Annotated in this window: 63 protein-coding genes and 1 tRNA gene (2 of these 64 cut by a window edge); 43 read left to right on the plus strand and 21 right to left on the minus strand. The window is 67.7% G+C overall.

From position 1 onward, the window contains the following. The 3 genes from ABC319_RS17030 to ABC319_RS17040 form a co-directional block, all read left to right on the plus strand. Positions 1 to 415, plus strand: the 3' portion of a protein-coding gene (locus ABC319_RS17030) for a hypothetical protein (RefSeq protein ID WP_413071368.1). Its footprint begins 74 nt before the window's first position; the window shows 415 of its 489 coding nt (coding positions 75–489); the start codon falls outside the window, past its left edge; it ends in the stop codon at positions 413 to 415. A gap of 102 nt (positions 416 to 517) precedes the next feature. Next, positions 518 to 1,051 (plus strand): translation initiation factor IF-3, encoded by a 534-nt coding sequence (gene infC / locus ABC319_RS17035; protein ID WP_413071369.1) that lies wholly within the window; start codon positions 518 to 520, stop codon positions 1,049 to 1,051. 217 nt (positions 1,052 to 1,268) lie between these two features. Next, positions 1,269 to 4,199 (plus strand): TonB-dependent receptor, encoded by a 2,931-nt coding sequence (locus ABC319_RS17040; RefSeq protein WP_413071370.1) that lies wholly within the window; start codon positions 1,269 to 1,271, stop codon positions 4,197 to 4,199. Positions 4,200 to 4,257: 58 nt separating this feature from the next. Here ABC319_RS17040 and ABC319_RS17045 read toward each other — a convergent pair whose 3' ends face one another. Continuing rightward, entirely contained in the window at positions 4,258 to 6,984 is a 2,727-nt protein-coding gene (locus ABC319_RS17045) for a [protein-PII] uridylyltransferase (RefSeq protein ID WP_459565471.1), read from the minus strand. A 136-nt stretch (positions 6,985 to 7,120) separates the two neighbouring features. Here ABC319_RS17045 and ABC319_RS17050 point away from each other — a divergent pair, with 136 nt between their 5' ends. Next, positions 7,121 to 7,456: a DMT family protein gene (locus ABC319_RS17050; RefSeq protein WP_413071737.1), complete on the plus strand. Its 336-nt coding sequence runs from the start codon at positions 7,121 to 7,123 to the stop codon at positions 7,454 to 7,456. Between the two features lie 10 nt (positions 7,457 to 7,466). Here the strand turns inward: ABC319_RS17050 and mutS are convergent, their stop codons facing one another. The 3 genes from mutS to ABC319_RS17065 are packed head-to-tail and all read right to left on the minus strand — an operon-like array spanning position 7,467 to position 10,528. Continuing rightward, positions 7,467 to 10,043 (minus strand): DNA mismatch repair protein MutS, encoded by a 2,577-nt coding sequence (mutS, locus tag ABC319_RS17055; protein ID WP_413071738.1) that lies wholly within the window; start codon positions 10,041 to 10,043, stop codon positions 7,467 to 7,469. Between the two features lie 31 nt (positions 10,044 to 10,074). Further along, the gene (locus tag ABC319_RS17060; RefSeq protein ID WP_413071372.1) at positions 10,075 to 10,347 is read right to left on the minus strand and encodes a type II toxin-antitoxin system RelE/ParE family toxin; all 273 of its coding nucleotides are present in this window, start codon (positions 10,345 to 10,347) and stop codon (positions 10,075 to 10,077) included. Then, positions 10,340 to 10,528 (minus strand): hypothetical protein, encoded by a 189-nt coding sequence (locus ABC319_RS17065; RefSeq protein WP_413071373.1) that lies wholly within the window; start codon positions 10,526 to 10,528, stop codon positions 10,340 to 10,342. The genes ABC319_RS17060 and ABC319_RS17065 overlap by 8 nt, the downstream gene beginning before the upstream one ends. A 98-nt stretch (positions 10,529 to 10,626) precedes the next feature. On the opposite strand from ABC319_RS17065, the gene ABC319_RS17070 reads away from it, so the two are divergent. Both ABC319_RS17070 and ABC319_RS17075 read left to right on the plus strand, forming a co-directional pair. Beyond that, on the plus strand, positions 10,627 to 12,885 hold the full coding sequence (locus tag ABC319_RS17070) for an NADP-dependent malic enzyme (protein ID WP_413071374.1): 2,259 nt from the start codon (positions 10,627 to 10,629) through the stop codon (positions 12,883 to 12,885). Between the two features lie 214 nt (positions 12,886 to 13,099). Continuing rightward, on the plus strand, positions 13,100 to 13,750 hold the full coding sequence (locus ABC319_RS17075) for a peptidylprolyl isomerase (protein WP_413071375.1): 651 nt from the start codon (positions 13,100 to 13,102) through the stop codon (positions 13,748 to 13,750). A 25-nt stretch (positions 13,751 to 13,775) separates the two neighbouring features. On the opposite strand, the gene ABC319_RS17080 is transcribed toward ABC319_RS17075, so the two are convergent. Continuing rightward, positions 13,776 to 14,195, minus strand: coding sequence for a hypothetical protein (locus tag ABC319_RS17080; RefSeq protein WP_413071376.1), 420 nt, complete (start codon positions 14,193 to 14,195; stop codon positions 13,776 to 13,778). 578 nt (positions 14,196 to 14,773) lie between these two features. Continuing rightward, positions 14,774 to 15,562 (minus strand): SDR family oxidoreductase, encoded by a 789-nt coding sequence (locus tag ABC319_RS17085; protein WP_413071377.1) that lies wholly within the window; start codon positions 15,560 to 15,562, stop codon positions 14,774 to 14,776. Positions 15,563 to 15,700: 138 nt separating this feature from the next. Here ABC319_RS17085 and ABC319_RS17090 point away from each other — a divergent pair, with 138 nt between their 5' ends. Together ABC319_RS17090 and ABC319_RS17095 are read left to right on the plus strand one after the other, a co-directional pair. After that, positions 15,701 to 17,584: a M1 family metallopeptidase gene (locus tag ABC319_RS17090; RefSeq protein WP_413071378.1), complete on the plus strand. Its 1,884-nt coding sequence runs from the start codon at positions 15,701 to 15,703 to the stop codon at positions 17,582 to 17,584. A 130-nt stretch (positions 17,585 to 17,714) separates the two neighbouring features. Next, complete coding sequence (locus tag ABC319_RS17095; RefSeq protein ID WP_413071379.1) at positions 17,715 to 18,227, plus strand: CHAP domain-containing protein; 513 nt, start codon at positions 17,715 to 17,717, stop codon at positions 18,225 to 18,227. Between the two features lie 3 nt (positions 18,228 to 18,230). Here the strand turns inward: ABC319_RS17095 and msrB are convergent, their stop codons facing one another. From msrB to ABC319_RS17110, 3 genes are read right to left on the minus strand one after another with little or no spacing between them, the layout of a single operon-like run. Beyond that, entirely contained in the window at positions 18,231 to 18,722 is a 492-nt protein-coding gene (gene msrB, locus ABC319_RS17100) for a peptide-methionine (R)-S-oxide reductase MsrB (protein ID WP_413071380.1), read from the minus strand. Between the two features lie 32 nt (positions 18,723 to 18,754). Next, on the minus strand, positions 18,755 to 19,975 hold the full coding sequence (locus ABC319_RS17105) for an ABC transporter permease (RefSeq protein ID WP_413071381.1): 1,221 nt from the start codon (positions 19,973 to 19,975) through the stop codon (positions 18,755 to 18,757). Further along, positions 19,972 to 20,886, minus strand: coding sequence for an ABC transporter ATP-binding protein (locus ABC319_RS17110; RefSeq protein ID WP_413071739.1), 915 nt, complete (start codon positions 20,884 to 20,886; stop codon positions 19,972 to 19,974). Before ABC319_RS17110 ends, ABC319_RS17105 begins: the two co-directional genes overlap by 4 nt. 72 nt (positions 20,887 to 20,958) lie before the next feature. Here ABC319_RS17110 and queG point away from each other — a divergent pair, with 72 nt between their 5' ends. Then, entirely contained in the window at positions 20,959 to 22,014 is a 1,056-nt protein-coding gene (gene queG, locus ABC319_RS17115) for a tRNA epoxyqueuosine(34) reductase QueG (RefSeq protein ID WP_413071382.1), read from the plus strand. On the opposite strand, the gene ABC319_RS17120 is transcribed toward queG, so the two are convergent. Then, positions 21,989 to 22,363 (minus strand): hypothetical protein, encoded by a 375-nt coding sequence (locus ABC319_RS17120; protein ID WP_413071383.1) that lies wholly within the window; start codon positions 22,361 to 22,363, stop codon positions 21,989 to 21,991. The genes queG and ABC319_RS17120 overlap by 26 nt on opposite strands. Next, positions 22,360 to 23,073 carry an EI24 domain-containing protein gene (locus tag ABC319_RS17125; protein WP_413071384.1) on the minus strand — a complete coding sequence of 238 codons (714 nt, stop codon included), beginning with the start codon at positions 23,071 to 23,073 and terminating at the stop codon, positions 22,360 to 22,362. Before ABC319_RS17125 ends, ABC319_RS17120 begins: the two co-directional genes overlap by 4 nt. Before the next feature lie 59 nt (positions 23,074 to 23,132). Here ABC319_RS17125 and ABC319_RS17130 point away from each other — a divergent pair, with 59 nt between their 5' ends. Beyond that, positions 23,133 to 24,125 (plus strand): adenosine kinase, encoded by a 993-nt coding sequence (locus ABC319_RS17130; protein WP_413071385.1) that lies wholly within the window; start codon positions 23,133 to 23,135, stop codon positions 24,123 to 24,125. Positions 24,126 to 24,364: 239 nt separating this feature from the next. Here the strand turns inward: ABC319_RS17130 and ABC319_RS17135 are convergent, their stop codons facing one another. The 7 genes from ABC319_RS17135 to hisB all read right to left on the minus strand — a co-directional run bounded on the left by ABC319_RS17135 (position 24,365) and on the right by hisB (position 29,629). Continuing rightward, on the minus strand, positions 24,365 to 25,915 hold the full coding sequence (locus ABC319_RS17135) for an amino acid permease (protein ID WP_413071386.1): 1,551 nt from the start codon (positions 25,913 to 25,915) through the stop codon (positions 24,365 to 24,367). Between the two features lie 108 nt (positions 25,916 to 26,023). After that, complete coding sequence (locus ABC319_RS17140; RefSeq protein ID WP_413071387.1) at positions 26,024 to 26,410, minus strand: histidine triad nucleotide-binding protein; 387 nt, start codon at positions 26,408 to 26,410, stop codon at positions 26,024 to 26,026. Between the two features lie 176 nt (positions 26,411 to 26,586). Then, positions 26,587 to 26,898 carry a phosphoribosyl-ATP diphosphatase gene (locus ABC319_RS17145; RefSeq protein WP_413071388.1) on the minus strand — a complete coding sequence of 104 codons (312 nt, stop codon included), beginning with the start codon at positions 26,896 to 26,898 and terminating at the stop codon, positions 26,587 to 26,589. A gap of 11 nt (positions 26,899 to 26,909) precedes the next feature. After that, complete coding sequence (gene hisF, locus ABC319_RS17150; protein ID WP_413071389.1) at positions 26,910 to 27,671, minus strand: imidazole glycerol phosphate synthase subunit HisF; 762 nt, start codon at positions 27,669 to 27,671, stop codon at positions 26,910 to 26,912. Next, a complete protein-coding gene (gene hisA, locus ABC319_RS17155; RefSeq protein WP_413071390.1) occupies positions 27,668 to 28,438 on the minus strand; it encodes a 1-(5-phosphoribosyl)-5-[(5-phosphoribosylamino)methylideneamino]imidazole-4-carboxamide isomerase in 771 nt (256 codons plus the stop codon). The genes hisF and hisA overlap by 4 nt, the downstream gene beginning before the upstream one ends. Further along, a complete protein-coding gene (gene hisH, locus ABC319_RS17160) occupies positions 28,426 to 29,031 on the minus strand; it encodes an imidazole glycerol phosphate synthase subunit HisH (RefSeq protein ID WP_413071391.1) in 606 nt (201 codons plus the stop codon). The genes hisA and hisH overlap by 13 nt, the downstream gene beginning before the upstream one ends. A gap of 10 nt (positions 29,032 to 29,041) precedes the next feature. Further along, on the minus strand, positions 29,042 to 29,629 hold the full coding sequence (gene hisB / locus ABC319_RS17165) for an imidazoleglycerol-phosphate dehydratase HisB (protein WP_413071392.1): 588 nt from the start codon (positions 29,627 to 29,629) through the stop codon (positions 29,042 to 29,044). A gap of 96 nt (positions 29,630 to 29,725) precedes the next feature. Between hisB and ABC319_RS17170 the strand changes: the two genes are divergently transcribed. The 6 genes from ABC319_RS17170 (at position 29,726) to gmk (ending at position 33,613) form a co-directional block, all read left to right on the plus strand. Beyond that, positions 29,726 to 30,211, plus strand: a complete 486-nt coding sequence (locus tag ABC319_RS17170) for an SspB family protein (protein WP_413071393.1) — start codon at positions 29,726 to 29,728, stop codon at positions 30,209 to 30,211. A 375-nt stretch (positions 30,212 to 30,586) separates the two neighbouring features. Next, positions 30,587 to 31,003 (plus strand): GNAT family N-acetyltransferase, encoded by a 417-nt coding sequence (locus ABC319_RS17175; protein ID WP_413071394.1) that lies wholly within the window; start codon positions 30,587 to 30,589, stop codon positions 31,001 to 31,003. A 24-nt stretch (positions 31,004 to 31,027) separates the two neighbouring features. Continuing rightward, positions 31,028 to 32,416 carry a class II fumarate hydratase gene (gene fumC, locus ABC319_RS17180; protein WP_413071395.1) on the plus strand — a complete coding sequence of 463 codons (1,389 nt, stop codon included), beginning with the start codon at positions 31,028 to 31,030 and terminating at the stop codon, positions 32,414 to 32,416. A 52-nt stretch (positions 32,417 to 32,468) separates the two neighbouring features. Continuing rightward, positions 32,469 to 32,678 carry a hypothetical protein gene (locus tag ABC319_RS17185; protein ID WP_413071396.1) on the plus strand — a complete coding sequence of 70 codons (210 nt, stop codon included), beginning with the start codon at positions 32,469 to 32,471 and terminating at the stop codon, positions 32,676 to 32,678. Next, a complete protein-coding gene (locus ABC319_RS17190; RefSeq protein WP_413071397.1) occupies positions 32,675 to 32,884 on the plus strand; it encodes a hypothetical protein in 210 nt (69 codons plus the stop codon). The genes ABC319_RS17185 and ABC319_RS17190 overlap by 4 nt, the downstream gene beginning before the upstream one ends. A 78-nt stretch (positions 32,885 to 32,962) precedes the next feature. Continuing rightward, positions 32,963 to 33,613: a guanylate kinase gene (gene gmk, locus ABC319_RS17195; protein ID WP_413071398.1), complete on the plus strand. Its 651-nt coding sequence runs from the start codon at positions 32,963 to 32,965 to the stop codon at positions 33,611 to 33,613. A gap of 12 nt (positions 33,614 to 33,625) precedes the next feature. Here the strand turns inward: gmk and ABC319_RS17200 are convergent, their stop codons facing one another. Next, positions 33,626 to 34,081, minus strand: coding sequence for a universal stress protein (locus tag ABC319_RS17200; protein WP_413071399.1), 456 nt, complete (start codon positions 34,079 to 34,081; stop codon positions 33,626 to 33,628). Positions 34,082 to 34,224: 143 nt separating this feature from the next. Between ABC319_RS17200 and ABC319_RS17205 the strand changes: the two genes are divergently transcribed. The 6 genes from ABC319_RS17205 (at position 34,225) to ABC319_RS17230 (ending at position 40,798) form a co-directional block, all read left to right on the plus strand. After that, positions 34,225 to 35,616: a pyruvate dehydrogenase complex dihydrolipoamide acetyltransferase gene (locus tag ABC319_RS17205; protein WP_413071740.1), complete on the plus strand. Its 1,392-nt coding sequence runs from the start codon at positions 34,225 to 34,227 to the stop codon at positions 35,614 to 35,616. An 11-nt stretch (positions 35,617 to 35,627) separates the two neighbouring features. Beyond that, positions 35,628 to 36,035 carry an acyl-CoA thioesterase gene (locus tag ABC319_RS17210; protein WP_413071400.1) on the plus strand — a complete coding sequence of 136 codons (408 nt, stop codon included), beginning with the start codon at positions 35,628 to 35,630 and terminating at the stop codon, positions 36,033 to 36,035. 11 nt (positions 36,036 to 36,046) lie between these two features. After that, positions 36,047 to 37,459 (plus strand): dihydrolipoyl dehydrogenase, encoded by a 1,413-nt coding sequence (gene lpdA, locus ABC319_RS17215; protein WP_413071401.1) that lies wholly within the window; start codon positions 36,047 to 36,049, stop codon positions 37,457 to 37,459. Positions 37,460 to 37,495: 36 nt separating this feature from the next. Beyond that, entirely contained in the window at positions 37,496 to 38,800 is a 1,305-nt protein-coding gene (locus ABC319_RS17220; protein WP_413071402.1) for a Xaa-Pro dipeptidase, read from the plus strand. Between the two features lie 92 nt (positions 38,801 to 38,892). Continuing rightward, entirely contained in the window at positions 38,893 to 39,984 is a 1,092-nt protein-coding gene (locus ABC319_RS17225; protein ID WP_413071741.1) for a catalase family protein, read from the plus strand. Between the two features lie 31 nt (positions 39,985 to 40,015). Next, complete coding sequence (locus ABC319_RS17230; RefSeq protein ID WP_413071403.1) at positions 40,016 to 40,798, plus strand: metallophosphoesterase family protein; 783 nt, start codon at positions 40,016 to 40,018, stop codon at positions 40,796 to 40,798. 4 nt (positions 40,799 to 40,802) lie between these two features. On the opposite strand, the gene ABC319_RS17235 is transcribed toward ABC319_RS17230, so the two are convergent. Together ABC319_RS17235 and ABC319_RS17240 are read right to left on the minus strand one after the other, a co-directional pair. Continuing rightward, positions 40,803 to 41,201, minus strand: coding sequence for an MAPEG family protein (locus ABC319_RS17235; RefSeq protein WP_413071404.1), 399 nt, complete (start codon positions 41,199 to 41,201; stop codon positions 40,803 to 40,805). Positions 41,202 to 41,285: 84 nt separating this feature from the next. Continuing rightward, positions 41,286 to 41,362, minus strand: a tRNA-Trp gene (locus ABC319_RS17240). Positions 41,363 to 41,627: 265 nt separating this feature from the next. On the opposite strand from ABC319_RS17240, the gene rpsL reads away from it, so the two are divergent. The 21 genes from rpsL to rplF all read left to right on the plus strand — a co-directional run. Then, entirely contained in the window at positions 41,628 to 41,999 is a 372-nt protein-coding gene (gene rpsL / locus ABC319_RS17245; RefSeq protein WP_029936467.1) for a 30S ribosomal protein S12, read from the plus strand. Positions 42,000 to 42,050: 51 nt separating this feature from the next. Continuing rightward, entirely contained in the window at positions 42,051 to 42,521 is a 471-nt protein-coding gene (gene rpsG, locus ABC319_RS17250) for a 30S ribosomal protein S7 (RefSeq protein WP_413071405.1), read from the plus strand. 97 nt (positions 42,522 to 42,618) lie between these two features. Then, positions 42,619 to 44,715 carry an elongation factor G gene (fusA, locus tag ABC319_RS17255; protein WP_413071406.1) on the plus strand — a complete coding sequence of 699 codons (2,097 nt, stop codon included), beginning with the start codon at positions 42,619 to 42,621 and terminating at the stop codon, positions 44,713 to 44,715. Between the two features lie 232 nt (positions 44,716 to 44,947). Continuing rightward, complete coding sequence (gene tuf, locus ABC319_RS17260; RefSeq protein WP_413071407.1) at positions 44,948 to 46,141, plus strand: elongation factor Tu; 1,194 nt, start codon at positions 44,948 to 44,950, stop codon at positions 46,139 to 46,141. A 243-nt stretch (positions 46,142 to 46,384) separates the two neighbouring features. Then, a complete protein-coding gene (rpsJ, locus tag ABC319_RS17265) occupies positions 46,385 to 46,693 on the plus strand; it encodes a 30S ribosomal protein S10 (RefSeq protein ID WP_007406109.1) in 309 nt (102 codons plus the stop codon). 254 nt (positions 46,694 to 46,947) lie between these two features. Continuing rightward, positions 46,948 to 47,703, plus strand: coding sequence for a 50S ribosomal protein L3 (rplC, locus tag ABC319_RS17270; protein WP_413071408.1), 756 nt, complete (start codon positions 46,948 to 46,950; stop codon positions 47,701 to 47,703). Between the two features lie 3 nt (positions 47,704 to 47,706). Beyond that, positions 47,707 to 48,333 carry a 50S ribosomal protein L4 gene (gene rplD, locus ABC319_RS17275; RefSeq protein WP_413071409.1) on the plus strand — a complete coding sequence of 209 codons (627 nt, stop codon included), beginning with the start codon at positions 47,707 to 47,709 and terminating at the stop codon, positions 48,331 to 48,333. Then, positions 48,326 to 48,646: a 50S ribosomal protein L23 gene (locus ABC319_RS17280; protein ID WP_413071410.1), complete on the plus strand. Its 321-nt coding sequence runs from the start codon at positions 48,326 to 48,328 to the stop codon at positions 48,644 to 48,646. The genes rplD and ABC319_RS17280 overlap by 8 nt, the downstream gene beginning before the upstream one ends. Before the next feature lies 1 nt (position 48,647). Next, complete coding sequence (rplB, locus tag ABC319_RS17285) at positions 48,648 to 49,502, plus strand: 50S ribosomal protein L2 (RefSeq protein ID WP_413071411.1); 855 nt, start codon at positions 48,648 to 48,650, stop codon at positions 49,500 to 49,502. A gap of 2 nt (positions 49,503 to 49,504) precedes the next feature. Next, entirely contained in the window at positions 49,505 to 49,780 is a 276-nt protein-coding gene (gene rpsS, locus ABC319_RS17290; RefSeq protein WP_413071412.1) for a 30S ribosomal protein S19, read from the plus strand. Further along, complete coding sequence (gene rplV, locus ABC319_RS17295; protein WP_305173174.1) at positions 49,780 to 50,157, plus strand: 50S ribosomal protein L22; 378 nt, start codon at positions 49,780 to 49,782, stop codon at positions 50,155 to 50,157. Before rpsS ends, rplV begins: the two co-directional genes overlap by 1 nt. Continuing rightward, positions 50,157 to 50,864, plus strand: a complete 708-nt coding sequence (gene rpsC, locus ABC319_RS17300) for a 30S ribosomal protein S3 (protein WP_413071413.1) — start codon at positions 50,157 to 50,159, stop codon at positions 50,862 to 50,864. Before rplV ends, rpsC begins: the two co-directional genes overlap by 1 nt. Positions 50,865 to 50,876: 12 nt before the next feature. After that, the gene (gene rplP, locus ABC319_RS17305) at positions 50,877 to 51,311 is read left to right on the plus strand and encodes a 50S ribosomal protein L16 (RefSeq protein ID WP_055845527.1); all 435 of its coding nucleotides are present in this window, start codon (positions 50,877 to 50,879) and stop codon (positions 51,309 to 51,311) included. Position 51,312: 1 nt separating this feature from the next. After that, entirely contained in the window at positions 51,313 to 51,513 is a 201-nt protein-coding gene (gene rpmC / locus ABC319_RS17310; RefSeq protein WP_413071414.1) for a 50S ribosomal protein L29, read from the plus strand. Between the two features lie 11 nt (positions 51,514 to 51,524). Then, entirely contained in the window at positions 51,525 to 51,797 is a 273-nt protein-coding gene (gene rpsQ / locus ABC319_RS17315) for a 30S ribosomal protein S17 (RefSeq protein WP_305173170.1), read from the plus strand. A 179-nt stretch (positions 51,798 to 51,976) separates the two neighbouring features. Further along, positions 51,977 to 52,345: a 50S ribosomal protein L14 gene (rplN, locus tag ABC319_RS17320; protein WP_017979484.1), complete on the plus strand. Its 369-nt coding sequence runs from the start codon at positions 51,977 to 51,979 to the stop codon at positions 52,343 to 52,345. Continuing rightward, positions 52,345 to 52,662 carry a 50S ribosomal protein L24 gene (rplX, locus tag ABC319_RS17325; protein WP_413071415.1) on the plus strand — a complete coding sequence of 106 codons (318 nt, stop codon included), beginning with the start codon at positions 52,345 to 52,347 and terminating at the stop codon, positions 52,660 to 52,662. Before rplN ends, rplX begins: the two co-directional genes overlap by 1 nt. Further along, on the plus strand, positions 52,655 to 53,239 hold the full coding sequence (gene rplE, locus ABC319_RS17330; protein ID WP_413071416.1) for a 50S ribosomal protein L5: 585 nt from the start codon (positions 52,655 to 52,657) through the stop codon (positions 53,237 to 53,239). The genes rplX and rplE overlap by 8 nt, the downstream gene beginning before the upstream one ends. A 54-nt stretch (positions 53,240 to 53,293) precedes the next feature. After that, entirely contained in the window at positions 53,294 to 53,599 is a 306-nt protein-coding gene (gene rpsN / locus ABC319_RS17335; RefSeq protein WP_413071417.1) for a 30S ribosomal protein S14, read from the plus strand. Between the two features lie 12 nt (positions 53,600 to 53,611). Next, a complete protein-coding gene (gene rpsH / locus ABC319_RS17340; protein WP_413071418.1) occupies positions 53,612 to 54,007 on the plus strand; it encodes a 30S ribosomal protein S8 in 396 nt (131 codons plus the stop codon). Further along, on the plus strand, positions 54,007 to 54,341 hold the 5' portion of the coding sequence (gene rplF / locus ABC319_RS17345; protein ID WP_413071419.1) for a 50S ribosomal protein L6. 199 nt of this gene lie beyond the right edge of the window; 335 of the gene's 534 nt are visible here — the first part of the coding sequence; the start codon lies at positions 54,007 to 54,009; its stop codon lies beyond the right edge, outside the window. Before rpsH ends, rplF begins: the two co-directional genes overlap by 1 nt.

Consider the following 54,341-nt stretch of genomic DNA (forward strand, 5'->3'; position numbering starts at 1 on the left):
CCCGCGCGGCGATGTCCGCCGTCGGTTCGGCGGCGTCGATGACAGCGGCGAGCGGCAGCATATCATGGCGCGACGCGGGATGACCTATGGCAGGCGCAACAGGGTGACCAATCCCACCGACGAGCCTTCCGGCAATGTCGGCCTGATGTTCATGGCCTATCACCGCGACCTTGCGACCGGGTTCGAGTTTACCCAGCGGAGCTGGGCGAACGAGGGCAATTTCGTCGCGCCCGGCACCGGCCGTGATCCGATCATCGGCCAGCGCGGCACCAATCCCGGACTGCCCGTCGCGATCCCCGGTGCATGGGGAAAACGCGGCGGCGCGACGACGCCGGTGACCTTCGCGGAGTTCGTCCGTCACCGCGGCGGCGAGTATTTCTTCGCTCCGGCGCTGAGCACGCTTTCCACATTGTAGCGCGCGGTGGACGGTTGATCGGCGGCGCGTCTTTCCAACACGCTGCCGATACCCTATATCGGTGGAGATATAACCACAGGAGCAATACCCATACGTCCTCCCATGATGCGCCGGCCGAACCAGGCGCCGCCAATGAATGGTCCCCGTTTCAACGAGTGGATCGTCAGCCCCAAGGTCCGCGTGATCGACCATGAGGGTGAGAACCTTGGCGTGATGTACACGCGCGAGGCGATGGCGCAGGCGCAGGAACTCGGCCTGGATCTGGTCGAGGTGTCGCCCAACGCCGATCCGCCCGTCGCCAAGTTCCTCGACGTCGGCAAGTTCAAGTACGAGGCGCAGAAGAAGGCGAACCTCGCCCGCAAGTCGCAGAAGACGCAGGAGATCAAGGAGATCAAGATGCGTCCGAATATCGACGATCACGACTACGACACCAAGATGAAGAAGGTGCACGAGTTCATCGAGGAGGGCGACAAGGTGAAGGTCACCCTGCGCTTCCGCGGTCGCGAGCTGTCGCACGGCCAGCTCGGCATGGCCGTGCTCCAGCGCGTCGCCCAGGACACGACCGAGATCGCCAAGGTCGAGGCCTATCCCCGGATGGAAGGCCGTCAGATGTTGATGGTGCTCTCTCCCAAGTAAATCCGGGCGGTCGACCGGACCGTTCGACCTTCCTGCAAAGCCGGTGAGCCCGTGGCTCGCCGGCTTTGTTGCGCTGCACGATGTTGCCGGACGGCGACACACCGACGAAAGAACATGGTCGATCTTCAAAAATGGTGGACGCGCGCCTGATTTGGCCGTTAGATGGTGCAAACCAGATATTCGAAACAGGATATCGGCTAAAAGGAGAGATGCCATTATGCGACTGACCGCGTACCTGCTGTCCGCTGCGGCCACCATCGCCCTCACGGCTCCGGCCGCAGCGCAAGAGCCTACCCCCACCACGGGGGCGGAGCGGCAGGTGCCGAGCCAGGGCACCGCTGCCGGCGCCGTTCAGTCCAATTCGCCCAATGCCGGCGAGCCCGCAGTCAGCGAGGAGGCGGCGACCAGCGCCGGTGACATCATCGTCACCGCCACCCGGCGCGCCAGCCCGCTCAGCGACGTTCCGATCGCCGTCAGCGCCGTGACGCAGGAGGCGTTGCAGAATACCGGCGCCAATGACATCCGCTCGCTCAACCAGCTCGCCCCGTCGCTGCTGGTGTCGTCGACGGGGTCGGAGGCGAATGCGTCGGCCCGTATCCGCGGCATCGGCACGGTCGGCGACAATCCCGGCCTGGAAAGCTCGGTCGCGGTCTTCATCGACGGCGTCTACCGCAGCCGCACCGGCGTCGGGCTCAACGAACTGGGCGAGATCGAGCGGGTCGAGGTGCTGCGCGGTCCGCAAGGGACGCTGTTCGGCCGCAACGCGTCGGCCGGCCTCATCAACATCGTCACGCGCAGCCCGGAATTCAAATTCGGCGGCGTCGCGGAGGCGACCTACGGCAATTACGACAATTACCGCTTCGTCGGCGGGCTCACCGGCCCGCTGATCGGCGACACACTCGCCTTCCGCGTCGACGGCGTCTACAACAAACGCGACGGCTTCTACCGCAACGTCACCGCCGCCGGCGGCAGCGAGAGCCGGGTCAACGACCGCGACCGCTACTTCGTCCGCGGCCAGCTGCTCTTCAAGCCTACCGACGCGATCAGCCTGCGCCTGATCGGCGACTATACCCGCCGTGACGAGAGCTGCTGCGGCGCCGTCTACTACAGCCAGCGCGAGACGCAGGTGCCGACCGGCACCGTCGTCACCCCCAATGCCAATGGCAGCACGGTGAACACGACCGGCGCGTTCCAGTTCAATTCCTCGAACCGCATCGTCGACATCCTTCGTCGCCAGGGTGCCGCCTATCCGCTCGCCGGCACGCAGGCCAATCCCTTCAGCCGCGAGGTGGCGATCACCCCGGGGCAGACCTATCGCAATCTCACCAAGGATTACGGTGGCTCGGGCCAGCTCGACTGGGATCTGGGCGGCGCATCGCTCACCTCGATCACCGCGTACCGCGAGTACAAGTCGGGTAATGCCGGCGACGTCGACTACACCAATGTCGACCTCACCCACCGCGCCGGCGACGGCAACGCCTATCGCCAGTTTCACACCTTCACCCAGGAACTGCGGCTGAACGGCTCGCTGTTCGACGGCAAGCTCGACTGGCTGATCGGCGGCTTCTACTCGAAGGAGAAGCTGAAGCTGTCGGACAACATCGTGTTCGGCTCGCAATACGGCCAGTTCGCCGCCTGCCGCCTGGTCGCCACCGCCAACCCGGCGGCGTTCCTCCAGAACCAGAACAACCCGGGTTGCCTCGGTACCACGCCGATCGCGGCGCTGGGCGGGGCGACCGCGCGTCAGGCGCTGGCCTCGAACTTCGGCACGCTCGGCACCACCGTGCTGAACGCGCTCGATCGCCTCTCCGGCACGGTGGTCAACGGCGTCCGCACCGGCGGCGTCAACAACGTCGGCGACTCGGGCTCGATCTACCGGCAGAACAGCGAGAACTACGCGTTCTTCACCCACAACATCATCAACGTCACCGACACGCTGTCTGTCACGCTGGGCCTTCGCTACACGCACGAGCAGAAGGATTTCCGCGCCAGCTTCAACAACAACAACACTGTTTGCCCCCAGCAGCAGGCGGCGCTGTCGCCGTTGATCGCGAACGCTGCCGTGCCCGCCGCGGCACGCCAGTATCTCGCCGGCATCGTCACGCTCAGCTGCACGGGCAACTCGTCCAGCCTGCTGAACGGCCTGAACCTGCGCGACGGGTTCAAGGACGGCGAGTTCACCGGCACCGCCGTGGTGGCGTGGAAGCCCGTCCAGCAGCTGATGACCTATGCCTCCTATGCCAAGGGGTACAAGGCCGGCGGCTACAACCTCGATCGCTCCGACCTGGGCGGGCCCAACGGCGTCTTCTCGCCGCGGACCAACGCCGATGCACCGGGCCTCCGCTTCGACGCGGAGAAGGTCGATGCCTATGAAATCGGCGCCAAGCTCAACATCCGCGGCGCGTTCAGCCTGAACGTCGCGGCGTTCCGGCAGGAATTCACCGATTTCCAGCTGAACACCTTCAACGGCTCGATCTTCGTCGTCCAGAACATCCAGGGCTGCGACACCAACCTGGCCGGTGCCGACCGCGACAACGCGCCGGCCGTTCCCGGCACCGGTGCGTGCACCGGCAATTCCGACCGGGCGGGCGTGATCTCGCAGGGCGTCGAGCTGGAAGCGACGATGAACCCGGCGCGCAACGTCACCTTCACCGCCGGCTATACCTATGCCGACACCCATTTCCGCAACAACCTGGTCGGCAGCTCGTCGGGCGAGGCGCTGGATCCGGCGCTGTTCCTGCTGCCCGGCAGCCAGATGTCGAATGCGCCCAAGAACGTGGTGACCACCTCGTTCGCCTGGACGCCGGATATCGGCACCGGCGGCCTGTCGGCGCTGTTCTACGTCGATAGCCGCCTGACCTCGGACTACAACACCGGTTCCGATCTGGCGCCCGAGAAGAAGCAGGACGGTTATGCCCTGGTCAACGCCCGCATCGGCCTGCGCGGCCGCGACCAGCTGTGGGCGCTGGAATTCTGGGCGCAGAACCTGCTGAACAAGGACTACATCCAGGTCGCCTTCAACACCCCGTTCCAGGGTGCCGGCTCGATCGCCAACACGCAACAGTTCGGCTCGGTCGGCAACGCGCTCTACTCGTCCTTCCTGGCCGAGCCGCGCACCTACGGCGTAACGCTCCGCTCGCGCTTCTGATCGTACGCGAAGGGGCAGGGGCCGGTCCGCCACGCCAGGCGGGCCGGCCCTTTCCGTTTCAGGCCGCCACCGCCTCGCTGGCGCCCGCCGCCGCATCCAGCAGCCGCTTCTCCAGCGCGCGCAGCCGCGGCAGCGCGGTGATGCGGTCGCCGGTCAGGTCCGTCAGGTAGAAGGTGTCGACCGCGCGTTCGCCATAGGTCGCGACATGGGCGGAATGGATCGTCACCTTCGACTGGAACAGCGCATGGGCCAGCTGGTTCAGCAGCGCCGGCCGGTCGCGCGCGTTCACCTCCACCACCGTGAAGCGATTGGACGCGGCATTGTCGATCAGCACGTTGGGCTGGATCGAGAACGCCTCCGCCCGCGTCCGTGCCGCCGGCTTGGCGACCAGCCGGTCGGTCAGCTTGCCGCGATTGGCCAGCGCGTCGCGGATCGACGTCTCCAGCCGCGCCAGCTGGCCGGGATCGTCGAACGGCCGCCCGAACGGGTCCTGCACCAGGAAATTGTCGATCGCCATGCCGTCGCGCGTCGTGTGGATGCGCGCGTCGATGATGTTGCCGCCCGCGACATGGATCGCCCCGGCGATGCGATAGAACAGCCCCGGATGATCGGCGGCATAGATCGTCACCAACGTCGCGCCGCGCTCGGGATAGACCTGCGCACGGATCACCAGCGCCGCGTCGCCCGCCGCATCCATGAGCCGCGCGTTGCTCTCCAGCACGTCCTCGGGCTCGGCGATCCAGTAGGGCGGGGGCAGTCGCCGCACCAGCGCCGCGAACCGCGCCTCGTCCCAGCCCAGCCGCTCCAGCAGGTGGGTCTGCTTGGCGGCGATCCGCTCGTCGCGCCCGCGCTGCTTGTGGCCCAGCCGCAGCACCTCCTCCGCCGCCTCGTACAGGCTGGCGAGCAGCTGCCGCTTCCACCCGTTCCACGTACCCGGGCCGACCGCGCGGATATCGACGACGGTCAGCACCAGGAGCAGGCGCAGCCGTTCCGGGCTGGCGACCGTGGTGGCGAAATCCAGGATCGTCTTGAAATCGGCCAGGTCGCGCTTGAACGCGGTGGCCGACATCAGCAGGTGATACCGGACCAGCCACGCCACCGTCTCGGTCTCCGCGGCACTCAGGCCGAACCGCGGGCACAGCCGCTCCGCCACCGCCGCGCCCAGAATCGAGTGGTCGCCGCCCCGGCCCTTGGCGATGTCGTGCAGCAGCACCGCCACCCTCAGCACGCGGCGCGACACGATCTGGTCGATGATCGCGGTGGCGAGCGGGTGATCCTCCTTCAGCGTGCCCGCCTCGATCCGGGCAACCAGCCCGATCGCCTGGATCGTATGCTCGTCGACGGTGAAGTGGTGGTACATGTCGAACTGCATCTGCGCGACCACGCGGGCGAAGTCGGGCACGAACCGGCCGAACACGCCCGCCTCGTTCATCCAGCGCAGCACCAGTTCGGGATCGCCGGGGCTGGTCAGCACCTCCAGGAAGATCGCGTTGGCGCGCGGATCGCTGCGATACTCGTCGATCAGCTTGGCATCGCGCGCCGCCGCCCGCATCGCCAGCGGATGGATCTCCAGCCCCTCGGCATCGGCGAGCGCGAAGATCTCCAGCAGCCGCACCGGATCCTCGGCGAAGAACCCGTCGTGCGGCAAGGCAAGCCGCCCGCGATCCAGCACGAACCCGTGCAGCCGCTTCGGGCTGCGCCGTAGCGCCGGCAGGCCCAGTCGCCGGCCGCGTCCGGCGAACCGCTCGTCCAGATGCGCCATGAACACGCCGGTCAGCGTGCCGACGGTGCGCGCCTGCAGGAAATAGAATTGCATGAACCGCTCGACCGCGGGCTTGCCGGCGCGGTCGCGAAACCGCATCCGCGCCGCCACCTCGCGCTGCACGTCGAAGGTCAGCCGGTCTTCCGCCCGGCCGGTGATGACGTGCAGGTGGCACCTGACCGCCCACAGGAACTCGTCGGCGCGGTGGAACAGCCGGTATTCGGCGGGAGTGAACAGCCCGACATCGACCAGCTGGCGCGCCCGCTGCACGTCGTACACATATTTACCGATCCAGAAGAGCGCGTGCAGGTCGCGCAACCCGCCCTTGCCCTCCTTCACGTTCGGCTCGACGACATAGCGGGTGTCGCCCATCCTGACGTGCCGGGCGTTCCGCTCCGCCAGCTTGTCCGCCACGAACCGCCTCTCGGTGCCGCGCTGCACCTCCGCCTTGAACCGGCGCGACGCCTCGTCATACACGTCCTGGTCGCCGGTGACGTAGCGTCCCTCGAGCAGCGCGGTGCGCACCGTCACATCGGCCTTCGCCTGCCGGATCATCTCGTCCAGCGACCGGCTGCTATGGCCGACCTTCAGGCCCAGGTCCCACATGCCGTACAGCATCGCCTCGATCACCTGCTCGGCGGCCGGGGTCGCCCGTGCAGCGGTGACGAAGCCGATATCGACGTCCGAATGCGCGGCCATCTCGCCGCGGCCATATCCCCCAACGGCCAGCACCACCATCGGCTGGTCGGCGGGATGCAGCCGCACCGACACCAGCTCGAACAGCACGCGCACCAGCTGGTCGATCAGGTACGCCTGCGCCGCGCCGACCTCCAGCCCCTTGGTCGGATGCTCCGCCAGCCGCCGCGCGATCTCGCTGCGCCCGGCATCCAGCGCCCCGCGCAGTAACGGGATCGCCGCTGCACGCAGGCCGGCGTCGGGCAGCGCCCCGACCGCCTCGGCCAGCGCCCTGCGGTCCACGATCGCCCGTCGATTGGGCAGGGTGTCGAAACGGCTCATCGCCATGCTACATGGCCGCACACCGCCGCAAAGGCCAGCCTCGCCGGTCCGCACGCCCGGTCGTCGGGCACCCGGAAACATGAAGAAAACGTCACGCCCGGGCGGCTATCCCGACCCGTCCCGGTCGGGCATGGTCGCCGCCATGCCGACGATCCTGCTCCTCACCGCCTCGAACATCTTCATGACGACCGCCTGGTACTGGCACCTGAAGGGCGGGGCTAGCAAGCCGCTCTATGTCGTCATCGCGATCAGCTGGGGTATCGCGCTGTTCGAATACTGCCTCGCCGTCCCGGCCAACCGCATCGGTTATGCGTCCGGCTGGAGCGCGGGCCAGCTGAAGGTGACGCAGGAGGTAATCGCGCTCGCCGTCTTCGGCATCTTCATGGTCACGATCCTCGGCGAACCCGTCACCTGGCGCCACGCCGCCGCCTTCGCCTGCCTGATCGGCGCCGCCGCTTTCCTGTTCGTCGGCCGATAGGGCGCCGTCGTCACCCCTCCCGCACCAGCGCCTTCAGCTGGTACAGCCGGTCCAGCGCCTCGCGCGGGGTCAGGGCGTCGACGTCCAGCGCCTCCACCGCCAGCCGCACCGGATCGCCCTGCGGCTCCTCGATCTTCGCGGCGGCGGCGGCGAACAGGGGCAGGTCGTCCAGCCCCGCTGCCAGCCCGCCGGTCTTCGCGCGCCCCGCCTCCAGCTTGGCCAGCACCGATTTCGCACGCGCCACCGTCTGCGGCGCCATCCCGGCCAGCCGCGCCACCGCCAGCCCGTAGCTGCGGTCCGCCGGCCCGTCGGCCAGCTCGTGGAGCAGCACCAGCTCGCCCTTCCACTCGCGCGCGCGGACGTGATGCAGCGACAGTGCGTCGCACCGCTCCGCCAGCCGCGTCAGCTCGTGATAATGCGTCGCGAACAGGCAACGGCAGCGATTTTCCTCGTGGATCGCCTCCACGACCGCCCAGGCGATCGCCAAGCCGTCATAGGTGCTGGTGCCGCGTCCGACCTCGTCCAGGATCACGAAGCTGCGCGGGCCCGCCTGCGCCAGGATTGCCGCCGTCTCCACCATCTCGACCATGAAGGTCGATCGCCCGCGTGCCAGATTGTCCGATGCGCCGACCCGGCTGAACAGCCGGTCGACCAGCCCCAGCGTCGCCGCGGTCGCCGGCACGTAACTGCCCGCCTGCACCAGCACCGCGATCAGCGCGTTCTGCCGCAGGAAGGTCGACTTGCCGCCCATGTTCGGTCCCGTGACCAGCCACAGCCGCGACGATTCCGACAGGCGGCAGTCGTTGGCGACGAACCGCTCGCCCGATTTCGCCACCGCCGCCTCGACCACCGGGTGGCGCCCGCCCTCTACCTCGAAACAGGCATGCTCGACCAATGTCGGCCGCGCCCAGCCACCTTCCGCAGCCCGCTCGGCCAGCCCCGCCGCCACGTCCAGCCGGGCGAGCGCGTCCGCCGTCGCCGCGATCGGCTCGCGGCCGGCCAGCGCCGTCGCGGTCAGTTCCTCCAAGTGCGCCGCCTCCGCCGCCAGCGCGTGTGCGCCCGCCTGCGACACCTTCACCGCCACCTCGTGCAGCGCCGGCGTGTTGAAGCGGACGACGCCGGCCAGCGTCTGGCGGTGGGTGAAGCCGCTGTCGGGCTTCATCAGCGCATCCGCCGCGCGCGCCGGCACCTCGACATGGTAACCCAGCACATTGTTGTGCCGCACCTTCAGCGCCGTGACCCCGGTGGCGCTCCGCATCTCCGCCTCCAGCGCCGCGATCGCCCGCCGTCCGCCTGCCCCTGCGTCGCGCAGATCGTCCAGCGCCACGTCGTACCCCGCCGCGATATAGCCGCCCGCACTGGCCTCGATCGGGGGGGAGGGGACCAGCGCCCGGCGCAGCAGGTCGATCAGCGCACCGTGTCCGCGCAGCTGCGGTGCGATGGTCGCCAGCAGCGCCGGGCCGCCATCCGCGATCCGCTCCCCCAGCGTCCATGCCGCGTCCAGTCCGTCGCGCAGCTGGCCCAGATCGCGCGGACTGCCGCGCCCCGCCGCCAGCCGCCCCAGCGCGCGGCCGATGTCGGGCAGCGCCCGGAGCGCCGCGCGCAGTCGCTCGCGCAGCGCCGCATCGTCGTGCAGCCACGCCACCAGGTCCAGCCGCGCCTCGATCGCCGCCCGGTCCATCAGCGGCGCGCCGATATCCGCCGCCAGCAGCCGCGCACCGGCGCCCGTCACCGTCCGGTCGACCGCGTCGAGCAGCGATCCCTTGCGCTGCCCGGCGGCGGTGCAGGTCAGCTCCAGGCTTTCGCGTGTCGCCGCATCGACCGCCATTGTCGTCGCCGCGCGGTGCACCACCGGTGGTCGCAGGAAGGGCAGGGCGCCCTTGGCGGTGTGGTCCAGATACGCGACCAGCCCGCCCGCCGCGGCCAGTTCCGCGCGCCCGAACTGGCCGAATCCGTCCAGCGTCGCGACCGCGAACTGCCGCTTCAGCCGCGCCTCGCCCGCGCCGCTGTCGAACTCGCCCTTCGGCCGCAGCGTCGTCGCCGCCTCGGCAAAGGCGCTCGCCTCCGACGCGACGACTTCGGCCGCGCCCAGTCGCGCCAGTTCCGCCGCCACCGCGTCCGGCGCCAGTGCGATGACCTGGAACCGGCCGGTCGACACGTCGGCCGCCGCCAGCGCCACGCTCCCTGCCGTCTCGCCGATCGCCACGCACCAGTTGTCCGATCGCGCATCGAGCAGCGCTTCCTCGGTCAGCGTGCCGGCGGTGACGACGCGGACGATCGCGCGGTTGACGAGCGCCTTCGATCCCCGCGCCTTGCGCGCCGCCTCCGGACTCTCGGTCTGCTCGGCGATGGCGACGCGGTGTCCGGCCTTGATCAGCCGCTGGAGATAGGCGGTCGCGGCATGCACCGGCACGCCGCACATCGGCACCTTCTCGCCGTCATGCTCGCCCCGTGCGGTCAGCGCGATGTCCAGCACCCCGCTCGCGATCCGCGCATCCTCGAAGAACAGCTCGAAGAAATCGCCCATGCGATAGAAGAGCAGGCAATCCTGCGCCTCGGCCTTCAGGGCATGATATTGCGCCATCATCGGCGTGGGGGTGGTGGTCATCGGGGCGCGATCATTCGGGGCGGCGTGCGCCGTGTTTGACAGAGAGGATGAAGACGGACTCACCATCGACGCTATAGCGGAGAATGTAAGGCGGTACGGTCACCAGTTCGCGGTCGCCGTCGCTCGTCGGTCGACCGCGGTGCGGAAAGTCGCGCAGGCTCTCGCCCAGCGTGAAAAGGCGCACGAAATAGCGGGTGGCGGCGGTGGGATTGAACTGCTCGAGGTAGGTTATGATGTCGTCGAGATCGTCAAGGGCGTCGTTGCGCCAAACGACTCTAGCCATCCTGTTCCGCTAACCAGTCGGCGAAATCCTTCCGGCCGGGCTTTCCCCAGGTCAGCAACCACCGCCCGACCACGACATGCTCTACCCCTTCGCCGGCTGCGTACATCGATTTCGCGCGCGCGAAGTCGGCGCGTGTCGGCTCGCGACCCGGGCGAGGCGGAAGGCCGAACTCCTGCTTCATGCCGGGGAGTATAATCCATCGCCCGGTGCTTGCCCAGCCGGGTTGAAAGCCCCGCCCGAAACCGCCTAGAGCCGTGACGTCCAGATCCGGGAGCCATCATGTCCGACCCCGTCAACGTCCAGTTCTCCGAGCGCGAGGCGCTGCTGTTCCACTCGGAAGGACGGCCGGGCAAGATCGAGATCGTGGCGTCCAAGCCGATGGCGACGCAGCGCGATCTGGCGCTCGCCTATTCGCCGGGCGTCGCGGTGCCGGTGCAGGCGATCGCCGACGATCCCGCCACCGCCTACGACTATACCACCAAGGGCAACCTGGTCGCCGTCATCTCGAACGGTACCGCGATCCTCGGCATGGGCAATCTCGGCGCGCTGGCGTCGAAGCCGGTGATGGAAGGCAAGGCGGTCCTGTTCAAGCGCTTCGCCGACGTCGATTCGATCGATATCGAGCTGAAGACCGAGGACGTGAACCGCTTCATCGACGCGGTCGAGCTGATGGAGCCCAGCTTCGGCGGCATCAACCTCGAGGATATCAAGGCGCCCGAATGCTTCATCATCGAGCAGACCTTGCGCGAGCGGATGAACATCCCCGTCTTCCATGACGACCAGCACGGCACCGCGATCATCTGCGCCGCCGGCCTCATCAACGCCTGCATGCTCACCGGCCGCGCCATGGCCGATGTGAAGGTCGTGGTGAACGGCGCCGGCGCCGCCGCGATCGCCTGCACCGAGCTGATGAAGGCGATGGGCGTGCGCGCCGACAACGTCATCATGTGCGACCGCACCGGCGTCATCTACCAGGGCCGCGACGACGTGAACCAGTGGCAATCGGCCCATGCCGCCGCCACCGATCGCCGCACCCTGACCGAGGCGCTGCACGGCGCCGACGTGTTCCTGGGCCTGTCCGCCGCCGGCGCGCTGAAGCCCGAGATGGTGAAGGACATGGCGCCCCGCCCGATCATCTTCGCCATGGCCAATCCGGAGCCGGAGATCCGCCCCGAACTGGCCAAGGCCGCGCGTCCCGACGCGATCGTCGCCACCGGCCGCTCGGATTATCCCAACCAGGTCAACAACGTCCTGGGCTTCCCCTTCATCTTCCGCGGCGCGCTCGACGTGCGGGCGACCGGCATCAACGACGAGATGAAGATCGCCGCCGCCCGCGCCATCGCCGAGCTGGCGCGCGAGCGGGTGCCCGAGGAGGTCGCGATCGCCTACGGCACCCGCCACAGCTTCGGTCCCGAGTATATCATCCCCGCGCCGTTCGATCCGCGCCTGATGGAGGTGGTGCCCGCCGCCGTCGCGCGCGCGGCGATGGATTCGGGCGTCGCGACCAAGCCGATTCTCGACATGGAGGCCTATCGCCAGTCGCTGCGCGCCCGCCTCAATCCCACCACCTCGCTCCTGACCCTGGCGTACGAGGGGGCCAAGGCGCATCCCCGCCGCGTCCTGTTCGCCGAGGGCGAGGAGGAGGTCGTGCTGCGCGCCGCCATCGCGTTCAAGGAGGGCGGCTACGGCACCCCGGTGCTGGTCGGCCGCGACGACGTCCACGACCGGCTCCGCGCCCTCGGCGTCACCGCGCCGGAGGAGTATGAGGTCCACAACAGCCGCCACTCGCCGCTGGTCCCGCGCATGGTCGACTTCCTCTACGAGCGCGTCCAGCGCCGCGGCTTCCTGCGCCGCGACGTCGAGCGGATGATCAACCAGGACCGCAACATCTTCGGCGCCGTGCTGCTCCAGCTGGGCGAGGCGGAGGCGATGATCACCGGCATCACCCGCACCTGGGCGCACACCATGCGCGAGGTGAAGCGCGTGATCGATCCCGAGCCCGGCCGCACCCCCTTCGGCATTCACATCCTGGTCGGGCAGAGCCACACCGTCTTCATCGCCGACACCACCGTCAACGAGCGACCGTCTGCCGAGGAGCTGGCCGACATCGCCGTCCAGACCGCACAGGTCGCCCGCCGCATGGGTCACGAGCCGCGCGTCGCCTTCCTCAGCTATTCCACCTTCGGCAATCCCGAGGGCCATTATCTGGAGAATATCCGCGCCGCCGTCGGCGTGCTCGACCGGCGTCAGGTCGGGTTCGAATATGAAGGCGAGATGGCGCCCGACGTCGCGCTCAATCCGAAGCAGCTCGCCAACTACCCCTTCGCGCGCCTGTCGGGCCCGGCCAACGTCCTGATCATGCCGGGGCTCCAGTCCGCCAACATTTCCGCCAAGCTGCTGCGCGAACTGGGCGGCGACAACATGATCGGCCCGGTCCTCGTCGGCCTCGAAAAGCCGGTCCAGATCGCCCCCATGGCCAGCACCGCCAGCGAACTGGTGACGCTCGCCGTGCTGGCGGCAGGGGGGATCGCGCGGTAATCGAGCCACGGTTCACCCCGGAGAAGGCCGGGGGCCGTCGCGGGGACCCGGATAACGGGCAGTATGCTCCCCAAACTGCCATTCGGCTTCGCCGGGGCGACATCCGCGACAAGCTCCGCCGTTGCAGGCCGTCTCCCACCTCACCGTTCTCCCGCGAAGGCGGGAGCCCAGCACCGGTTCCCGCCCTCGCAGGGACACAAGATAGCGCGATGCCGTGAAACTCCTTTTCGTCCTCATCCCGGCCGCCCTCGCCGCCCTCACGCCCGCCGCGGCGCAGGCCCCCGGCGCCCGTCCCGGCATCGTCCGCGTCCGCCTCGACACCGGCCTCGGCCCGATCATGGTCGCGCTCGACACCCGCCGCGCGCCCAGGACCAGCGCCAACTTCCTCGCCTATGTCGACGACGGCCGCTTCGACGGCACCGTCTTCTACCGCGCCGCCCGCAGCAAGGCGGACCCGACCCGCGGCTTCATCCAGGGCGGCATCCGCCAGGACGCGAAGCGCATCCTGCCCAGCTTCCCGCTGGAGCCGACCAGCAGGACCGGCATCCGCCACCTCGACGCCACCATCTCGATGGCCCGCGGCGACAGCCCCGATTCCGCCGGCGGCAATTTCGTCCTCACCGTCGGCCCCACGCCCCAGATGGACGCACGCCCCGGCTATCCCGGCTATGCCGCGTTCGGCCACGTCGTCGGCGGCATGGAGACGGTGAAGCGCATCCTCGCGCTCCCCTCGGGCGGCGGCGTCGACGCGATGAAGGGCCAGATGATCCTCCGCCCCGTCCCCCTCCGCCGCGCCGTCCGCATCGACGGCAAACCCCGGCCGACCAACCACCCCCGCGTGTGGAAACTGTTCGAGCGGCGGTGAAGCAGGAGTTGGTGGTGAGCGGACATCAACGAGGGTCGGTAGTCGAATGCTCTCGTCCTGCCACATACGGCCAGACCTTCCTGCGATCCGACTTAAGATGATGATCTTCGTAGCGCGCATTTGAGCCATCGTTCCACAGATCGTAGACCTTCGGCCCTCCGACCAAAAGCATACGTCGACGTTCGCCCGTGCGATCAAGACGCAAGCTACAACTATCCCTCTCACCAATTTCAAACAGCGTCGCGCGTGGGCCTTTTAGGACACGGGCGGCGCGAACGATGGCGTTTTGCTTTCCTTCAATAAAAGGTTGAACGACCTCACCGTCGATGATGGCCGTAGAATTATCAACAGCGTCTTTCGCCATCTTCCGAAAATGGGATTGACCCCAATCGGTTGGTACAACGATCGAGCATGCAGATGCTTGATCGACCGCAGAAATGGCCATCAAACAGGCTACAGCAGCTCTAAGAGTTGTGCTCAGCATCCGTCTACAAAACACGTCTCGCTAATGTTCGCAACTGGGCGAAAGCGCATGGCCCATCCGCCGAACCGCCATAGCTGGTGCATCATGAAGGGTGATCCACCGCTTCAAGGCTCCCTTCCCTTCAGGGGAGGGCTGGGGTGGGGCCTGTCCACCATCGCCGCCGCTCCGGAGATGCCCTTTCGTCAAGGGAGGAAAGACCAACCTCATATCACCACGCCCAGCAAAGCTTCTGCCACCACCGGGGTCGATGATGTCCTACACCCACCCAAAAAGCGTATGTTCGCCCCATGCGCGATCCGACGCCAAACCCGATCCCGCCACACAGCCATCAGCCTCAACATTCACCGCGCCAATGTTGCGACAGCATCACTGTCGCAACTTCCCCGGCGAACGGGTCAGCTGACGGATCGTACCAAGATCCAGCCACAACCATCGGTAACGAAACGATAAGCCACGCCTGCGCAACCAGCCTCAACATACGCCAAAACCCGCCGCAACCCGCAACTTCCTCAACATTCGCCGCCCTGCGTTACCTCAATCTACGCGTCGATCGACATCCCCACCGTCGCATGCACCAGCCCGCCATCGACCGTGATCGTCTCCCCGATCACATAGTCGCCGGCACGCGAGGCGAGGTAGATCGCTGCTCCCGCCATGTCCTCGGGTCCGCCGATCCGTCTGGCCGGGATGCTCTGCGCCACCGCGTCGCCATGGTCGCGCGCGGCCTTGTTCATGTCGCTGGCGAAGGCGCCCGGCGCGATCGACGTCACGTTGATGCCGTCGCGCACCAGTCGCGCCGCCATCCGCTTGGTCAGGTAGATCAGCGCCGATTTCGACGCGTGATAGCTGTACGTCTCCCACGCATTCAGCCGCTGGCCGTCGATCGAGGTGATGTTGATGACCTTCGCCGGCCGCTCGCGGCTGCCCCCCGCCTTCAGCAGGCCGTGGAGCGACTGCGTCAGGAAGAAGGGCGACTTTACGTTCAGGTCCATCACCTTGTCCCACCCGCTCTCGGGAAACTCCTCGAAGGGCACGCCCCACGCGGCGCCGGCATTGTTGACCAGGATATCCAGCCGCTCCTCCCGCTCGGCCAGCGCCGCCGCCAGCGCGCGGCATCCGTCCACGGTCGAGACGTCGGCGGGCAGGGGGATGCAGTTCGGCCCCAGTTCGGCGGCGGTCTCCTCGCACGCGGGCGCCTTGCGCGACGAGATATAGACCTTCGCCCCCTGCTGCACGAAGCCGCTGGCGATCATCTTGCCGATGCCCCGGCTGCCCCCGGTCACCAGTGCGACACGGCCGTCGAGGCGAAACAGGCTGCTGGTATCCACGGGCACTCTCCTGATGATTTGAACAACGGGTACGGTGGTGGTGGCCGTCGCGCAAGCGGCGTCGGCGCTTTCATGGTCGCGCGGTATGGGCGATCCCGGTCGGGATGGGTAAAGGGGCGGCAACAATCGGAGTATGTCATGCGCGCCTTCCTGCCGCCGTTCCTGTCGCTTGCCCTGATCGCCGCCGCGCCGGCCCCGATGACGGCGCCCGTACTGACCGCGCCCGACGCCCGCGACGTCCACAGCTTCGCCGCGCCGCTCGACGTCCGCGTGACCCATGTCTCGCTCGACCTGACGGCGGACTTCACCGCGAAGCTGCTGCGCGGTACCGCCACCCTGGACGTGCAGGGCAGGGGCAACCGGCTGATCCTGGATGACAACGGGCTCGATATCGCTGCCGTCACCGACGGTCGGGGCCGCACGCTCCGCTACACCGCCGGCACGGTCGTCGACGCCGCCCACGGCGCCCCACTGACCATCGACCTCGATGGCGCGAAGCAGGTGCGCATCGCCTATGCGACCCGGCCCGGGGCAAAGGCGCTGCAATGGCTCGATCCCGCGCAGACCGCCGGCAAGACGCAGCCCTATCTGTTCAGCCAGGGGGAGGCGATCCTCAACCGCAGCTGGATCCCGACGCAGGATTCGCCCGGCATCCGCCAGACATGGGATGCGAAGATCACCGTGCCCCGCCCGTTGACCGCGGTGATGAGCGGCCTGGCGGTCGGCGAGCGGACCTGCACCGCCGCCACCTGCACCTTCGCCTATCGCATGGACAAGCCGGTCGCGCCGTACCTGATCGCGCTGGCGGTCGGCGACCTGAAGTTCCGCGCGACCGGCAAGCGCACCGGCATCTGGACCGAGCCGGCGATGCTCGACAAGGCGGCGTACGAGTTCGGCGAGCTGGAGAAGTTCGTGGCCGCCGCCGAGTCGCTCTATGGTCCCTATCGCTGGGGCCGGTACGACGTCCTCGTCCTGCCGCCCTCCTTTCCATTCGGCGGTATGGAGAACCCGACGCTGACCTTCGCCACGCCGACCGCGATCGCCGGCGACCGCAGCCTCGTCTCGCTGATCGCGCACGAACTGGCGCACAGCTGGTCGGGCAACCTCGTCACCAACGCGACGTGGAACGACTTCTGGTTGAACGAGGGGTTCACCAGCTATTTCGAGAACCGCATCATGGAGCGGCTGTACGGCCAGCGCCGGGCCGCGATGGAGGCGGATCTCGCCTGGACGGACATGCAGGCCGCGGTCGCGGCGGCGGGCGGGCCCGCCTCGCCCGATACGAAGCTGCATCTTGATCTCGCCGCTTCGCGCGACCCCGACGACGGCATGACCCAGATCGCCTATGACAAGGGCGCCACCTTCCTGCGCACGATCGAGAGTGTTGTCGGTCGCGCCCGCTGGGACGCGTACCTGCGCGGCTATTTCGATCGCCACGCCTTCCAGCCGCAGACCAGCGCCGGGTTCCTCAAGGACTTGCGCGCCAATCTGTTGAAAGCGGGTGAGGCGGAGCGGATCGGTGTCGATGTCTGGGTCTACCGCCCCGGCATCCCCGCCAACGCCGTTCATGTCCGCTCCGATGCCTTCCCCGCGATCGACGCCGCGGCGAAGGCCTATGCCGCCGGCGGTCCGGTCGCAGCGGTGCCGGGCGACGTGACGACGCAGGAATATGTCCGCTTCATCACCCAGCTGCCGCGCAGCCTGCCGACCGAGCGGCTGGCGGCGCTGGATCGACGCTTTCGCTGGACAGACACCGGCAACGCCGAGATCCGCTTCGTCTGGCTCGCGCTGACGCTGGCCAACCGCTATCCGCCCGCCACCGCCTCGGCCGAGCAGTTCCTGACCGCGCAGGGTCGCCGCAAATTCGTGGCGCCGCTGTTCGAGCAGTTGTGGGGGCAGGGTGACTGGGGCCGCAATCTGGCCCGGCGAATCTATGCGCGGTCGCGGCCGGGCTATCACGCCGTCACGTCGACCACCGTCGACCGGATCATGGGCTGGAAACCCGGTTCCGGGGCGCAATGAACGGGGCGGGAAGCGGGTCGTCGGCGCGGCAACACGCTTCGTCCGATAAGGTTCCCGCGCCTCTTTCCTAGCGGCGATTATCTCCGTAGCCGACACTCGTACCGTCTGAGAGACCGGGGGGTCTGCAAGAATGTTTCGAGTGTTGGCAGCGCGTTTCGCGCTGGTGTTGTCGTGCGGCCTGACGATGGCGGCTCCTGCCGCCGCCCAGTTCTGGCAGTGCGCGCCCTATGCCCGCCAGATCTCGGGCATCGAGATCCGCGGCAACGCGAACACCTGGTGGAGCCAGGCGGAGGGCCGCTACGATCGCGGCCACGCCCCGCGCGCCGGCGCGGTGCTGGCGTTCGAGGCGACCGGCCGGATGCGCGTCGGCCACGTCGCCATGGTGTCGCAGGTCGTCAACGATCGCGAGGTTCTGCTGACCCATGCCAACTGGTCGCGCCGCGGCGGCGTCGAGACCGACGTGCGCGCGGTCGACGTGTCCGACGCCGGCGACTGGAGCCGCGTCCGGGTATGGTACGGTCCCAACCACGACCTCGGCACGTCGAGCTATCCGACGAAGGGCTTCATCTACGCCGGCCGTCCGCAGGAAGCGCCCGTGCAGTTCGCGCGGACGGCATCTGCCGATCTCGTCAACGGCGGCTGATCGTCAGGCAGTACGGAAAGTCATCGCCACGCCGTTCATGCAATAACGCTTGCCGGTCGGGCGCGGGCCGTCGTCGAACACATGGCCCAGATGGCCGCCACACCGGCTGCAATGCACCTCTACCCGGCTCATCATCAACGATCGGTCGGTGGTCGTGCCGACGGCCTTTGCCAGCGGTGCCCAGAAGCTGGGCCAGCCGGTGCCGCTCTCGAACTTGGTCTTCGAGGAGAACAGGGGCTGGGCGCAACCCTTGCAGGCGAAGGTGCCGGCGCGGTGCTCTTCGTTCAGCGGGCTGCTGAACGGCCGCTCGGTTCCTTCGTGACGCAGGACGTCATAGGCGGCCGGGCCCAGCTTCTTCTTCCACTCGGCGTCGCTCATCGCGACCGGAAAGCGCTCGGCGGCCTCCGCCGATCCCCGACAGCCGAACAGTGCCGCGGCGGTCGCGGACAGGGCGGCGAGACTGAGGAAGCTGCGGCGATCGGCGTTCGTGGTCATGTCGTCGATATGGGGAGCCTTGCGGCGGGCCGCTATCCCCTTCTTCGCCGCCAGAACGGTCGTGCGCTGCCCGATTGCAGCACGCCGCGCCGGAACAGCCGCGCGCCCACCGTGATGAACACCGCCACCCACAGCCCCTGCCATGCCAGCGCCAGCAGATGCGGCCACACCTCCGGCGAGTTGGCCGCGCGCCCCGCCATCGCGAAGGGAGAGGAGAGTGGAAACCACTCCGCCACCGTCGCCACCCAGCTCCCCGGCAACCGCGCCGCGGCGGAGGCGAGGGCGAACATGCCCACTTGCACCAGCGTGATCGGCAGGGACAGCATCTGGATTTCGCGCATGGTCGACGCCTGCGCCCCGACACCCAAGAACACCGACCCCAACAGCAGATAGGCCATCGAGAAATAGGCGGCGAACAGCAGCGCGAAGGTCGGCAAGCCCACCGCCGGGGTGAGGTCGCCGAACGCCGCCGCGGCACCCGCGGGCAGCAATGCGGTCAACTGGCCGAGCACCGTGCCCCAGAATCCGACGAACAGCACCGCGACCCCGAACATCCCGATCAACTTGCCGCCGAACACCGCCTCCAGCGGCACGGCTGCGGCGAGCACCTCGATCACCTTGTTGTTGCGTTCTTCAGCCATAGTGCCGACGACCTGGCCTGCCAGGAACAGCGTCAGGAAGAAGACGCCGAATACCGCCAGAAAGCCCGATTGGTGCTGCCCGCCGATCGACGTCCCCTTGCGCACCGCTTGAATGCGGGTGGCGGTGACGGCGATCGCGCCCGGCTGCTCCGCGGCGACGGTCGCATGTGCCAGCGTCTCCAGATAATTGCCCGTCAGGCGACCCAGCGGCGGCAGCAGAATGGTCGGTCGCCCGAGCTGTCCGTAGAGGACGCCATCGACGTCGTAGGTCCGGTTGGCCATCGCCGCCCGCGCCTGCCGGGCCGGATCGCCCGTTGGGGCAACGATCGAAAGCGTCCCCGGCTGCTCGTCACGCTTGAACAGCCGGCGCAGGCGGGCGTCCTCGTGGATCATCGTTGGCGCCCGGTCCGGCGCGACGATCGCGACGATGCGGGACTTGCCCGCCGCACCGTCGGTAATGCTGGCCGCGCCCAGTCCGCCGATTGCGCCGAACGATCCCATGAACACGGGGGCGAACAGGAACAGGAGGAAGATGGGGGTGAACACCGTCGCCACGAAGTCGCGGCGGGCGATGGTCAGGGTCTGGCGGATGGTGCGACGCAACCGGGTCATGCCGCTGCCTGTTGCCGGCGTTCGGCATCGACGGCATCGACGGCATCGACGGCGCCGACGATGCGGACAAAGGCCTCATGCAGGGTGGGTCGCTCGATCGTCAGGCCGGCAATGCCGTGCCCCGCCTGGATAAGGGGGGTGAGCAGCGGCTCGATACCGCCCGCAGGCAGCGTGAAGCGCCAGCCGGCTCCCTCCGGCATGGCATCGGCGGGTAGCAGCGCCGCGATCGCGGGATCGGCATGGTGAGGCAGGTAGTGGACCTGCGCGGGGAGGGTGGCGCGGGCGTCGTCCACCGTCCCCTCGAACCGGCGCTTGCCGCCGGCGATGATCGCCAGCCGGTCGCACAGCCGCTCGGCATGTGCCATGACGTGGGTGGAGAAGAGGATCGTGGCGCCCCGGTCGCGCTCGGCGACGATCAGCGCCTCCAGCTTCTCCTGATTGACGGGGTCGAGGCCGGAAAAGGGTTCGTCGAGAACGATCAGGTCCGGCTGATGGACGACCGAGCCGAGCAGCTGGACGAGCTGCGCCATTCCCTTCGACAGCTTGCGCACCTTCTCGTCGACGGCGTGAGCCAGCCCCGCCTGTTCGAGCAGGGTCGCGGCACGACGGCGACCCTCGCGCCAGGGCAGACCACGCAGCGCGCCCATGAACGCGATCGCCTCGCGCGCCTTCATCGCGGGGTACAGCCCGCGTTCTTCGGGCAGGTAGCCGACCCGGTCGCTGGCATCGCGCGGCTGGGCGTGCCCAAGGAGGGTTCGCCGACCCTCGTCGGGTTCGATGATGCCCAGCAGCATGCGCAGCGTCGTCGTCTTGCCGGCGCCGTTGGGACCCAGCACGCCGTAGATCGCCCCCGTCGGCACCGCCAGATCGACCCCGTCCACCACGCGGCGCCCCTCGAAACGCTTCACCATGCCCTCGGCGGTCACCGCCCACGCTTCGTTCAACTCATTCCTCCCGCCGCAGGGTCGTGGTAGCGGGCGGATGTGTCGCCCGACAAGCTGGAACACCGTATCAAGCAGAAGGCTGCGGAGCTGGGCTTCGCGGCGTGCGGGATCGCGCGGGCGGATGCCGCGCCGCAGACGGGCGAGCGACTGCGCCGGTGGCTGGCGGATGGCTGTCACGGGGACATGATCTGGATGGAGGAACGGGCGCACCATCGCGAGGCGCCAATGGGGCTGTGGCCCGAGGTGCGCAGCGTGGTGTCGCTGGGGATGAGCTATGCGCCCGCCACCGATCCGCTGGCGTTGGCCGAGGCGGAGGGGATCGGCCGCATCTCGGTCTATGCCCAGGGCGGCGATTATCACGATGTGGTCAAGCGCGCGTTGAAGGCGCTGGGGCGGTGGCTGGTGCAGGAGGCGGCTGGCGACCTGAAGGTGTTCGTCGATACCGCGCCGGTCATGGAGAAGCCGCTGGCGGAGGCGGCGGGAATCGGGTGGCAGGGCAAGCATACCAACCTGGTCAGCCGGGAGCATGGCAGCTGGCTGTTCCTGGGGGCGATCTACACGACGCTGGATCTGGCGCCCGATCGGGGCGGAGTGGACCGGTGCGGACGATGCGACGCGTGCCAGCGGGCGTGTCCGACGGATGCCTTTCCGGCGCCGTACCGGCTGGATGCGCGACGCTGCATCTCGTACCTGACGATCGAGCATCGCGGGGTCATCCCGGCCGAGTTCCGCGAGGGGATCGGCAACCGCATCTATGGCTGCGACGATTGCCTGGCGGTGTGCCCGTGGAACAAGTTCGCGGCGGCCGCGGCGGCGAACCTGGCCTTCGCGCCGCGCGCGGAGCTTGCCGCGCCGGAGCTGGCCGACCTGCTGGCGCTGGACGATGCGGGGTTCCGGCAGGTGTTCGCGGGATCGCCGATCAAGCGGATCGGGCGTGACCGGATGGTGCGCAATGCCTGCATCGCGGCGGGCAACAACGGCGAGGCCGGGCTGCTGCCGTTGCTCAAGACGCTGGCCGACGATCCGGACGAGGGGATCCGCGACGCCGCGTGCTGGGCGGCGTCGCGGATCAGCGACCGCCGTCGCGGCGGGTGAGGGCGGCGACGCAGCTGGCCCGGTCGATCGCGCTGCCATCGGGCTCACGCGCATCGAGATAGGTGACCCGTGGCTCCGCCTGGGTGCGATCGGGGTAGAGATAGGCGTCGAGGACGCAGATGTTGCTGCCGAACTGCAGCTTGCGGGCGGTCCCCTCCCGCACGTCGGCGTCCGGCTGGCCGAAGAGCTGGACGAGGCCCTTCGCGTCCTGGCCGATCACGCGTTCCAGGCCGATGCTGGAATAGGCGACGGGCGGCGGGGCGGTGTTCTGGGGCACGCGGGGGACGGTGGGCGACACGCAGGCGGCGAGGGCGAGCGGCGGCAAAATGGCGTAGCGGGCACGGGTCACGATCGTCTCGCGTGGAAGAGGTGGGTGGCCATCGCCGCGCCGAGTACGGGCGCGAGGAGGTTGACGAAGGGTATGGCCAGCAAGACGGTGCCGCCCAGCCCGAGCAGGAAGCGGCGGCCGCGGGTCGCCCCGCGCCATGCCTTCACCCCGGCGGGATCGAGGTGGCGAACCGCGACCATGTCGCCCAGATCGCGCCCGAGCAGCCAGCCATTGACGAGCAGGAAGGCGATGCCGGTGCCCACCCCGGTGACCAGCAGCGCGACATAGACGGGCACCAGCAGCAGGTTGACGGCGATCACCCGTCCCGCCGCGCGCAACGACTGCGCAGCGGCGCGGTGGAAGGGCAGCGGGCGGGCGGTGCGGAGCGCGCCCGGATAATGACGCCGCTCGACGGCGACGACGATGTCGTCGGCGAACAGGCCCACGGCGGCGACGGCGATGGCGCGAAAGAGCAACCACAGCGAGACGATCGCGATCAGCGTCGCGGCCACCGCCGCCAGCGCGGTGGCGTCCGCCCCCGTCCAGCGTGCCAGCACCGCATCGATCGCCCACCACAGCCCGATGCCCAGCACGCCGAAGAGCGCGAGCGTCACCGCCAGCGATTTGGCCAGCACGGCAAGCACCGCGCGGTCCCCCAGCTGGCCGATCGACAGGAAGAGGTAACGCAGCATCGCCACGGGGATGGCGGGCAGGCGGTGCGCCGTCAACATTGCGTGCGCCCGGCGGCGCCTCTATCGCGGCGGCTTCATTCTTCCCGGAGCCCAGCATCTTGACCAGCCCCGCCTACGACGTCGTCGCCATCGGCAATGCGATCGTCGACATCCTCGCCCAGTCCGACGATGCCTTCCTGGCCGAGCAGGGCATGACCAAGGGGGCCATGCAGCTGGTCTTCTCGCCCGAGGAGGCGGACGCCCTCTATGCCAAGATGGGGCCGGGGCGCGAGGTGTCGGGCGGATCGGCGGCCAACACGCTGGCCGGCATCGCGGCGCTGGGCGGGCGGTGCGCGTTCATCGGCCAGGTCGCCGACGATCAGCTGGGAGAGGTGTTCGCGCACGACATCCGTGCGGCGGGCGTGCGTTTCGACACGACGTCGCGCGCCGGTGCGCCGACGACCGGACGCTGCCTGATCTTCGTGACGCCGGACGGCCAGCGGACGATGAACACGTTCTTGGGCGCATCGCACTTCCTGCCCGAGGGGTCGATCGACCGGGCACTGATCGCCGATGCCGCGTATCTGTATATCGAGGGTTACCTGTGGGACCCGGAAGAGCCGCGCGCGGCGATGCGGGCGGCGATCGACGTGGCGCGGCAGGCGGGGCGGCAGATCGCCTTCACCCTGTCGGCCGAGTTCGTGATCGACCGGTACCGGGCGGATTTCCACGCCCTGATCGATGCCGGGCTGATCGACGTGCTGTTCGCCAACGAGGCCGAGATCATGGCGCTGACGCAAGCGGGCGACGTCGATGCGGCGATCGCGGCGGTGCAGGACAAGGTGCCGACCGTGGTGGTGACGCTGGCCGAGAAAGGCGCGTGCGCCATCCGCGGCGGCGAGCGCACGACGGTACCGGCGGCGCCGGTGGCGGCGGTGATCGACACGACCGGTGCGGGCGACCTGTTCGCGGCCGGCTTCCTGCATGGGCAGGCGCAGGGCCATGACCTGGAGCGGTCGCTGCGGCTGGGCGCGCTGTGTGCCGCCGAGATCATCGGCCATTTCGGGGCACGGCCGCAGGTGGATCTGAAGGCACTGGCAGCTCGGCTGTGACCGGGTTCGACCGCGGAAGGTAAGGCTAAGGTAAGGGCTAAATCGATGTCGATCCGAACCGGAAGGTAAGGCTAAGGTAAGGCCTGCACCGTTGTTCACGCGCGGACGGGAATGTGGTTCGTGGTGAGAAAGAGCCGTTGCGGTCCAGCGGGATACAGGTCAGCCGCCGTGTAGGACAGGCACGAAAAAGGCCGGGGAGCGATCCCCGGCCTTTCCTGTCTGCGTGACGGTGGCGGCGATCAGTGGGTGATGCCGTCGACCGCGTCGTCGACCACCACCTCGACCCGGCCCTGGCCGACATGGCTGGTGCGGTAGCCGTAGAGATAATAGACCACGAGCCCGATCGCGCCCCAGATCACCAGCACGAGCATCGCCGCCGAGGGCAGGTTGAAGAACAGGAAGATGCAGCCGATGATCGTCGCCGGTGCGACGAACCACACGGCGGGCGTGCGGAAGGAGCGTACCCGGTCGGCCGCGGTGCGGCGCAGGATCAGCACCGCGACGGCGACCATCGCGAACGCGTAGAGCGTGCCCGCATTGGCGATGTCCGCCAGTGCGCCGACCGGCAGGAACGCGGCGGCGAACGCGACGGCGGCACCGGTGATCGCGGTGACGACGTGCGGGGTCTTCCACTTGGGATGCACCCTGCTGAGGACGCCGGGCAGGAGGCCGTCGCGGCTCATCACGAAGAAGATGCGGGTCTGGCCGAACAGCAGCACCAGGATCACCGAAGGCAGGGCGACGAAGGCGGCGATGCCCAGCATGTTGCCGATCGTGCCGAAGCCGATCGTGCGCAGGACATGGGCCAGCGCCTCGTTCGAACAGACCAGCGCCTGCGCGTGCTGCGGCAGGGCGCACTGGCGGGCCAGTTCCTCCGAGCCGGCGGGGAAGGGAACGCCACCGGGGCCCATGATCGGCTGGCCGCCGATCGTGCCGATCGCGCCCGCCGCGACCAGGATGTAGAAGACGGTGCAGAACAGCAGCGATCCGATCAGGCCGATCGGCACGTTGCGCTGCGGGTTCTTGGTCTCCTCCGCCGCGGTCGAGACCGCGTCGAAGCCGACATAGGCGAAGAAGATCGTCGCCGCGGCGCCGACCGCGCCGACGCCGGTGCCAAAACCGCCGAAGACGCCGGCGGGCAGGAACGGGTTGAACTCCGATGTATCGATCTTGCCGAAGGTGAGGAAGATGAAGGCGGTGAGCGCCACGACCTTGATCGCGACGAGGACGGCGTTGACCTTCGCGCTTTCGGAGGTGCCGATGATCAGCAGCCAGGTGACGAGGCCCGCGATGACCACTGCCGGCAGGTTGATGAACCCCCCTGCGACGCCGCCCAGCGCCAGCGGCCCGGCCGACAGCCAGACCGGTAGCTGAATGCCGAGGAACTGGTTGAGGATCGTACCGGTGAAATAGCCCGACCAGCCGACCGCGACCGCGGAGGCGGCGACCGCATATTCGAGGACCAGTGCCCAGCCGACCGTCCAGGCGACGAGTTCGCCCATCGTCGCGTAGCTGTAGGTATAGGCGGAGCCCGCGACCGGGATCATCGCCGCGATCTCCGCATAGCAGAGCGCGGCGACGATGCAGATCGCGCCGGCGATGGCGAATGCGAGCATCAGGCCCGGCCCCGCCTTTTGCGCGCCCGCAGCGGTGAGCACGAAGATGCCCGTGCCGATCACCGAACCGATGCCGAACAGGGTCAGCTGGAAAGCCCCCAGCGTGCGGTGGAGCGACTTGCGCTCGGCCGCCGCCAGAATGGCGTCGAGTGGCTTGACGCGCCCGAATATCATCAACCAATTCCCCCCGAGAGGCGCGTCAACGCTGCGCCCTGCCTTGGTAAAGCCGGGATGCTAGCCGCAATTTTGTTGCGTGCAACGCTTTACTGTCACGAAGCTGCGCTATCCGCCGCTGCGCGCGAGCATCGGCCCGAGGGGAGTGCCGCCGAACAGGTGGACGTGGAGGTGGGCGACCTCTTGCCCGCCATGTCCGCCGGTGTTGGCGAGCAGGCGGTAACCGGGTTCGACCAGTCCGTGCCGCCGCGCGACGGTGCCGACCGCGCGGACGAAGCCGGCGATCTCCGCATCGGAGGCGCGTGCGCTGAAATCGTCCCACGAGACATAGGGGCCACGGGGAATGACGAGGATATGCGTCGGCGCCTGCGGCGCGATGTCGTGGAAGGCGATCGCCCACTCGTCCTCGTAGACGCGGGTCGAGGGGATCTCGCCGCGCAGGATGCGGGCGAAGATGTTGGCGTCGTCATAGGGGAGGGTGGCGTCGATCGGCATTGGCGGGGCTCCTGCTGTGTCGGGCGGGTTTGCTTCTAGTGCGTGATGTCCGTTGTTTTCCACATGGTCATCCCGCGCCGGCGGGGATCCAGACGCTGCCGTCTGCAATAGAGCCTCGAACCTTTGCGTATATGGATCCCCGCCTGCGCGGGGATGACGAAGGGGCAAGGCCCCGTTCAGCCCGGCCGTGCCGCCTTCTCGTCGTGGCCCGAGACGCCCTCCCGCCGGACCAGCTCGGCCCGCACGTCGTCGAGCGACAGGCCGGCATCGGCGAGGAGGACGAGCAGGTGGAACAGCAGGTCCGCGGCTTCGGACGCCAGCTTGTCGGGGGTGGTGAGCGCGGCGATGACCGTTTCGGTCGCTTCCTCGCCCAGCTTCTGCGCGATGCGGGGCGTACCCCGGGCGAGCAGGCTGGCGACGTAGCTGGAGCCGGGATCGGCGCCGCGGCGATCGCGGATGGTGGCTTCGAGGCGATCGAGCGCGTCCATGCCGGGGCTCCTCAATGCGTGCGGACGGGAACGCCGGCGGCGGCCAGCGCGCGGTGGGCGTCGGCGACCGATGCCTCGCCGAAATGGAAGATCGAGGCGGCGAGCACCGCGCTGGCATGGCCGTGCGTGATGCCGGCGACCAGATCGTCGAGGCCGCCGACCCCGCCCGAGGCGACCACGGGCACGGTGGTGCGATCGGCGATGGCGCGGACCAGATCGAGGTCGTAGCCGCTGCGCGTCCCGTCCCGGTCCATCGAGGTGACGAGCAATTCGCCCGCGCCGAGATCGGCGAGGTGCAGCGCGTGGGCGACGGCGTCGATCCCGGTCGGGCGGCGGCCGCCATGGGTGAACACCTCCCAGCCATCGCCGCTGCGGCGCGCATCGATGCTGGCGACGCAGCACTGGCTGCCGAACCGGCCGGCGATGTCGGCGACGACCTCCGGCCGGGAGACGGCGGCGGAGTTGACCGCGACCTTGTCGGCCCCGGCCAGCAGCAGCGCGCGGGCGTCGTCGGCGGTACGGACGCCGCCGCCGACGGTCAGCGGCATGAAGCAGACGGTGGCGGTACGGCGGACGACGTCGAGGATGGTGCCGCGATCCTCGTGGCTGGCGGTGATGTCGAGGAAGCAGAGCTCGTCGGCACCCGCGGCGTCATAGGCGCGGGCCTGTTCGACAGGATCGCCGGCGTCGCGCAACTCGATGAAGTTGACGCCCTTGACGACGCGGCCGTTGGCGACGTCGAGGCAGGGGATGACGCGGGCGCGGACCGTCATCGATCCGCCGCCGCGGCCACCGCGAGCGCGGCGGCGAGGTCGAGCCGGCCGTCGTAGAGCGCGCGGCCGGTGATGACGCCCTCCACACCGTCGCGGACGTGCAGGGCGAGGACGTGGATCTCGCCGATCCCCGCGACGCCGCCCGAGGCGATGACCGGGATCGACACCGCGCGGGCGAGGTCGACCGTCGCCTCGACGTTGCAGCCCTTTAAAAGGCCGTCGCGGCCGACATCGGTGAACAGCAGGCTGGCGACGCCGGCATCCTCGAACCGGCGGGCGAGATCGGTGGCGCTGGTGGTCGACACGTCGGCCCAGCCCTTGGTCGCGACCATGCCGTCGCGCGCGTCGACGGCGACGACGATGCCGCCAGGGAATGCCCTGGCCATGTCGCGGACGAACTCCGGCTGTTCCAGCGCGGCGGTGCCGATGACGACGCGGGCGACACCCAGGTCGAACCATGCCTCGACCGCGGCGGGCGTGCGGATGCCGCCCCCCAGCTGGACATGGCCGGGAAAGCGCCGGACGATCGCCTTCACCGCCTCGCCGTTGACGCTTTCGCCCGCGAAGGCGCCATCGAGGTCGACGACGTGGAGGTGCTGGGCGCCCGCATCGGCGAACAGCATCGCCTGATGCGCGGGATCGTCGCCGTATATGGTGGCGCGATCCATATCGCCCTCTGCCAGACGAACGACCTGCCCGCCCTTCAGGTCGATGGCGGGAAAGACGATCAGGCCGTCGCCGGTCGTGCCGGACTTCAGGGGCGCCATGCGAGGAACCTTTCGAGGAGCGCGAGGCCGTAGCGCTGGCTCTTTTCCGGATGGAACTGGACGCCGACCATGGTGTCGCGGCCGATCGCGGCGGTGACGGGGCCGGCATGATCGGTGGTGGCGAGCACGTCCGCCCCCTCGAACGCGAAGCTGTGGAGGAAATAGGCCTCGCCCGCCTCGATCAGCGGATGGGGACCGACCGGCCGCACGTCGTTCCAGCCCATGTGCGGCACCTTGGCCGCCATGGTGCCGGGTTCGAGCCGGCGGACGCGGCCGGCGATCCAGCCGAGGCCGGCATGCGTGCCCATCTCCTCGCCGGTATCGGCCATCAGCTGCATCCCGACGCAGACGCCCAGGAACGGCGTGCCGTCGCGGCGGACGCGGGCGTCCATCGCCTCGACCATTCCGTCGATCGCGCGCAACGCCGCCGCGCTGGCGCCGAACGCGCCGACGCCGGGCAGGACGATGCGGTCGGCGCGCGCGACCAGATCGGGATCCGCGGTGACCGCCAGATCGGTGCAGCCGGCGGCGCGCAGGGCGTTCTCCACCGAGTGGAGATTGCCGGCGCCGTAATCGATCAGGGCCAGGGTCACCGGCGGCGCGTCACAGCACGCCCTTGGTCGACGGGATCGCGTCGGCCTTGCGCGGGTCGATCTCGATCGCGGTGCGCAGAGCACGGGCGAGGCCCTTGAACGCGCTTTCCGCGATGTGGTGGTTGTTCTCGCCGTGAAGCGTCTCGACATGGAGGGTGATGCCGGCCGCCTGCGCGAAGCTGTGGAACCAGTGCTGGAACATTTCGGTATCCATCTCGCCCAGCCGCTTCTGCGAGAACTGCGTCTTCCAGACCAGCCACGGGCGGCCGGAGATGTCGAGCGCGACGCGGGTCAGCGTCTCGTCCATCGGCGACAGGGCGTCGCCGTAGCGGCGGATGCCGCGCTTGTCGCCCAGCGCCTTCGCCACCGCCTCGCCGATCGCGATGCCGGTATCCTCGACCGTATGATGCTGGTCGATATGGAGGTCGCCGACGGTGCGGACGTGCAGGTCGATCAGCGAGTGGCGCGACAGCTGTTCGAGCATGTGGTCGAAAAAGCCGACCCCGGTTTCAACGTCATAGACGCCGGTACCGTCGAGATTGACGGTGACGGCGATCTTCGTCTCGCTGGTATCGCGGGCGATGGTGGCGGTGCGCATGGCTGCGGTCCATAGCGAAGGCGGCGCCCGGTGCAATCTTCGGGCGTGCAATCGTCAATCTTGACGCTCCCCGTCGGGACCGCCTACCCATGGCGGATGAGCGATGGCCTGCCCGACAGTCTGATACCGTACGACGAGATCGTGCAGGAGGCGCTGCGCGCCGTGGTGGGGCGCGTGCTCGGCCAGGTGGCGGAAGCCGGGGGGCTGCCCGGCGAGCATCATTTCTACATCACGTTCAAGACCCAGGCGGCCGGCGTCGACATTCCGCAGCGACTGATCGAGCGGTTTCCGGACGAGATGACGATCGTCCTCCAGAACCGTTACTGGGACCTGCTGGTCGACGAGGAGCGGTTCTCGGTCGGCCTGAGCTTCAGCCAGGTGCCGTCCAAGCTGGTCGTTCCCTATTCGGCGATCACCGGGTTCCACGACCCGGCGGTTAATTTCGAGCTGCGGTTCCAGGCGCAGGAGGACCTGAACGACGGGCCCGAGGTGCATGACGAGGCCGAGAACGACGGCCCGCTGGCCCAGCCGGTCGAGGACGGGTCGAACGTCGTCAGCGTGGATTTCAAGCGGAAGAAGTAGGCAGCGAGCCGCGCAGCAAAGCTGCAAGGCGACGCGAACCGCCGGCCGGCGCGGCGCCGCCGCGACCGACGTCATGCTCCAATGACAAGGCTTTTGCCTTCCCTCTGTGGGAGAGGGGCTGGAGCGGTGCGCATCCCCGAACGGATCGCTTTTGCTGATGCCCCACCCCCGGTCGCAGTCTTTCAGGGGGTCGTTGCGAACTATCCTGACGTCTCACCGGTGTTGAGCCGGGGTTCCCCTTCTTCGCCTGTCATCGGCGGAACAGCAGCATCCCGGATCAAGTCCGGGATGACGGATCAGGGGCTACGACGATCCCGTATTAAAGGGGAGGAGTCATGAGGTGAAATACAGGCTCGTTCGGCTTACGCTCGGCCGATGACACCCGAGCTGATTCCCGCCCCGGACGACAGCGTTCGCGAGGCGATCCTCCGGCCGCTGGTCGCGCACAACGAAGCGATGGTCGGCCCGACCGAGCGGCATACCGTGGCCCTCGTATTGCGCGACGATGCCGGCGCCATCGCAGGCGGGCTGTGGGGGTTGAGCGGGTTCCGCTGGCTGTTCGTCCAGTACCTCGCCGTGCCGCCGGCGATGAAGGGGCAGGGATATGGGCGCGCGCTGATGCTGGCGGCCGAGGAGGAGGCGCGGCGGCTGGGCTGCATCGGCGTCTGGCTCGACACGTTCAGCTTCCAGGCACGCGGCTTCTACGAGAAGCTGGGTTATGGCGTGGTCGGCCGGATCGACGATTTCCCGCCCGGCGAATCGCGGTTCTTCCTGGCGAAGCGGATCGACTGAGCGGGGTACGGGGTTGATGCGGGCATGACGACCCGTACCGAAACCGACTCGATCGGCGCGATCGAGGTAGATGCCGGCGCCTATTGGGGCGCGCAGACGCAGCGATCGATCGAGAATTTCCCGTTCGGCAGTCAGGAGCGGATGCCGATCGGCATCCTGCATGCCCTGGCCATCGTGAAGCAGGCCGCAGCACGGGTGAACCGCCGCCACGGACTCGACGCAGGCAAGGCGGCGGCGATCGAGACGGCGGCGGCGCGGATCGCGGCGGGCGAGTTCGACGACCAGTTCCCGCTCGTCATCTGGCAGACCGGCAGCGGCACGCAGAGCAACATGAATGCCAACGAGGTGATCGCCGGGATCGCCAACGAGGCGCTGGCCGGCACGCGCGGCGGCAAGGTGCCGGTCCATCCGAACGACGACGTCAATCGCGGCCAGTCGTCGAACGACAGCTTTCCGACCGCGCTGCACGTCGCGGCGGCGCTGGCCGTCGAGCGGACGCTTTATCCCGCGCTCGACAGGCTCCACGATGCGCTGGCGGTGAAGGCGCGGGAGTGGGACGATCTGGTCAAGATCGGGCGCACTCATTTGCAGGATGCGACGCCGCTGACGCTGGGGCAGGAATTCTCCGGCTATGTCGCGCAACTGGCCAATGCGCGCGACCGGATCGCGGGAGCGCTGGGCCGCAACGTGATGACACTGGCCCAGGGCGGCACCGCCGTGGGCACCGGACTGAACGCGCCGGAGGGCTTTGCCGACGAGATCGCGGGTGAGATCGCGGCACTGACCGGATGCCCCTTCGTGTCGGCGACCAACAAGTTCGAGGCGCTGGCATCGAACGACGGACTGGTCGACCTGCACGGGGCGCTGAACGTGCTGGCGGTGGCGCTGACCAAGATCGCCAACGACATCCGGTTGTTGGGATCGGGACCGCGGTCCGGACTGGGCGAACTGCAGCTGCCCGCCAACGAGCCGGGCAGTTCGATCATGCCCGGCAAGGTCAACCCGACGCAGTGCGAGATGCTGACCATGGTCGCGGCGCAGGTGATGGGCAACAATGTCGCGGTGACCGTCGGCGGGTTGCAGGGTCATCTGGAACTGAACGTGTTCAAGCCGCTGATCGGCGCCAACGTGCTCCGCTCCATCGACCTGCTGGCGACCGGGATGGCGAGCTTCGCCGGGCGGACGGCGGACGGGATGACCGCCGACCGCGGGCGGATCGCCGAGCTGGTCGACCGGTCGCTGATGCTGGTCACCGCGCTGGCGCCCGAGATCGGGTACGACGAGGCGGCGCGGATCGCCAAGCGTGCGCATGCCGAAGGGCTGACGCTGAGGGAAGCGGCACTGGCGCTGGGATCGGTCGACGAGGCGACGTTCGACCGGCTCGTCCGGCCGGAGACGATGGTGGGCCGGTGAGCCGGAACTTCGCCGCGGTTGCGGCGCTATGCCCGGCGAAGGAGATCGCGACGTGAGTGCAACGACTGTGGGCGGCCTGATCGGCGGCCTGATCGACAGCATGGGCGGGGACGACGGCGTCGGCGACGGCGTCATCAAGGGGGCGATCGCCGCCAACGTCCTGAAGTTCGTCGTGCCACTGGCCGTCACCTATGCAGTGGGTTGGGCCGTGCTGAAGGGCGCGGCCGAACTGAAGGACACCGTATTCGGAGAAGTTGAATGATCGGGAAGATTATCGGCGCACTGGTGGGCCGCGAGATGGACCGCCGCGATGGATCGGGCGGACTGAAGGGCGCGGCGCTCGGCGCGCTGGTCGGCGGCGGGCTGCGGCGGCTGGGTCCGCTCGGCATGATGCTGGGCGGCGGCTATGTGGCGAAAAAGGCGTACGATCGCCGGCGCGCCGGCCGGCAGGCACCGCCCGTCGTTTGAAGCGGCGGCGCGGCTTCTGGCCGAACGATTCGCCCGGCGCGGCTTGACGCCCGCCGGTGCGGACGGCCAAAGGCGGGCATGGCGCATCATCCATCGACCGATCCGCACGGCCTGAAGCGTCGCGGCGTTCTGTTCGTCCTGTCATCGCCGTCGGGCGCGGGCAAATCCACGATCGCCCGGATGTTGCTGGCCGACGATCCCGAACTGGCGATGTCGGTGTCGGCGACCACGCGCGCGGCCCGGGAGGGCGAAGTCGACGGACGCGATTACCACTTCGTCGATCTGGAAGAGTTCCGGCGCATGGCGGCCGCGGACGAGTTCCTGGAATGGGCGCACGTCTTCGACAACCGTTACGGCACGCCGCGCGCGCAGGTCGAGGAATTGCTGGCCGCGGGCAAGGACGTGCTGTTCGACATCGACTGGCAGGGTGCGCAGCAGCTGTTCCAGATCGCGGGCGGCGACGTCGTCCGCGTATTCATCTTTCCGCCATCGATGACCGAGTTGCGCGCCCGGCTGGAGCGGCGGGCCACCGATGCGGCGGCGGTGATCGATGCTCGTATGGCGCGGGCGACCAATGAGGTAAGCCACTGGGACGGCTACGATTATGTCTTGGTCAACGACGATGTCGAGGCGTGCTTCCGCGGCGTGAAGACGATTCTGGCGGCCGAGCGCCTGCGCCGCTCGCGGCAGACGGGGCTGATCGGGTTCATCCGCCGGCTGACGCGGTAAGGCCGCGCCGGTTCAGCTGAGCCGGTCGATCTGTTCCGCGTTGAGCGACCCCGGCACGATCATGATCGGCACGGTCAGCGTACCCGCATCGGCGCCCGTGAAATGCGTCACCAGCGCGCCCGGGGCGCCGCTTGCCGCTGCGCCCAGCACCAGGGCGGCGATGTCGGGGTTGGCGGCGATCGTCTCCCGCACCACTTTCGGTCCGTCGCCGCCGCGCACCGTGATCGCGGGGGTGATGCCCGATTCCGCGAACAGGGCGCCCGCCGCCGTCGCGACGATGCCCTGCGCCTGCTGGAGCGCCTCTTCCTCGATCGTCGCTTGGACGCCGCCAAACGCGATGAATTCCTGCGGCGGTAGCAGGTTGAGGATCTCCACCCCGCCGCCCGTCTTCACCGCCCGGCGCGCGGCGAAGCGCAACGCGATCTCCGCCTCCGGACTGTCGTCGATCACGACGAGATAGATGCGCATGGCCGCCCCCTTCGATGCCCCGCTGGCCCCCCGATGTGCCGGTCATCGCGACGGGGCGCAAGCGGCAGGGGCGAGCGGCGGGGTTGACCGACGCGCGTCGCGGGGCGAAGGAGCATGCCCTTACGGAACGCCTGAGGACATTCATGTCGATCGAGATCAAGATGCCCGCGCTCTCCCCGACCATGGAGGAGGGCACGCTGGCCAAGTGGCTGGTGAAGGAAGGTGACAGCGTCAAGTCCGGCGACATCATGGCCGAGATCGAGACCGACAAGGCGACGATGGAGTTCGAGGCGGTCGACGAGGGCGTGGTCGCGAAGATCGCGGTCGCCGAGGGGACCGACAATGTGAAGGTCGGCACGGTCATCGCGATCCTGGCCGAGGAGGGCGAGGACGCCGCGTCGGTCGGCAGCGCGCCCGCCGCCAAGGCGGAGACGCCGCAGCCCGCCGATCCGCAGTTCAGGGGCTCGCCCGACCCGACCGATCCCAACAAGAAGGGCAACGAGGCCGAGGGCGGCGCCCGGACCGAGGATCAGGCCGAGGACCATGGCCGTCCCGCCGATGCCGGCCCCGCCGCCTCGACCGCAGCGTCGACCACTCCCGCCGCCAAGCCGGCGGCCGGATCGGGCGACCGCGTGAAGGCGAGCCCGCTGGCGCGCCGTATCGCCGCCGAGAAGGGCGTCGAGCTGTCGAGCGTGTCGGGCTCCGGTCCCAACGGCCGTATCGTGAAGGCCGATGTCGAGGGAGCCAAGCCGGGCGCCGCCGCTCCCCGGGCTGCCGCCGGCGATGCCGCCCCCGCCGGGGCCGCCGCTCCCGCCCCCGCCGCGAAGCCCGCGGCAGTGCCCGACATTCCGCATGAGGCGACCAAGCTGTCGAACATGCGCAAGACGATCGCGCGCCGCCTGACCGAATCGAAGCAGACGGTGCCGCACATCTACCTGACGGTGGACGTGCGCCTGGACGCGCTGCTGAAGCTGCGTGGCGAGCTGAACCACTCGCTGGAGAGCCGCGGCGTCAAGCTGTCGGTCAACGACATGCTGGTGAAGGCACTGGCGGTGTCGCTGATCGCGGTGCCCAAGTGCAACGTGATGTTCACGCCCGACCAGCTGATCAGCTTCAAGCGGGCCGACATCTCGGTGGCCGTATCGACGCCGTCGGGCCTGATCACGCCGATCGTGAAGGAGGCGGACACCAAGTCGCTGTCGGTCATCTCGACCGAGGTGAAGGACCTGGCCGGCCGCGCCCGCGACAACAAGCTTCGGCCTGAGGAATTCCAGGGCGGTACGGCATCGATCAGCAACATGGGCATGTTCGGCATCAAGCAGTTCGAGGCGGTCATCAACCCGCCGCAGGGCATGATCCTGGCGATCGGCGCGGGCGAGAAGCGGCCGTACATCGTCGATGGCGAGCTGGGCGTCGCGACGGTGATGTCGGCGACCGGCAGTTTCGACCATCGTGCGATCGATGGCGCGGACGGGGCCGAGCTGATGAAGATCTTCAAGGAGCTGGTCGAGCGGCCGCTGGGCATGCTCGCCTGACCGCGCGGGCGATGGTCCATCCCGACGAGATGCCGCCCGAGGGTCTGCCGGCGGTGCGCGTGATCGCGATGCCGGCGGACACCAATCCGTACGGCGACATCTTCGGCGGCTGGCTGATGAGCATGATGGACTCGGCCGCCGGCTCGGTCGCGTCGCGCCACAGCCATGGCCGTGCGGTGACGATCGCGGTGGAGGGGATGAGCTTCCACCGACCCGTGGTGGTCGGCGACGAGGTGTCCGTCTATGCGCGGCTGACCAAGGTCGGCCGGACGTCGATGACCATCGACGTCGAGAGCTGGCGCCGCGCGCGCCACGACGACCGGTCGTACAAAGTGACAGAGGCCAAATTCACCTTCGTGGCGATCGGCGAGGACCGCCAGCCCCGGCGGGTTCCGCCGCTTTCCCCATCCGACGCATAAGGAGCCGATACGTGGCTGACCAATACGACCTCATCATCCTGGGTTCCGGGCCCGGCGGCTATGTCGCGGCGATCCGGGCGGCGCAGCTGGGCATGAAGACTGCGATCGTCGAGCGCGAGCGGCTGGGCGGGATCTGCCTGAACTGGGGGTGCATCCCGACCAAGGCACTGCTGCGGACGTCGGAGATCTATCACTACATGACGCACGCCGAGTCGTATGGGCTCAGCTGCGAGAAGCCGGGTTTCGATCTGCAGAAAGTGGTCGATCGCAGCCGCAAGGTGGCGGGGCAGCTGAATGCGGGCGTGAAGGGCCTGATGAAGAAGAACAAGGTGACCGTGCACGAGGGCGTCGGCGCGATCACCGGCAAGGGCAAGGTGAGCGTCCGGCAGGGCGACAAGACGATCGAGCTGGCGGCGAAGAACATCATCGTCGCCACCGGCGCCCGCGCGCGCGACCTGCCGTTCGCCAAGGCGGACGGCAAGCGCGTCTGGACCTATCGCCACGCGATGGTGCCGACCGAGATGCCGACGAAGCTGCTGGTGATCGGATCGGGTGCGATCGGGGTCGAATTTGCCAGCTTCTACAACGACATGGGCGCCGACGTTACGATCGTCGAGATGCTGCCGCGCATCCTGCCGGTCGAGGATGAGGAAGTCTCCGCCTTCATGGACAAGGCGCTGGCCAAGCAGGGGATCAAGATCCTGACCGGCGCCGGCGTCGAGAAGATCGAGCCGGGTGCGGCATCGGTGAAGGCGGCGATCAAGGGCAAGGACGGCAAGGTCGAGACGGCCGAGTACAGCCACGTCATCGTCGCGATCGGCATCGTCCCCAACACCGAGGAGATCGGGCTGGAGGCGCTGGGCGTGAAGACCGATCGCGGCCACATCGCCACCGATGGTTTCGGCAAGACCAGCGTCGAGGGCATCTGGGCGATCGGCGACGTCACGGGCGCCCCCTGGCTGGCGCACAAGGCGAGCCACGAGGGCGTGATCGCGGTCGAGGCGATCGCGCAGGCGGCGGGCAACAAGGACGTCCACCCGCATGCGATGGACAAGGGCAACATCCCTGGCTGCACCTATTCCCGCCCCCAGGTCGCGTCGGTCGGCATGACCGAGGCGAAGGCCAAGGAGGCCGGGTACACGCTGAAGGTCGGCAAGTTCCCCTTCATCGGCAATGGCAAGGCGATCGCGCTGGGCGAGGCGGAAGGCTTCATCAAGACGGTGTTCGACGCCAAGACCGGCGAGTTGCTGGGCGCCCACATGGTGGGTGCGGAAGTGACCGAGCTGATCCAGGGCTATGTCGTCGCGCGCCAGCTGGAGACGACCGAGCAGGAGCTGATGCAGACGGTGTTCGCGCATCCGACCCTGTCGGAGATGATGCACGAGAGCGTGCTGGGCGCGTACGGCAAGGCCATCCATATCTGAGCGCGTCGTCGGTGATGCCGGGATGAGCCCGGCGTCATGGACAGGAACAGGGGGCAGGGGATGCGGGTGACGTTGGCGCTGACGGCGGCAGGAGCGATGCTCGCCGCCGCTCCCGTGGCCGCGAAGACGGTGGTCGTCACCGCCGCGCAGATGCTCGATGTGGAGCAGGGTCGCCTGGTCGACGAGCCCGTCGTGGTCATCACCGACGGCCGCATCGTATCGGTTGCCGGACGCGGCGGCGCGCGGCCGACGATCCCGGACGGGGCGGAGCGGATCGACCTGCCCGGCAAAACCATCCTGCCCGGCCTGATCGACATGCACGTCCATCTGGACGCCGATGCGCGGATCAGCGGGTACCGCCGGTTCGATTATACCGACAGCTTCTGGCAGGCGGTGGGCGTCGCCAACGCCCGTGCGATGCTGGCGGCGGGGTTCACCACGGTGCGCAACGTCGGGTCCGACGACTACAACGATGTCGGGCTGAAGCAGGCGGTGGACGGCGGCTATATCGCCGGACCGCGGATCGTGCCCGCCGGCTATGCGCTGGGATCGACTGGCGGGCATTGCGACGGGACGGAGGGGCTGCCGCCGCGGTTCGAGGCATTGCCCAATCCGTCCGTGGCGGATGGCCCGGACGGGTATCGCCGGCTGGTCCGGACGATGAAGAAATACGGCGCGGAGGTCATCAAGATCTGCGCGACCGGCGGTGTCCTGTCGCGGCGCGACGCGCCGGGTGCGCAGCAGATGTCCATCGACGAGATGAAGGCGGTGGCCGACGAGGCGCACATGCTGGGCATGAAGGTGGCGGCGCACGCGCACGGCACCGCCGGGATCAACGACGCGATCCGCGCCGGGATCGACACGATCGAGCATGCGAGCCTGGCCGACGCCACCTCGTTCAAGCTGGCGAAAGAGCGTGGCGCCTGGTTCTCCATGGATGTCTATGACGACGACTATATCCTGGCCGAGGGCGAGAAGAACGGGGTGCATCCCGAGTCGCTGGAGAAGGAGCGGCAGATCGGCCGCAAGCAGCGCGAGACGTTTCGCGACGCGTACCGCGCCGGGGTGAAGATGATCTTCGGCACCGACAACGGCGCGGTGTTTCCGGCCGGGCAGAACGCACTGCAGTTCGCCAAGATGGTCGAATGGGGCATGACCCCGATTGCGGCGATCCGGTCGGCGACGGTCGATGCGGCGGCGGCACTGGCGAGAGGCGATGTCGGCGCGATCGTGCCGGGCCGCTGGGGCGACATCGTCGCGGTCGACGGCAACCCGCTCGCCGATGTGCGTGTGCTGGAGAAGCCGGTGATGGTCATCAAGGGCGGCGAGCCGGTCCGCTAGCGAGTGCCATCATGCTCCGGGCGAGTTGCGGCAGAGCCGGAACGCGTTTCTTGCCAGTGGGTTGAGGTGGTTACCCGTCAGGAGAACCGATGATGCCCGCCCAGCCCGTCCGCTATGATCCGTCCGTCGAGAAGATCCAGCCGGACGAAAGCGAGGTGATCGGGCAGCTGAAGGAGTCGTTCAGGGATATCCTGGAGACCACGTCGAAGGATTATGGGCATGCCGAGCGGTCGGTCCATGCCAAGGCGCACGGTATCGCCAAGGGTCGGCTGACCGTGCACGGCGACCTGCCGCCGGAGCTGGCGCAGGGGATGTTCGCGACGCCCGGCGACTACGAGGCGATCCTGCGCATCTCGACCAATGCCGGCGACCTGCTGGACGATTCGATCGCGCTGCCCCGCGGGCTGGCGTTGAAGGTGATCGGAGTGGAGGGCGAGCGGCTGCCGGGATCGGAGGGCGACGTGACGCAGGACTTCATCCTGGTCAACGGCCCGGCCTTCACGGCGCCCGATGCCAAGGCATTCGCCAAGAACCTGAAGCTGCTGGCCACGACGACCGACAAGGCGGAGGGCGGCAAGAAGCTGTTGTCGGGCGTGCTGCGTGCCGTCGAGGCGACGCTGGAGACGGTGGGGCTGGAATCGGCGACCTTGCAGCAGCTGGGCGGCGCGCCGCAGGTGCACCCGCTGGGCGAAACCTATTATTCGCAGACTGCCTTTCGCTACGGCGAGTACATCGCGAAATTCTCGCTGGCGCCGGTCAGCCCGGCGCTGACCCAGCTGACCGGCGACACGGTGTCGACGACGGATCGGCCGGACGCGCTGCGCGAGGTGGTGAACGAGGTGCTGATCACCCAGGGCGGCACGTGGGAGCTGCGCGTCCAGCTGAATCGTGATCTGGATGCGATGCCGGTCGAGGATCCGACCAAATTGTGGGATGAGAAGACCAGTCCCTTCGTCACCGTCGCGACGCTGGTGGTGGAGCCGCAGGCGGCGTGGGAGCATGGCGGATCGGACAAGGTCAACGACGCGCTGTCCTATAACATCTGGCACGGGCTGGCGGCGCATCGGCCGCTGGGCAACGTCAACCGGGCGCGCAACGAGACCTACAAGTTCTCGGCCGATTTCCGCGGGACGTTCAACGGCTGCCCGATGCACGAGCCGCGGCAGCTGGCGGACCTGCCTTGACGGGAATGGCCGGCATGGGGAAGGGCAGGGCATGACCAAGCTCTTCCACGTCAGCGACGTTCATTTCGGCAAAGAAGATCCGCAGGCGATCAGCTGGTTCGCCGAGCGGGTCGCGGCGGAGCGGCCGGATGCGGTGATCATGACCGGCGACCTGACGATGCGGGCGCGCACCCGCGAGTTCGAGGCAGGGGGCGCGTGGCTGAAGAGCCTGGCCGCGCCCGTGACGGTGGAGGTCGGCAACCACGACATCCCCTATTACTGGGATCCGATCCGCCGCTTCATCGCACCCTATACCCGCTACGCGGCAATAGAGCGGATGATCGAACGGCCGCTGGAGCTGACCGGCGTGACGATCGTGCCGCTGAAGACGACGGCGCGGGCGCAGTGGCGGATGAACTGGTCGAAGGGACATGTCAGCCGAGGGTCGCTGAAACGCGCGCTGGCGCAGATCGCGGCGGCCCCGAAGGGCAATCTGATCTTCGTCGCCGCGCATCACCCGCTGATCGAGGGCGGGACGAAGGGGACGGCGAAGACCTGGCGCGGCGAGGAGGCCCTGACCGAACTGGCGGCGGCGGGTGCGCATGCCGTGCTGTCGGGCCATGTCCACGACCCGTTCGACGTGCCGGTCAGCCGCGGGGACTGGACGGTGCGGATGATCGGCGCGGGAACGCTGTCGAAGCGGGTGCGCAACCATCCGCCCGCGTTCAACGAGATCCGGATCGACGGTGACCGCTTCGAGACGCTGGTCCGGACGCTGAGCGATGCGCCGAGCCAGTCGATCAGCAGCACCACCGTGTGCGGGACGGGCGCGTAGCCGGCTACAGCAGCCGGATCAGCATCAGCACCAAGCCGATCACCGACACGAACCATGCCACGCTGCGCAGCCAGGGCACACCGAGCAGGTAGAGTGGCAGATAGACGATGCGCGCGGCGAACCAGGTCCATGCGCCGATTTCGCCGATGCCGCCGCCACGGCCGCTGACCGTCAGGGCGAGGGCGAGCGCGACGAACGCCGGATAGGTCTCCTGAAAGTTCGACAGGGCGCGCGCTGCCCGGCCGGCGACCATACCGGCCGGCTTCTGCTCCCCGTCGCGGGGGCCGGCATTCCAGTCCAGACCGCGATCGGCGGTCGAGGTCTGCGCCTGGATGAACACCTGAACGATCAGCAGCACCACGGACCATCCGAGCAGCGTCATTTCCGTCGGCAAGGTCGTCATCGTCATTCCCCGTTCAGGCTTTCTGCCTGCGAGCATGCGCGCCACGCCGGGCGGTTGCAAGGAAGCCGGAGATGAGGAGGAGGATGGCAGGGGAGCTCGGACTCGAACCGAGGGCCTTCGGTTTTGGAGACCGACGCTCTAACCAACTGAGCTACACCCCTGTGCGGGGGCGGGCTTTAGCGTCATGTTCCGGATCGAGCAAGCGGGCATGTGCGTGGCCGGCACATCGCGGGTCAGGGCCGTTGACCCGGCGGCCGTGCCGACGTATAGGCGCGCCCGTTCGGGGCGACACCGCTCTTCCCGGGCATGCTTGAACATTGCTGGAATGGCAGGGGCCTCGGGCGGCCGTCAATGGTGCGCCCACAGGCTCCTTTTGCATTCGAGACAGGGTCCAGCAAAGTAACCAATTGAAAGGTGAAGGCTTCAATGCCCACGATCAACCAGCTGGTCCGCAAGGGCCGCGAGCCGCAGAAGGCCAAGTCCAAGGTCCCTGCGATGGAGCAGAACCCGCAGAAGCGCGGCGTCTGCACCCGCGTCTACACGACGACCCCGAAGAAGCCGAACTCGGCGCTGCGCAAGGTGGCCAAGGTCCGCCTGACCAACCAGCGCGAAGTCATCAGCTACATCCCCGGCGAGGGCCACAACCTGCAGGAGCACTCGGTGGTCCTGATCCGCGGTGGCCGCGTTCGCGACCTTCCCGGCGTTCGCTATCACGTCCTGCGCGGCGTGCTCGATACGCAGGGCGTCAAGGATCGTCGCCAGTCCCGCTCCAAGTACGGCGCCAAGCGTCCGAAGTAAGCCGACGAACCTGTTTCGTCATTCACGGCTGAAGTTTAGAAGGAAATTGAAATGGCACGTCGTCGTCGCCCAGAGAAGCGCATCATCCTGCCCGATCCGAAGTACGGTGATGAGGTTCTCTCGAAGTTCATGAATTCGGTCATGCTGGACGGCAAGAAGTCCGTCGCCGAGCTGATCGTCTATGGTGCCCTGGAAACCGTCGAGATCCGCGCCAAGCGCGAGCCGATCGGCGTGTTCCACGATGCGCTGAACAACATCAAGCCGGGCATCGAGGTCCGTTCGCGCCGCGTCGGCGGTGCGACCTACCAGGTTCCCGTCGAGGTCCGTCCGGAGCGTGCGCAGGCGCTGGCGATCCGCTGGCTGATCACCGCGGCGCGCAACCGCAGCGAGAACACGATGGCCGCACGGCTGTCGGGCGAGCTGATGGACGCCGCCAACAACCGTGGCAACGCGGTGAAGAAGCGGGAAGACACGCACCGCATGGCCGAGGCGAACCGCGCCTTCTCGCACTACCGCTGGTAGTGCCGGCGCTGCCAGTCTTGGAAGTGTCTCGAAACTGACCTATATCGTGGGGAGCCGGCGATGTGCCTGCTCCCCACATCGCTAAGGAAATACGATCATGGCCCGCAGCCATCCGCTCGATCGCTATCGCAACATCGGCATCATGGCGCACATCGACGCCGGCAAGACGACGACGACGGAGCGCATCCTCTACTACACCGGCAAGTCCTACAAGATCGGCGAAGTGCATGAAGGCACCGCGACGATGGACTGGATGGAGCAGGAGCAGGAGCGCGGGATCACGATCACGTCGGCCGCGACGACCTGCTTCTGGTCGGCTGAGGAGGGCAAGGGTCCCGAGCACCGCATCAACATCATCGACACCCCTGGCCACGTCGACTTCACCATCGAGGTCGAGCGGTCGCTGCGTGTGCTGGACGGCGCGGTCGCCTGTTTCGATGGCGTCGCCGGCGTCGAGCCGCAGTCAGAGACGGTGTGGCGCCAGGCCGACAAGTACGGCGTGCCGCGGATGTGCTTCATCAACAAGCTCGACCGGACGGGTGCGGACTTCTACTTCTGCGTCAACTCGATCGTCGAGCGCCTCGGCGCGCGTCCGGCCGTGCTGTATCTGCCGATCGGCATCGAGGGCGGCTTCAAGGGTCTCGTCGATCTGGTCGAGAACCGCGCGATCATCTGGCTCGAGGAGTCGCTTGGCGCGAAGTTCGAGTATCAGGACATCCCGGCCGACATGGCCGAGAAGGCGGCAAAGTATCGCAGCGACCTGATCGAGATGGCCGTCGAGCAGGACGACGACCTGATGGAGGCATATCTCGAGGGCAACGAGCCGTCGGTCGCCGACCTGAAGAAGCTGATCCGCAAGGGTACGCTCAGCATGGCGTTCGTGCCGGTCGTCTGCGGATCGGCGTTCAAGAACAAGGGCGTGCAGCCCCTGCTCGACGCCGTGGTCGACTATCTGCCGAGCCCGCTCGACGTTCCTGCGATCAAGGGCGTGAAGCTCGACGGCGAGACTCCGGACGAGCGTCCGTCGGACGACACCGCGCCGTTCTCGGCGCTGGCATTCAAGATCATGAACGATCCCTTCGTCGGTACGCTGACCTTTGCGCGCATCTATTCGGGCAAGCTCGAGGCGGCGTCGCAGGTGACCAACTCGGTGAAGGACAAGAAGGAGAAGGTCGGCCGAATGCTGCTGATGCATGCGAACGACCGCGAGGACATCCAGGTGGCCTATGCCGGCGACATCGTCGCTCTGGCGGGGCTGAAGGACACGACCACCGGTGATACGCTCTGCGCGATCAACGCACCGATCATCCTGGAGCGGATGGAGTTCCCCGAGCCGGTGATCGAGCTGTCGGTGGAGCCGAAGACGAAGGCCGACCAGGAGAAGATGGGCGTCGCGCTCAATCGTCTCGCCCGCGAGGATCCGTCGTTCCGCGTGTCGTCCGACGCCGAGTCCGGCCAGACCATCATCAAGGGGATGGGCGAGCTCCACCTCGAGATCCTGGTCGACCGCATGAAGCGCGAGTTCAAGGTCGAGGCGAACGTGGGCGCCCCGCAGGTCGCCTATCGCGAGTATCTCGGCAAGAAGGTCGACATCGACTACACCCACAAGAAGCAGTCGGGCGGGTCGGGCCAGTTCGGTCGCGTCAAGCTGACGGTCGTCCCCGGCGAGCGTGGCTCGGGCTTCCAGTTCTTCGACGAGGTCAAGGGCGGCAACATTCCGAAGGAGTACATCCCCTCCGTCGAGAAGGGCATGCGCGAAACCGCCGAGACGGGGTCGCTGATCGGCTTCCCGATCATCGATTTTGAGGTCCACCTGTACGACGGCGCGTACCACGACGTCGACTCGTCGGCGCTGGCGTTCGAGATCTGTGCCCGCGGCGCGATGCGCGAAGCGGCGCAGAAGGCGGGCATCAAGCTGCTCGAGCCGATCATGAAGGTCGAGGTCGTCACCCCGGAGGATTATCTGGGCGACGTCATCGGCGACATGAACAGCCGTCGCGGTCAGATCCAGGGCACCGACAGCCGCGGCAACGCGCAGACGGTCGAGGCGATGGTGCCGCTGGCCAACATGTTCGGCTACGTGAACCAGCTGCGCTCGTTCACCCAGGGCCGGGCACAGTACTCGATGCAGTTCTCGCACTATGACGAGGTGCCGTCGAACGTCGCCGACGAGATCAAGGCGAAGATGGCCTGAGGCGTACGGGGCCAGGCCAGCCTGGCCCCGGGACGTCCAAGGCCGGCCGGCGGGTCGGCTAGCCGAACCCGTCCGACGACACCGGATTCACTCCGGTGTCGGCCTTTCCCGCGAAACCCTTCCGATCGGAGGGACGCAGACGGGCGGGGGCTGGCGCAACCTTTCAACAGTCGTTATTGGGCCGCGTTCGCGTGGCCCCGGCGGCACCGAATTCGAATCAGAAGGTAGGAAAATGGCAAAGGCAAAATTCGAGCGGAACAAGCCGCATCTGAACATCGGCACCATCGGTCACGTCGACCATGGCAAGACGTCGCTGACCGCCGCGATCACCAAGGTCCTGGCAGAGACGACCGGCGGCACCGCCGTCGATTTCGCCAACATCGACAAGGCGCCGGAAGAGCGTGAGCGCGGCATCACGATCTCGACCGCGCACGTCGAGTACGAGACGACGAACCGCCACTACGCGCACGTCGACTGCCCGGGTCACGCCGATTACGTGAAGAACATGATCACCGGTGCCGCCCAGATGGACGGCGCTATCTTGGTCGTGTCGGCCACCGACGGCCCGATGCCGCAGACTCGCGAGCACATCCTGCTCGCCCGTCAGGTCGGCGTGCCGGCGATGGTCGTGTTCATGAACAAGGTCGATCTGGTCGACGACGAGGAAATCCTCGAGCTGGTCGAGCTGGAAATCCGCGAGCTGCTCAGCTCGTACGAGTTTCCGGGCGACGACATCCCCATCATCAAGGGTTCGGCGACCTGCGCGCTGTCGGGTTCGAACGACAAGTTCGGCAAGGACGCCGTCACCGAGCTGATGCAGGCGGTCGACGACTACATCCCGCAGCCCGAGCGTCCGCTCGACAAGCCGTTCATGATGCCGATCGAGGACGTGTTCTCGATCTCGGGTCGCGGCACGGTCGTCACCGGTCGCGTCGAGACCGGCATCGTCAAGGTCGGTGAGGAAGTCGAGATCGTCGGCATCCACCCGGAGGTCCGCAAGACCACCGTCACCGGCGTCGAGATGTTCCGCAAGCTGCTCGACCAGGGCCAGGCCGGCGACAATGTCGGCGCGCTGATCCGTGGCGTCGCCCGCGACGACGTGGAGCGCGGCCAGGTGCTCTGCAAGCCCGGCTCGATCAAGCCGCACACCGACTTCAACTCGGAAGTCTACGTGCTGTCGAAGGAAGAGGGTGGCCGTCACACGCCGTTCTTCGCCAACTACCGCCCGCAGTTCTACTTCCGCACCACGGACGTGACCGGCACCGTCGAGCTGCCTGAGGGCACCGAGATGGTCATGCCCGGCGACAACGTGGCGCTCGGCATCAAGCTGATCGCACCGATCGCCATGGACGTGGGCCAGCGCTTCACGATCCGCGAGGGCGGCCGTACCGTCGGCGCCGGCGTGGTCAGCGCGATCTCGAAGTAAGCGGACCGGGGCCGGCAACGGCCCACCGCAAACAGCCGCCCGGCGTGCCGAAAGGTGCGTCGGGCGGTTGCCTTTTTGTAGGAGCGTCTGTAAAGGCGCCCCTCCAGTTTCAATTGCGCTCTTTCTCCGTCGTCCCGGCTTCATGCCGGGATCTCAACCCGCCGGCGCGACGCTTGCGGCACGAGCCCCCGGCCTCAGTCGGGGTGACGGCCGGAGCCATCATCATTCGCATCGGTAGGGATCATGGACAGCAACATCCGCATTCGCCTGAAAGCGTTCGATCATCGAGTGCTCGATCAGGCGACCGGCGACATCGCCGACACCGCCCGTCGTACGGGCGCGCTCATCCGCGGCCCGATTCCGCTGCCCACGCGCATCGAGAAGTTCACCGTGAACCGCGGCCCGCACATCGACAAGAAGTCGCGCGAGCAGTTCGAGGTCCGCACCTACAAGCGCATGCTCGACATCGTTCAGCCGACGCCGCAGACGGTCGACGCGCTGATGAAGCTCGACCTCGCCGCCGGCGTTGACGTGGAGATCAAGCTGGCCTAAGGGCCAGCGGCGCGTCGCAGTCGACTCCGGTCCTGCGGCGCGACGGCATTTCAGAGATACCGCTGGCGACCCTGGTCGCCGGGTCTGCGTCTCCCGCCATGTTCTTGAGCGAAGGCTAGAGAACGACCAGCCCGGGGCGGGGCACGTATCGTATTTTCCGGGTTGGATGGGCTGCGACGGGATCATCGGTTCCGCTGCGGTCCGCAAGCACGTTCGGAATGGTCCGGGCGTGCCTCTGTCAAGGAGTGTGGATCATGCGCACCGGCGTGATCGCGAAGAAGATGGGGATGACCCGCCTGTTCCAGGACGACGGTCGGCACGTGCCGGTCACCGTCCTGCAGCTCGAAGGGCTTCAGGTCGTTTCCCGCCGCGAGATGGATACCGACGGCTACACCGCCGTCCAGCTTGGCGCCGGCGTCGCCAAGGCCAAGAACGTCGCCAAGCCGCAGCGCGGTCACTTCGGCAAGGCCGAGGTCGAGCCGAAGGCGATGCTGGCCGAATTCCGCGTCACCGAGGACAATCTCCTCGACGTCGGCGCCGAGATCTCGGCCGAGCATTTCGTCGCCGGCCAGCTGGTCGACATCCAGGGCCGGACGCAGGGCAAGGGCTTTGCCGGCGGCATGAAGCGCTGGAACTTCGGCGGTCTGCGGGCCACCCACGGCGTTTCGGTCTCGCACCGTTCGCTCGGTTCGACCGGTCAGCGCCAGGATCCGGGTCGCGTCTTCAAGAACAAGAAGATGGCCGGCCACATGGGCGACAAGTATCGCACGCAGCAGAACCTCGAGATCGTCGGTACCGACGCCGAGCGTGGCCTGATCTTCGTCAAGGGCTCAGTGCCCGGATCGAAGGGTGGCTGGCTGTTCGTGAAGGACGCGGTGAAGGTCAAGGCCCACGCCGACGCGCCGTACCCGGCCAGCCTGAAGGCTGCCGCCAGCAACAACAATGCGCCTGCCGAGACGCCCGCCGAGACTGCGGCCGCTCCCGAGGCCACCGAAGGCCAGGAGGGCTAAACAGTGAAGGTCAAGGTTCAGTCCTTTGCCGGCACCGACGCCGCGGACATCGAGCTCAACGACGAGGTCTTCGGCCTCGATCCGCGCGCCGACATCCTGCATCGCGTGGTGACCTGGCAGCTCGAGAAGCGTCGCGCCACCGCGCGCGGCACCCGCGAGCGTGCGGACGTCGCGCGCTCGGGCAAGAAGCTCGGTCGCCAGAAGGGCGGCGGTGTCGCCCGTCACGGCGATCGTCGTGCCCCGGTGTTCATCGGCGGCGGTAAGGCGCACGGCGCCCGCGTCCGCGATTTCAACCCGTCGCTGAACAAGAAGGTTCGCGCGCTGGGCCTGAAGATGGCGCTGTCGAGCCACGCCAAGGCGGGCTCGCTGGTCGTCATGGACAGCCTAGCGGTCGAGGGTGGCAAGACCCGGACGCTGAAGGGCGATCTGGCGAAGCTGGGCTTCGGCAAGCGCGCGCTGGTGATCGACGGCGCTGCCGTGGATACCTCGTTCGCGTTCGCGGCCGGCAACCTGCACGAGATCGACGTGCTGCCCGCGGTCGGCGCGAACGTCTATGACATCATCAAGGCCGATACGCTGGTGCTGACCCGCGCCGCGATCGAGCAGCTGGAGGCGCGCTTCAATGGCTAAGCCGCAGAAGGCCGGGGTGGACATCCGTCACTACGACGTCGTCCTCGCGCCGCACATCACCGAGAAGGCGACCCTGCTGTCCGAGCAGAACGCCGTCGTGTTCAAGGTCGCCAACAAGGCGACCAAGCCCGAGATCAAGGCTGCCGTGGAGGCGCTGTTCGGCGTCACCGTCACCGGCGTCAACACGATCGTCCAGAAGGGCAAGACGAAGAAGTGGAAGGGCGTGCCCTACACCAAGTCGGACGTGAAGAAGGCGATCGTGACGTTGAAGGACGGCGAGTCCATCGACGTGACCACGGGGGCGCAGGGCTGAGATGGCACTCAAGCAATATAATCCGACGAGCCCGGCCCGCCGCGGCCTGATCCTCGTCGACAAGTCGCAGCTCTGGAAGGGCAAGCCGGTCAAGGCGCTCGTCGAGGGCAAGAACAAGACCGGTGGCCGTAACAACAAGGGCCATGTGACCAGCCGCGGCATCGCGGGCGGCCACAAGCAGAAGTACCGGTTCATCGACTTCAAGCGTCGCAACTGGGACGTCGAGGGCACGGTTGAGCGGCTGGAATATGATCCCAACCGCACCGCGTTCATCGCGCTGGTCAACTATGGCACCGATGCCGACGGCAAGGTCGCCCAGGCCTATATCATCGCTCCACAGCGCCTCGGCGTCGGCGACAAGGTGATCGCGGCCAAGCGCACCGACGTGAAGCCGGGCAACGCCATGGAGCTGGGCCAGGTCCCCGTCGGCACCATCGTCCACAATGTGGAGATGAAGCCCGGCAAGGGTGGTCAGATCGCCCGGTCGGCCGGCACGTACGTGCAGGTCGTTGGTCGTGATCGCGGCATGGTGATCGTCCGCCTGAACTCGGGCGAGCAGCGCTACATCCATGGCGAGTGCATGGCGACGGTGGGTGCGGTGTCGAACCCGGACAACCAGAACCAGAACCTGGGCAAGGCCGGCCGTTCGCGCTGGATGGGCAAGCGTCCGCTGACCCGCGGCGTCGCCAAGAACCCGGTCGACCATCCGCATGGCGGTGGTGAAGGCCGGACCTCGGGCGGCCGTCATCCGGTCACCCCGTGGGGCAAGCCGACCAAGGGTGCGCGCACCCGTCACAATAAGTCGACCGACAAGATGATCATCCGGTCGCGTCATTCGACTAAGAGGAAGGGCTAACCATGGCTCGTTCAGTCTGGAAGGGCCCGTTCGTCGAACTGAGCCTGCTGAAGAAGGCGGAGACCGCGCAGGACTCCGGTGCGCGCTCGCCGATCAAGACCTGGTCGCGTCGCTCCACCATCCTGCCGTCGTTCGTCGGTCTGACGTTCAACGTCTATAACGGTCGCAAGTTCGTGCCCGTGTCCGTCAACGAGGACATGGTCGGCATGAAGCTCGGCGAGTTTGCGCCCACGCGCTACTTCCCGGGCCACGCGGCGGACAAGAAGGGCAAGCGCTGATGTCGAAGCCAGCATCCCCCCGCAAGGTCGGTGACAAGGAAGCGCTGTCGGTCGGCACGCAGATCCGCGGTTCGGCGCAGAAGCTAAACCTGGTCGCCGGCCTGATCCGCGGCAAGAAGGCGTCCGACGCGCTCAACATCCTGGCCTTCTCGACAAAGGGCATGGCGGTCGACGCGCGCAAGGTTCTGGCCTCGGCCATCGCCAATGCCGAGAACAACCACAACCTCGACGTCGACGCCCTCGTCGTCGCCGAGGCGTCGGTCGGCAAGTCGATCACCATGAAGCGTTTCGCGACCCGCGGCCGTGGCAAGTCCACCCGCATCCTGAAGCCGTTCAGCCGTCTGCGCATCGTGGTGCGCGAGCAGGAAGAAGCATAATGGGTCACAAGAGCAATCCCATCGGGATGCGGTTGCAGATCAACCGCACCTGGGACAGCCGCTGGTTCGCCGAGGGGCAGGACTATGGCCGTCTGCTGCTGGAGGATCTGAAGATCCGCCGGTACATCATGAAGACGCTGCCCCAGGCGGCGATCTCGAAGGTGGTCATCGAGCGTCCGGCCAAGCTGTGCCGCATCTCGATCTTCGCCGCGCGCCCCGGTGTCATCATCGGCAAGAAGGGTGGCGACATCGAGAAGCTGCGCAAGACGATCGGCGCGATGACCTCGTCTGACGTCTCGCTGAACATCGTCGAGATCCGCAAGCCCGAGGTGGACGCCCGCCTGGTCGCGCAGGGCATTGCCGATCAGCTGGAGCGCCGCATCGCGTTCCGTCGCGCCATGAAGCGTGCGGTGCAGTCGGCGATGCGCCTGGGTGCCGACGGCATCAAGGTGTATTGCGGCGGCCGTCTGGGTGGCGCGGAAATCGCCCGCTCGGAGAGCTATCGCGAGGGCCGCGTTCCGCTGCACACGCTGCGCGCGAACATCGACTATGCCGAGGCCGAGGCCCACACGTCGTACGGCGTGTGCGGCGTGAAGGTCTGGGTGTTCAAGGGCGAGATCCTGGGTCACGACCCGATGGCGACCGACCGGCTCATGATGGAGGCACAGACCTCCGGCGTGCGTCCGGCACGCGACGACCGTCGCTAAGGAACAAGAGACATGCTGCAACCGAAGCGCACCAAGTTCCGCAAGGCGTTCAAGGGCCGCATCCATGGCGATGCCAAGGGTGGCACCAGCCTCAACTTCGGCGCCTATGGCCTGAAGGCGATGGAGCCGGAGCGGATCACCGCCCGCCAGATCGAGGCGGCACGCCGCGCGATCACGCGTCACATCAAGCGCCAGGGGCGTTTGTGGATCCGCATCTTCCCGGACGTGCCGGTCTCGTCGAAGCCTGCCGAAGTCCGCATGGGCTCGGGCAAGGGTTCACCGGAGTTCTGGGCCGCCCGCGTGAAGCCGGGCCGGATCCTGTTCGAGCTCGACGGCGTCGAGGGCAAGATCGCCGCAGAGGCGTTCGAGCGCGCTGCCATGAAGCTCCCGATCAAGACCAAGGTCGTCGCCCGCCTGGGTGACACCAGCCACCTCGGAGGCGAGTAAGATGGCCACTGATTTCACCGGCCAAAGCGACGATCAGCTGACCGAGAGCCTCGGCCAGCTGAAGCGCGAGCAGTTCAACCTCCGCTTCCAGGCGGCGACGAACCAGCTCGAGAAGCCCAGCCGCGTGCGCGAGGTCCGTCGCGACATCGCGCGCATCAAGACCCTTCAGGCGCAGCGCACCAGCGCCGCGGCTGCCAAGTAAGGATACGTATCATGCCGAAGCGCGTGCTGACCGGACTGATCGTGTCCGACAAGGGCGACAAGACCGTGGTCGTGAACGTGGAGCGCAAGGTCAAGCACCCGCTCTACGGCAAGATCATCCGTCGCTCGAAGAAGTACCACGCCCATGACGAGGCCAACGAGTTCAAGGCCGGCGAGACGGTGCGCATCGAAGAGATCGCACCGATGTCGAAGCTGAAGACGTGGAAGGTCCTCGACCGGGTGAACACCCACGCGACCCCCGAGCGCGTCGACGTCGACGCGTAAGCGTCGGTCGTGACCCCTTTGTGGGTCACGGTCGGCACCGTCGTCGGAGGCGTTGCGCTTTCGACGCGGAGCGGTTAAGGGGCCGCTCCCCCGGCGCGGGTTCGCCCGCCGCCGGGGTCGTTATTTTCAGGCGGGGTTGGGTCGGAATCCACCCCAGATAAGAGAAGGAAGCAGGATCCATGATCCAGATGCAGTCCAATCTCGACGTCGCTGACAACAGCGGCGCGAAGCGGGTGCAGTGCATCAAGGTGCTGGGCGGCTCGAAGCGTCGTACGGCATCGGTCGGCGACATCATCGTCGTCAGCATCAAGGAAGCACAGCCCCGCGGCAAGGTGAAGAAGGGTGACGTGCACCGCGCCGTCATCGTCCGCACCGCCAAGGACATCCACCGGGCCGACGGCTCGACCATCCGCTTCGACGGCAACGCCGCCGTGCTGGTCAACAAGAACGAGGAGCCGATCGGCACCCGTATCTTCGGGCCGGTGGTGCGCGAGTTGCGTGGCAAGAAGCACATGAAGATCATCAGCCTCGCGCCGGAGGTGCTGTAATGGCCGCCGCCAAGATCAAGAAGGGTGACCGCGTCATCGTCCTGTCCGGTAAGGACAAGGGCAAGACCGGTACGGTGACGCTGGCCATGCCGAAGGACGGCAAGGTCGTCGTCGAGGGCGTCAACGTCGCCACCCGTCACCGCAAGCCGACCCAGGCCGAGCCGCAGGGCGGCTTGGTCAAGGTGGAGGCTCCGATGCACGTCTCGAAGGTCGCGCACGTGACCGCCGACGGCAAGCCGACCCGCGTCCGTTTCGAGACGCAGGATGGCAAGAAGGTCCGCGTGGCCGTGAAGTCCGGGGAGAAGATCGATGGCTGATGCCTACAAGCCCCGGATGAAGGGCATCTATGACGACACGATCGTCAAGGCGATGACCGACAAGTTCGGCTACGCCAACGTCAACGAGATCCCGCGGATCGAGAAGATCGTGCTGAACATGGGCGTCGGCGAAGCCACCCAGGACAAGAAGCGCGTCGACCAGGCTGCGTCTGAGATGGAGCTGATCGCTGGTCAGAAGCCGGTCATCACCAAGGCGAAGAAGTCGATCGCGCAGTTCAAGCTGCGCGAGGGTATGCCGATCGGTGTGAAGGTGACCCTTCGCCGCGAGCGGATGTACGAGTTTCTCGACCGCTTCATCACGATTGCGCTGCCGCGCGTTCGCGATTTCCGCGGGCTGAACCCCAAGAGCTTCGACGGTCGCGGCAACTATGCCTGCGGCATCAAGGAGCAGATCATCTTCCCCGAGATCAACTATGACCGCATCGACAAGGTGCGCGGCATGGACGTGATCGTCACCACCACGGCGAAGACCGACGACGAGGCGCGCGAGCTGCTCCGTCTGTTCGGCTTCCCGTTCCCGCAGGAAGAGGCCGCCGAAGAGAAGAAGGCGGCCTGACATCTCCCCGCTCCCCGGTTCGCCGGGGGGCGCTACTAGGAAGAGCTTAAGTCCATGGCGAAACTGAGTTCGATCAACAAGAATGAGCGTCGGAAGAAGCTGGTCAAGCAGTATGCCCCGAAGCTCGCCAAGCTGAAGGCCCAGGCCAACGACAAGTCGCTCGACGAGACCGAGCGTCTGATCGCGCGGCTGAAGATGGCCGAGCTGCCGCGCAACGCGAATCCCACGCGTATCCGCAACCGTTGCGAGATCACGGGCCGTCCGCGCGCCTATTATCGCAAGTTCCGTCTCGCTCGCGTCATGCTGCGCGATCTTGCCAACAAGGGCATGATCCCCGGCCTCACGAAGTCGAGCTGGTAAGGACCATTTGAGATGGCAGTGACCGATCCCGTGGGTGACCTGCTCACCCGCATCCGCAACGGCCAGCGCGCGCGCAAGGACAGCGTCCTTTCGCCGGCGTCGAAGCTTCGCGTCCGCGTGCTCGACGTCCTCCAGCGCGAGGGCTATATCCGCGGCTATTCCGAAGAGCAGATGGGCCCCGCCGCTGGCGTGCGCATCGAGCTCAAGTATTTCGAGGGCCAGCCGGCCATCAAGCACATCGCGCGCGTCTCCAAGCCGGGTCGCCGCGTGTACAGCGGCTCGCAGGAGCTGCCGCGCGTGATGAACGGCCTGGGCATCACCATCGTCTCGACGCCGAGCGGCGTTTTGTCCGACGCGGAAGCGCGCGAGCAGAATGTCGGCGGCGAAGTGCTCGCGGAGGTCTTCTGATGAGCCGCATCGGCAAGAAGCCGGTCAGCGTACCGGCCGGGGTGACCCCGACGATCGACAATGGCATCATCAGCGTCAAGGGCCCGAAGGGCACGCTGACGATGCCGCTGCGTGACGAGATCAGCTACACGCTGGAGGACGGCGGCATCTCGGTGCAGCCTGCCAACGACACCAAGCGCGCTCGCGCGTTCTGGGGCATGCAGCGGACCATGGTGCAGAACCTGGTGACGGGCGTGACGACGGGCTTTTCGAAGAAGCTGGTCATCACCGGCGTCGGTTACCGCGCCGCGGCACAGGGCAAGAACCTGAAGCTGCAGCTCGGCTACAGCCACGA

This window comes from Sphingomonas phoenicis (genome assembly GCF_047238005.1).
Classification (GTDB): Bacteria; Pseudomonadota; Alphaproteobacteria; order Sphingomonadales; family Sphingomonadaceae; genus Sphingomonas.

Coding starts and splice junctions, on each gene's coding strand:
- infC (WP_413071369.1), top strand. CDS start 518: ATGATGCGCCGGCCGAACCAGGCGCCGCCAATGAATGGTCCCCGTTTC.
- ABC319_RS17040 (WP_413071370.1), top strand. CDS start 1,269: ATGCGACTGACCGCGTACCTGCTGTCCGCTGCGGCCACCATCGCCCTC.
- ABC319_RS17045 (WP_459565471.1), bottom strand. CDS start 6,984: ATGGCGATGAGCCGTTTCGACACCCTGCCCAATCGACGGGCGATCGTG.
- ABC319_RS17050 (WP_413071737.1), top strand. CDS start 7,121: ATGCCGACGATCCTGCTCCTCACCGCCTCGAACATCTTCATGACGACC.
- mutS (WP_413071738.1), bottom strand. CDS start 10,043: ATGATGGCGCAATATCATGCCCTGAAGGCCGAGGCGCAGGATTGCCTG.
- ABC319_RS17060 (WP_413071372.1), bottom strand. CDS start 10,347: ATGGCTAGAGTCGTTTGGCGCAACGACGCCCTTGACGATCTCGACGAC.
- ABC319_RS17065 (WP_413071373.1), bottom strand. CDS start 10,528: ATGAAGCAGGAGTTCGGCCTTCCGCCTCGCCCGGGTCGCGAGCCGACA.
- ABC319_RS17070 (WP_413071374.1), top strand. CDS start 10,627: ATGTCCGACCCCGTCAACGTCCAGTTCTCCGAGCGCGAGGCGCTGCTG.
- ABC319_RS17080 (WP_413071376.1), bottom strand. CDS start 14,195: ATGGCCATTTCTGCGGTCGATCAAGCATCTGCATGCTCGATCGTTGTA.
- ABC319_RS17090 (WP_413071378.1), top strand. CDS start 15,701: ATGCGCGCCTTCCTGCCGCCGTTCCTGTCGCTTGCCCTGATCGCCGCC.
- ABC319_RS17095 (WP_413071379.1), top strand. CDS start 17,715: ATGTTTCGAGTGTTGGCAGCGCGTTTCGCGCTGGTGTTGTCGTGCGGC.
- msrB (WP_413071380.1), bottom strand. CDS start 18,722: ATGACCACGAACGCCGATCGCCGCAGCTTCCTCAGTCTCGCCGCCCTG.
- ABC319_RS17105 (WP_413071381.1), bottom strand. CDS start 19,975: ATGACCCGGTTGCGTCGCACCATCCGCCAGACCCTGACCATCGCCCGC.
- ABC319_RS17110 (WP_413071739.1), bottom strand. CDS start 20,886: ATGGTGAAGCGTTTCGAGGGGCGCCGCGTGGTGGACGGGGTCGATCTG.
- ABC319_RS17125 (WP_413071384.1), bottom strand. CDS start 23,073: ATGTTGACGGCGCACCGCCTGCCCGCCATCCCCGTGGCGATGCTGCGT.
- ABC319_RS17135 (WP_413071386.1), bottom strand. CDS start 25,915: ATGATATTCGGGCGCGTCAAGCCACTCGACGCCATTCTGGCGGCGGCC.
- ABC319_RS17140 (WP_413071387.1), bottom strand. CDS start 26,410: ATGCCGATCGACGCCACCCTCCCCTATGACGACGCCAACATCTTCGCC.
- ABC319_RS17145 (WP_413071388.1), bottom strand. CDS start 26,898: ATGGACGCGCTCGATCGCCTCGAAGCCACCATCCGCGATCGCCGCGGC.
- hisF (WP_413071389.1), bottom strand. CDS start 27,671: ATGACGGTCCGCGCCCGCGTCATCCCCTGCCTCGACGTCGCCAACGGC.
- hisA (WP_413071390.1), bottom strand. CDS start 28,438: ATGGCGCCCCTGAAGTCCGGCACGACCGGCGACGGCCTGATCGTCTTT.
- hisB (WP_413071392.1), bottom strand. CDS start 29,629: ATGCGCACCGCCACCATCGCCCGCGATACCAGCGAGACGAAGATCGCC.
- ABC319_RS17170 (WP_413071393.1), top strand. CDS start 29,726: ATGAGCGATGGCCTGCCCGACAGTCTGATACCGTACGACGAGATCGTG.
- ABC319_RS17175 (WP_413071394.1), top strand. CDS start 30,587: ATGACACCCGAGCTGATTCCCGCCCCGGACGACAGCGTTCGCGAGGCG.
- fumC (WP_413071395.1), top strand. CDS start 31,028: ATGACGACCCGTACCGAAACCGACTCGATCGGCGCGATCGAGGTAGAT.
- ABC319_RS17190 (WP_413071397.1), top strand. CDS start 32,675: ATGATCGGGAAGATTATCGGCGCACTGGTGGGCCGCGAGATGGACCGC.
- gmk (WP_413071398.1), top strand. CDS start 32,963: ATGGCGCATCATCCATCGACCGATCCGCACGGCCTGAAGCGTCGCGGC.
- ABC319_RS17200 (WP_413071399.1), bottom strand. CDS start 34,081: ATGCGCATCTATCTCGTCGTGATCGACGACAGTCCGGAGGCGGAGATC.
- ABC319_RS17205 (WP_413071740.1), top strand. CDS start 34,225: ATGTCGATCGAGATCAAGATGCCCGCGCTCTCCCCGACCATGGAGGAG.
- ABC319_RS17210 (WP_413071400.1), top strand. CDS start 35,628: ATGGTCCATCCCGACGAGATGCCGCCCGAGGGTCTGCCGGCGGTGCGC.
- ABC319_RS17220 (WP_413071402.1), top strand. CDS start 37,496: ATGGACAGGAACAGGGGGCAGGGGATGCGGGTGACGTTGGCGCTGACG.
- ABC319_RS17225 (WP_413071741.1), top strand. CDS start 38,893: ATGCCCGCCCAGCCCGTCCGCTATGATCCGTCCGTCGAGAAGATCCAG.
- ABC319_RS17230 (WP_413071403.1), top strand. CDS start 40,016: ATGACCAAGCTCTTCCACGTCAGCGACGTTCATTTCGGCAAAGAAGAT.
- ABC319_RS17235 (WP_413071404.1), bottom strand. CDS start 41,201: ATGACGACCTTGCCGACGGAAATGACGCTGCTCGGATGGTCCGTGGTG.
- rpsL (WP_029936467.1), top strand. CDS start 41,628: ATGCCCACGATCAACCAGCTGGTCCGCAAGGGCCGCGAGCCGCAGAAG.
- rpsG (WP_413071405.1), top strand. CDS start 42,051: ATGGCACGTCGTCGTCGCCCAGAGAAGCGCATCATCCTGCCCGATCCG.
- fusA (WP_413071406.1), top strand. CDS start 42,619: ATGGCCCGCAGCCATCCGCTCGATCGCTATCGCAACATCGGCATCATG.
- tuf (WP_413071407.1), top strand. CDS start 44,948: ATGGCAAAGGCAAAATTCGAGCGGAACAAGCCGCATCTGAACATCGGC.
- rpsJ (WP_007406109.1), top strand. CDS start 46,385: ATGGACAGCAACATCCGCATTCGCCTGAAAGCGTTCGATCATCGAGTG.
- rplC (WP_413071408.1), top strand. CDS start 46,948: ATGCGCACCGGCGTGATCGCGAAGAAGATGGGGATGACCCGCCTGTTC.
- ABC319_RS17280 (WP_413071410.1), top strand. CDS start 48,326: ATGGCTAAGCCGCAGAAGGCCGGGGTGGACATCCGTCACTACGACGTC.
- rplB (WP_413071411.1), top strand. CDS start 48,648: ATGGCACTCAAGCAATATAATCCGACGAGCCCGGCCCGCCGCGGCCTG.
- rpsS (WP_413071412.1), top strand. CDS start 49,505: ATGGCTCGTTCAGTCTGGAAGGGCCCGTTCGTCGAACTGAGCCTGCTG.
- rplV (WP_305173174.1), top strand. CDS start 49,780: ATGTCGAAGCCAGCATCCCCCCGCAAGGTCGGTGACAAGGAAGCGCTG.
- rpsC (WP_413071413.1), top strand. CDS start 50,157: ATGGGTCACAAGAGCAATCCCATCGGGATGCGGTTGCAGATCAACCGC.
- rplP (WP_055845527.1), top strand. CDS start 50,877: ATGCTGCAACCGAAGCGCACCAAGTTCCGCAAGGCGTTCAAGGGCCGC.
- rpmC (WP_413071414.1), top strand. CDS start 51,313: ATGGCCACTGATTTCACCGGCCAAAGCGACGATCAGCTGACCGAGAGC.
- rpsQ (WP_305173170.1), top strand. CDS start 51,525: ATGCCGAAGCGCGTGCTGACCGGACTGATCGTGTCCGACAAGGGCGAC.
- rplN (WP_017979484.1), top strand. CDS start 51,977: ATGATCCAGATGCAGTCCAATCTCGACGTCGCTGACAACAGCGGCGCG.
- rplX (WP_413071415.1), top strand. CDS start 52,345: ATGGCCGCCGCCAAGATCAAGAAGGGTGACCGCGTCATCGTCCTGTCC.
- rplE (WP_413071416.1), top strand. CDS start 52,655: ATGGCTGATGCCTACAAGCCCCGGATGAAGGGCATCTATGACGACACG.
- rpsN (WP_413071417.1), top strand. CDS start 53,294: ATGGCGAAACTGAGTTCGATCAACAAGAATGAGCGTCGGAAGAAGCTG.
- rpsH (WP_413071418.1), top strand. CDS start 53,612: ATGGCAGTGACCGATCCCGTGGGTGACCTGCTCACCCGCATCCGCAAC.